The organism is Egibacteraceae bacterium, assembly GCA_035540635.1.
Classification (GTDB): domain Bacteria; phylum Actinomycetota; class Nitriliruptoria; order Euzebyales; family Egibacteraceae; genus DATLGH01.
Genome location: DATLGH010000060.1, coordinates 1 through 42,138, shown reverse-complemented (window position 1 = coordinate 42,138; position 42,138 = coordinate 1). Strand labels below are relative to the sequence as shown.

44 protein-coding genes and 1 tRNA gene are annotated in these 42,138 nt (G+C 74.2%); 20 read left to right on the top strand and 25 right to left on the bottom strand.

From position 1 onward, the window contains the following. A partial coding sequence (locus tag VM324_10390; protein HVL99686.1) for a hypothetical protein occupies positions 1–808 on the bottom strand: 808 nt, incomplete at its 3' end. A gap of 411 nt (positions 809–1,219) precedes the next feature. Between VM324_10390 and VM324_10385 the strand changes: the two genes are divergently transcribed. Next, on the top strand, positions 1,220–1,486 hold the full coding sequence (locus VM324_10385) for a GlsB/YeaQ/YmgE family stress response membrane protein (protein HVL99685.1): 267 nt from the start codon (positions 1,220–1,222) through the stop codon (positions 1,484–1,486). A 64-nt stretch (positions 1,487–1,550) separates the two neighbouring features. On the opposite strand, the gene VM324_10380 is transcribed toward VM324_10385, so the two are convergent. Then, positions 1,551–3,578, bottom strand: coding sequence for a cation:proton antiporter (locus VM324_10380; GenBank protein HVL99684.1), 2,028 nt, complete (start codon positions 3,576–3,578; stop codon positions 1,551–1,553). A gap of 156 nt (positions 3,579–3,734) precedes the next feature. On the opposite strand from VM324_10380, the gene VM324_10375 reads away from it, so the two are divergent. From VM324_10375 to VM324_10365, 3 genes are read left to right on the top strand one after another with little or no spacing between them, the layout of a single operon-like run. Next, a complete protein-coding gene (locus VM324_10375; protein ID HVL99683.1) occupies positions 3,735–4,190 on the top strand; it encodes an MBL fold metallo-hydrolase in 456 nt (151 codons plus the stop codon). Continuing rightward, positions 4,105–4,668: an MBL fold metallo-hydrolase gene (locus tag VM324_10370; GenBank protein HVL99682.1), complete on the top strand. Its 564-nt coding sequence runs from the start codon at positions 4,105–4,107 to the stop codon at positions 4,666–4,668. The genes VM324_10375 and VM324_10370 overlap by 86 nt, the downstream gene beginning before the upstream one ends. Further along, positions 4,658–4,939 carry a DUF3006 family protein gene (locus VM324_10365; protein HVL99681.1) on the top strand — a complete coding sequence of 94 codons (282 nt, stop codon included), beginning with the start codon at positions 4,658–4,660 and terminating at the stop codon, positions 4,937–4,939. The genes VM324_10370 and VM324_10365 overlap by 11 nt, the downstream gene beginning before the upstream one ends. 8 nt (positions 4,940–4,947) lie before the next feature. Here the strand turns inward: VM324_10365 and pdhA are convergent, their stop codons facing one another. Continuing rightward, complete coding sequence (gene pdhA, locus VM324_10360) at positions 4,948–5,982, bottom strand: pyruvate dehydrogenase (acetyl-transferring) E1 component subunit alpha (GenBank protein HVL99680.1); 1,035 nt, start codon at positions 5,980–5,982, stop codon at positions 4,948–4,950. A 210-nt stretch (positions 5,983–6,192) separates the two neighbouring features. Between pdhA and VM324_10355 the strand changes: the two genes are divergently transcribed. Together VM324_10355 and VM324_10350 are read left to right on the top strand one after the other, a co-directional pair. Then, the gene (locus tag VM324_10355; GenBank protein HVL99679.1) at positions 6,193–6,702 is read left to right on the top strand and encodes a MarR family transcriptional regulator; all 510 of its coding nucleotides are present in this window, start codon (positions 6,193–6,195) and stop codon (positions 6,700–6,702) included. A gap of 78 nt (positions 6,703–6,780) precedes the next feature. Beyond that, on the top strand, positions 6,781–8,451 hold the full coding sequence (locus VM324_10350; GenBank protein HVL99678.1) for a methylmalonyl-CoA mutase family protein: 1,671 nt from the start codon (positions 6,781–6,783) through the stop codon (positions 8,449–8,451). 7 nt (positions 8,452–8,458) lie between these two features. Here the strand turns inward: VM324_10350 and VM324_10345 are convergent, their stop codons facing one another. Next, positions 8,459–8,998, bottom strand: coding sequence for a DUF4916 domain-containing protein (locus tag VM324_10345; protein ID HVL99677.1), 540 nt, complete (start codon positions 8,996–8,998; stop codon positions 8,459–8,461). A gap of 62 nt (positions 8,999–9,060) precedes the next feature. After that, positions 9,061–9,483 (bottom strand): cupin domain-containing protein, encoded by a 423-nt coding sequence (locus VM324_10340; GenBank protein HVL99676.1) that lies wholly within the window; start codon positions 9,481–9,483, stop codon positions 9,061–9,063. Between the two features lie 115 nt (positions 9,484–9,598). Between VM324_10340 and VM324_10335 the strand changes: the two genes are divergently transcribed. Next, the gene (locus tag VM324_10335) at positions 9,599–10,186 is read left to right on the top strand and encodes a DUF488 domain-containing protein (GenBank protein HVL99675.1); all 588 of its coding nucleotides are present in this window, start codon (positions 9,599–9,601) and stop codon (positions 10,184–10,186) included. On the opposite strand, the gene VM324_10330 is transcribed toward VM324_10335, so the two are convergent. After that, positions 10,178–11,422 carry a PP2C family protein-serine/threonine phosphatase gene (locus tag VM324_10330; GenBank protein ID HVL99674.1) on the bottom strand — a complete coding sequence of 415 codons (1,245 nt, stop codon included), beginning with the start codon at positions 11,420–11,422 and terminating at the stop codon, positions 10,178–10,180. The two genes, VM324_10335 and VM324_10330, sit on opposite strands and share 9 nt — an antisense overlap. Positions 11,423–11,483: 61 nt before the next feature. Continuing rightward, positions 11,484–11,795 (bottom strand): hypothetical protein, encoded by a 312-nt coding sequence (locus VM324_10325; protein ID HVL99673.1) that lies wholly within the window; start codon positions 11,793–11,795, stop codon positions 11,484–11,486. 164 nt (positions 11,796–11,959) lie between these two features. Here VM324_10325 and VM324_10320 point away from each other — a divergent pair, with 164 nt between their 5' ends. From VM324_10320 to VM324_10310, 3 genes are read left to right on the top strand one after another with little or no spacing between them, the layout of a single operon-like run. After that, complete coding sequence (locus VM324_10320; protein HVL99672.1) at positions 11,960–12,199, top strand: hypothetical protein; 240 nt, start codon at positions 11,960–11,962, stop codon at positions 12,197–12,199. A 19-nt stretch (positions 12,200–12,218) separates the two neighbouring features. Next, positions 12,219–13,373, top strand: a complete 1,155-nt coding sequence (locus VM324_10315) for a cupin domain-containing protein (protein HVL99671.1) — start codon at positions 12,219–12,221, stop codon at positions 13,371–13,373. Then, on the top strand, positions 13,370–14,326 hold the full coding sequence (locus VM324_10310; protein HVL99670.1) for a sucrase ferredoxin: 957 nt from the start codon (positions 13,370–13,372) through the stop codon (positions 14,324–14,326). Before VM324_10315 ends, VM324_10310 begins: the two co-directional genes overlap by 4 nt. Here the strand turns inward: VM324_10310 and VM324_10305 are convergent. Then, positions 14,230–15,420, bottom strand: coding sequence for an AI-2E family transporter (locus tag VM324_10305; protein HVL99669.1), 1,191 nt, complete (start codon positions 15,418–15,420; stop codon positions 14,230–14,232). The two genes, VM324_10310 and VM324_10305, sit on opposite strands and share 97 nt — an antisense overlap. Before the next feature lie 117 nt (positions 15,421–15,537). Between VM324_10305 and VM324_10300 the strand changes: the two genes are divergently transcribed. Continuing rightward, positions 15,538–15,801, top strand: a complete 264-nt coding sequence (locus VM324_10300; GenBank protein HVL99668.1) for a hypothetical protein — start codon at positions 15,538–15,540, stop codon at positions 15,799–15,801. Positions 15,802–15,851: 50 nt separating this feature from the next. Next, positions 15,852–17,198: an NfeD family protein gene (locus VM324_10295; protein HVL99667.1), complete on the top strand. Its 1,347-nt coding sequence runs from the start codon at positions 15,852–15,854 to the stop codon at positions 17,196–17,198. A 51-nt stretch (positions 17,199–17,249) separates the two neighbouring features. Here VM324_10295 and VM324_10290 read toward each other — a convergent pair whose 3' ends face one another. The 3 genes from VM324_10290 to VM324_10280 are packed head-to-tail and all read right to left on the bottom strand — an operon-like array spanning position 17,250 to position 21,095. Then, entirely contained in the window at positions 17,250–17,858 is a 609-nt protein-coding gene (locus tag VM324_10290; GenBank protein ID HVL99666.1) for a hypothetical protein, read from the bottom strand. A gap of 6 nt (positions 17,859–17,864) precedes the next feature. Continuing rightward, entirely contained in the window at positions 17,865–19,673 is a 1,809-nt protein-coding gene (typA, locus tag VM324_10285) for a translational GTPase TypA (GenBank protein ID HVL99665.1), read from the bottom strand. 54 nt (positions 19,674–19,727) lie between these two features. Then, positions 19,728–21,095, bottom strand: coding sequence for an N-acetylmuramoyl-L-alanine amidase (locus VM324_10280; GenBank protein HVL99664.1), 1,368 nt, complete (start codon positions 21,093–21,095; stop codon positions 19,728–19,730). Between the two features lie 243 nt (positions 21,096–21,338). Between VM324_10280 and VM324_10275 the strand changes: the two genes are divergently transcribed. The 3 genes from VM324_10275 to VM324_10265 all read left to right on the top strand — a co-directional run bounded on the left by VM324_10275 (position 21,339) and on the right by VM324_10265 (position 23,309). Continuing rightward, positions 21,339–22,379, top strand: coding sequence for a right-handed parallel beta-helix repeat-containing protein (locus tag VM324_10275; protein HVL99663.1), 1,041 nt, complete (start codon positions 21,339–21,341; stop codon positions 22,377–22,379). A 368-nt stretch (positions 22,380–22,747) separates the two neighbouring features. Then, positions 22,748–22,969 (top strand): hypothetical protein, encoded by a 222-nt coding sequence (locus VM324_10270; protein ID HVL99662.1) that lies wholly within the window; start codon positions 22,748–22,750, stop codon positions 22,967–22,969. 130 nt (positions 22,970–23,099) lie between these two features. Then, positions 23,100–23,309 carry a hypothetical protein gene (locus tag VM324_10265; GenBank protein HVL99661.1) on the top strand — a complete coding sequence of 70 codons (210 nt, stop codon included), beginning with the start codon at positions 23,100–23,102 and terminating at the stop codon, positions 23,307–23,309. Here the strand turns inward: VM324_10265 and VM324_10260 are convergent. From VM324_10260 to VM324_10220, 9 genes are read right to left on the bottom strand one after another with little or no spacing between them, the layout of a single operon-like run. Continuing rightward, positions 23,306–24,289: a glycosyltransferase family 9 protein gene (locus VM324_10260; GenBank protein ID HVL99660.1), complete on the bottom strand. Its 984-nt coding sequence runs from the start codon at positions 24,287–24,289 to the stop codon at positions 23,306–23,308. The two genes, VM324_10265 and VM324_10260, sit on opposite strands and share 4 nt — an antisense overlap. Further along, on the bottom strand, positions 24,286–24,993 hold the full coding sequence (locus VM324_10255) for an SDR family oxidoreductase (protein HVL99659.1): 708 nt from the start codon (positions 24,991–24,993) through the stop codon (positions 24,286–24,288). The genes VM324_10260 and VM324_10255 overlap by 4 nt, the downstream gene beginning before the upstream one ends. Then, complete coding sequence (gene rfaE2 / locus VM324_10250) at positions 24,980–26,359, bottom strand: D-glycero-beta-D-manno-heptose 1-phosphate adenylyltransferase (GenBank protein HVL99658.1); 1,380 nt, start codon at positions 26,357–26,359, stop codon at positions 24,980–24,982. The genes VM324_10255 and rfaE2 overlap by 14 nt, the downstream gene beginning before the upstream one ends. A gap of 16 nt (positions 26,360–26,375) precedes the next feature. Continuing rightward, positions 26,376–27,005 (bottom strand): SIS domain-containing protein, encoded by a 630-nt coding sequence (locus tag VM324_10245; GenBank protein ID HVL99657.1) that lies wholly within the window; start codon positions 27,003–27,005, stop codon positions 26,376–26,378. Next, on the bottom strand, positions 27,002–28,270 hold the full coding sequence (locus VM324_10240; protein ID HVL99656.1) for a glycosyltransferase: 1,269 nt from the start codon (positions 28,268–28,270) through the stop codon (positions 27,002–27,004). Before VM324_10240 ends, VM324_10245 begins: the two co-directional genes overlap by 4 nt. Before the next feature lie 11 nt (positions 28,271–28,281). After that, positions 28,282–29,238 carry a glycosyltransferase gene (locus tag VM324_10235; GenBank protein HVL99655.1) on the bottom strand — a complete coding sequence of 319 codons (957 nt, stop codon included), beginning with the start codon at positions 29,236–29,238 and terminating at the stop codon, positions 28,282–28,284. Next, on the bottom strand, positions 29,235–30,284 hold the full coding sequence (locus VM324_10230; GenBank protein HVL99654.1) for a glycosyltransferase family 9 protein: 1,050 nt from the start codon (positions 30,282–30,284) through the stop codon (positions 29,235–29,237). The genes VM324_10235 and VM324_10230 overlap by 4 nt, the downstream gene beginning before the upstream one ends. After that, a complete protein-coding gene (locus VM324_10225; protein HVL99653.1) occupies positions 30,281–31,843 on the bottom strand; it encodes an HAD-IIIA family hydrolase in 1,563 nt (520 codons plus the stop codon). Before VM324_10225 ends, VM324_10230 begins: the two co-directional genes overlap by 4 nt. Continuing rightward, positions 31,840–33,498 (bottom strand): carbamoyltransferase C-terminal domain-containing protein, encoded by a 1,659-nt coding sequence (locus tag VM324_10220; GenBank protein HVL99652.1) that lies wholly within the window; start codon positions 33,496–33,498, stop codon positions 31,840–31,842. The genes VM324_10225 and VM324_10220 overlap by 4 nt, the downstream gene beginning before the upstream one ends. A gap of 159 nt (positions 33,499–33,657) precedes the next feature. Here VM324_10220 and VM324_10215 point away from each other — a divergent pair, with 159 nt between their 5' ends. From VM324_10215 to VM324_10200, 4 genes are read left to right on the top strand one after another with little or no spacing between them, the layout of a single operon-like run. Continuing rightward, complete coding sequence (locus VM324_10215; protein HVL99651.1) at positions 33,658–34,200, top strand: BON domain-containing protein; 543 nt, start codon at positions 33,658–33,660, stop codon at positions 34,198–34,200. Beyond that, positions 34,200–34,574, top strand: a complete 375-nt coding sequence (locus VM324_10210; protein HVL99650.1) for a TraR/DksA C4-type zinc finger protein — start codon at positions 34,200–34,202, stop codon at positions 34,572–34,574. Before VM324_10215 ends, VM324_10210 begins: the two co-directional genes overlap by 1 nt. A 57-nt stretch (positions 34,575–34,631) precedes the next feature. Beyond that, positions 34,632–35,204 carry a hypothetical protein gene (locus tag VM324_10205; GenBank protein ID HVL99649.1) on the top strand — a complete coding sequence of 191 codons (573 nt, stop codon included), beginning with the start codon at positions 34,632–34,634 and terminating at the stop codon, positions 35,202–35,204. A 60-nt stretch (positions 35,205–35,264) separates the two neighbouring features. After that, positions 35,265–35,483: a hypothetical protein gene (locus VM324_10200; GenBank protein HVL99648.1), complete on the top strand. Its 219-nt coding sequence runs from the start codon at positions 35,265–35,267 to the stop codon at positions 35,481–35,483. Positions 35,484–35,536: 53 nt separating this feature from the next. On the opposite strand, the gene VM324_10195 is transcribed toward VM324_10200, so the two are convergent. Beyond that, a tRNA-Val gene (locus tag VM324_10195) sits at positions 35,537–35,612 on the bottom strand. Between the two features lie 30 nt (positions 35,613–35,642). Between VM324_10195 and VM324_10190 the strand changes: the two genes are divergently transcribed. Beyond that, entirely contained in the window at positions 35,643–36,632 is a 990-nt protein-coding gene (locus VM324_10190; protein ID HVL99647.1) for an aldo/keto reductase, read from the top strand. A 17-nt stretch (positions 36,633–36,649) separates the two neighbouring features. Here VM324_10190 and VM324_10185 read toward each other — a convergent pair whose 3' ends face one another. From VM324_10185 to VM324_10170, 4 genes are all read right to left on the bottom strand, one after another. Beyond that, positions 36,650–37,555, bottom strand: a complete 906-nt coding sequence (locus tag VM324_10185) for a sigma-70 family RNA polymerase sigma factor (GenBank protein HVL99646.1) — start codon at positions 37,553–37,555, stop codon at positions 36,650–36,652. Between the two features lie 43 nt (positions 37,556–37,598). Then, positions 37,599–39,242, bottom strand: coding sequence for a protein kinase (locus VM324_10180; protein ID HVL99645.1), 1,644 nt, complete (start codon positions 39,240–39,242; stop codon positions 37,599–37,601). 99 nt (positions 39,243–39,341) lie between these two features. Beyond that, positions 39,342–40,433, bottom strand: coding sequence for a redox-regulated ATPase YchF (gene ychF, locus VM324_10175; GenBank protein HVL99644.1), 1,092 nt, complete (start codon positions 40,431–40,433; stop codon positions 39,342–39,344). A gap of 161 nt (positions 40,434–40,594) precedes the next feature. Further along, the coding region (locus VM324_10170; protein HVL99643.1) for a cell wall-binding repeat-containing protein at positions 40,595–42,138 on the bottom strand (1,544 nt) is incomplete at its 5' end.

The following is a 42,138-nucleotide window of genomic DNA, read 5'->3' as shown; positions in this document are numbered from 1 at the left end:
CTCCCCTCCTGGGGATCCGCCCCCGCTCCGGACAGGGCGGCGGGCAGGCAGGCGGTCGCGCCCCGGTGCCTCCAGGCCCCGGCGGGGCCTGCGCGGGGGGCCCCGGGGGAGCAGCCGGGGGTCCACCCGGCGGGGTGGGAGGATCGGCCGGTGGGGCGGCGCCGCCGGGGCCTGGAGGCACCGGGGCGCGACCGCCTGCCTGCCCGCCGCCCTGTCCGGAGCGGGGGCGGATCCCCAGGAGGGGAGCGATCGGGTCATCGTCGAGCGGGTCCGAGGCGAGCCCAGCGCCCGACCCCTGCCCCTGTGCGCGCGGGCCAGGGCGCTCGCCGTCCACGCCCGCCCCGCCGTGCGGCCCACGGTCCACGCCGGGCCGGTCCGCCTGGCGGCGGGCGTCCGGGGGGACCTGGAGCTCGCCCGCGCGGTCCTTCCTGCCGCCGGGGGTGAACCCCTGTTGCCCGTCGGAGGACCCGAACGGCGTGAGCCGCTTGAGGGCGTCGCTCACCATCTCGGGCAGGTCCGTCGCCGACGCGCCTGCCAGCACGGCCACGGTCACCGTCACCGCGAGGGCGAACTTGCTCACAAGCCCCATCGCGGCGAGCCGGGCGCCCACCACGCCGACCTTCCGCGGTCGGCGCTGCCAGGCCGCCTGCTGCCACAGGACGCCCCGTGACGACCCGTTCATCGAGGGCCCCGTCAGGGTGCTGCCGGCGACCAAGCCGTTGCCGTTGAGAGCGGCCATCTCAGCGGTCGACGCCTGGAACGCCCAGGCGGTCCGCAGGACGCGCGCCTCGGATAGCGCGAGGACCATCCCGTCGACGCTCCTGCGCGCCAGGGGGAACGCGGGAGCGGGACAGCTGCCGCGAGGCGAACGGTGAGCGCTCGTGAGCAGCGTTTCCGACCTGCTCACCCCCCGCACCGCCCTCGTCTTGCCCGCAGCACCGGCTGACAGGAGGATACTGACGGCATCGACAGGTCGACGCCGCGCCGCACCCAGCCTGAGCCGTGTCCCCGGCTGCCCATGCCCTGACCAATCTTCTGAACCAAGGCCCTCCGGTCGATCATGCCGAGGCCCACGCCGGGAAAGCGTACATCCCTTCGGGCTCACCTGCCAGGGGGAGGTGTCCCCCACCTGTGGGTGTTTGACGCGGTCTGCGCGGGGGAACGGGGCAGCCACCACGCCATCGCCGCGGCGTGGTCCCGTCAAGCTGGAGGTTGAAAAGTGGGAATCCTGGCCTTTCTCATCCTCGGACTGCTCGCCGGCGCCATCGCGAAGGCGATCCTTCCGGGCGATGACCCCGGCGGCATCATCGTCACGATGCTCATCGGCGTCGTCGGCGCAATGCTCGGCGGGTTCCTCGGAGGCGCGCTCTTCGGTGTCGACCCCGTCGACAACTTCTGGAGCGTCAGCACCTGGCTCGCCGCGATCATCGGCTCGATCCTCCTGCTGCTGATCTACCGCCTCGTCACCGGACGCCGCACGGCCTGACGGCGGCGGGCCGCCCGCCGCACCCGGCACGACGCCCGCCCCGGGTTGCCCGGTGGCGGGCGTCTCACTCCTCGCTCGTGGCCGAGGCAACGGGGCTCTCCTCCGGCGTCTCTTCGGAGCGGCGGCCGGATGCCGGCAGGCTGAGGCCCCGGGTGTCCATGGTCAGCAGCAGCTGGTGCTCGGGTATCGCCCGCGCGATACGGGCCGCGGCGCCCCGCAGTCCCGCGTGCTCGGGCTTGACGGGGACGATGACGAGGTCCCCGGGCTTCGCACGGTGACGGACGGCGATGGAGCGCTTGCGGGGGTCGTACTCGACGTCGATGCCGAGCTCGTCGCGGACGAGCCGGTGGGCGCTGGCGTCCTCGGTGTTCGCGCACGCCGCGACCGGCACGTCGGCCTGCGCGGCGAGGCGGCGGGCCACCTCGACCGCGAGACACAGGCTGGCCTGCCCGGCGGGGACGGTGTTGGCGTCGGAGATGGCGAGCAGGATCCGCTCGAAGGGCTCGTCGCGCACCCTCGCGATGACGGTCGGCACGGCGACGTCGGAGACGATCGGGTCGATGTTGCTGCCGAACAGGTAGCCGCCGTTGCTGCGCCCGCGCCACCCGAGCACCATCGAGGTCGCGCCCCGCTCCACGACCGTGTGGAGAACCCCTGCGGTCGGTGATGCGTCGATGCGCACGACGGCGGAGGCCTCAGCGCCGTGCGCGAGCGCCTCGGCCTCCGCGGCGGCGTTCACCTCGCGGACCTTGTCGAGGCCCTTGCCGCTCACATGCGGCGGGATGACCGTGAGGGGCACGACCGAGCCGGAGTCCTCGGCGGCCAGGGCGGCGCCGAGCCGCACGAGTGGCCCGGCCGAGCCCGGCTTGGCGATCGGCACGACGACGGTCTGTCCGAGCAGGCGCTTGGCCTCCGGGCGGGGGAGCAGGGGGGCGTAGCGGTTGGCCGTCCACGACGCGAGCAGGCAGGTCACGAGGATCACGAGGATGACCGCGTTGACCGTGCCACTGTCGATGAGCCCGACGTTGACGCCGACGATGACCGCGGCGAGGGTGGCGGCGGCCTGCGCCCCCGACAGGGAGAACATCGCCCCGATCTCCGTGCGGTCGTAGCCGAGGACCTTGCCGGTCCCGAAGGCGGCGATCCACTTCGCGCCGAGCGCGACGGCGATGAACCCGGCGGCGACGGTGAGCGAGGAGGGGTCGGTGACGACAATCCGCGGGTCGATGAGCATGCCGACGCTGAGCAGGAAGATCGGGATGAGCAGGTGGGAGCCGAGGAACTCGACGCGGTCCATCACCCAGCTGTCGTTCGGCACCAGGCGGTTGAGGGCGAGGCCGGCGAGGAAGGCGCCGACGATCGCCTCGATGCCGGCCAGCTCGGCGAGCGCCGAGACCGCGAACAGCGCGGTGAGCAGGAAGGCGAACCGCAGCGTGCGGTCCTGGCCCGCTCCGGCGAAGAACCGGCGCGCCACCCGGGGCAGGGCCCACAGGGTGAGGAAGAGCAGGACCGCGAGGCTCGGCAGGAGCGTGGCCCAGAACGCCGCGCCGAGCGAGCCCTGGTGCGCCCTGGCCACGACGGCGAGCACGAGCAGGGCGGCCGTGTCGGTGAGGATGGTCGCGCCAACACTGGTCGTGACCGCCCGGTTGCGGACCGTGCCGAAGCGCCGGAACGTGGGGTAGACGACGAGGGTGTGCGACGCCCAGCACGAGGCGAGCAGGATCGAGGCCAGGAGCGGGAAGCCCATGGCGAGGCTCACGACCGTCCCGAGGACCATGGGCACCACGAAGGTGGCGGAACCGAAGCCGAGCGAGTGCCGGCGATGCTCGACGAACTCGTCGAGGTCGAGCTCGAGACCCGCCACGAACATGAGGTAGAGCAGACCGACGGTGCCGAGCACCTCGATGGGCCCCGTGCGCTCGAGGAGACCGAACGTGCTCGGTCCGAGAAGCGTCCCGAGGAGGACGAGGACGACGAGGTCGGGCAGCCGTAGCCAGCGTGAGAGGAGCGGGGCCACGAGGATGGCCGCCATGAGCAGCGCGAAGATCCAGCCGGCTTCGTGCAGCGGCAGCTCGGGCAGGGTGAGCGACACAGCGGGCTCCCGGCAGGTCAGGCGCCGATCGGCGCGTGTCGACGTGCGGACGCGGCTCGTGCCGGCCGACGCACAGCCGTACCCGGATCGTGGCTGGCCCATGCGGCGCCGGGTCACTGGGTTTCCGCCGCGCGGCGGTAGCATCGCGCGACGGACGTGCGGGCGGGTCACCGGACGGGTCGACCGGCGGTCGGCCTGGCCGTCCTGCTCGTCGCCGGGCTGGTGGGGTCGGCCTGCGCGGCACCCGCCCGGCAGGACCGCGCGGGACCGCCGGGGCCCACGCCGGGGCTCGAGGTCCACTTCATCGACGCCGGCCAGGGCGACGCCACCCTGCTCGTCGCACCGGACGCCACCGTGCTCGTCGACACCGGCAGGCACACCGCGCAGGACGTCGTGACCTACCTCGTGGACCGGGGTGTCACCGCCCTCGACGTCGTCGCGGTCACGCACCCCCATGCCGACCACCTCGGCCAGTTCGCGCAGGTGATGGACCGCTTCACCGTCGCGGAGGTGTGGTGGTCACCCGGTGTCCCACACGACCCGCACCTTCACCGAGGCGCTCGACGCCCTGGAGCGCTCCGACGCGGTGTTCGAGGAGCCGCGAGCGGGTGACACGACCTCGGTGGGGTCGTTGCGCTTCGCCTTCGCGAACCCGCCGGCACAGGGCGCCGGCGGCCTGCACGACAACGGCCTTGTGTTCCGGGTCGGCTACGGCGACGTGACGTTCCTCTTCACCGGCGACGCCGAGCAGCCCACGGAGCACCGGATGGTGGCCGACCACGCGCCGCTCCTCCGCGCCGACGTGTACCAGGTCGGCCACCACGGCTCCTCGACCTCGACAGGCCCGGCACTGCTCGAGGCGGTCTCCCCGCGGATCGCGGTCTACTCGGCGGGTCGCGACAACCCCTACGGTCATCCCCACGAGGAAGTCGTCGAGCGCCTCGCGGCGTCGGGTGCCGAGGTCTTCGGCACCCCGGTGCACGGTACAGTCGTCGTCACCACCGACGGCAGGTCCCTGCGGGTCTCCACGGCGGCCGGGCTCCGAATCGGCGGTCGCGTCGACGGGAAAGGACGCGCCCATGCCGGCTGAACCCGACCTCCGGCACGCCATGGTGGACCGCATCGTCGAGGGCCTCGCCGTCCTGCTCGTCGCCGGCGATGAAGCCGAGCACCACGTTCCGGCCGCTGCACTGCCGGCGGGAGCGGGCGAGGGCACGTGGCTGCTCGTGCGCGGTGCGGGCGCCGACCTCACCCTCGTCGGTGTCGACACCGAGGGGGAACGCGCCGCCCGGCGCGACGTCGAGGAACGTGTCGCGCGCCTCCGGCGCACCCGTGGGGGCGGGCGCTTCGGCGACGGGTGACGCGCGGGTCACCGCTTGCGGGCGCGGCGCTCGCGCGCCAGCCGCGCGCGCTGCTCGCCCAGCGCGGCAGGCGGGTCGACGTAGACGTGGTCGAACAGCTCGAGCGGGTCACCGTGCGGCGCGTCGTAGACTTCGCCACGCAGACGGCGGGCGGCGTCCTCCGCCTCGTCCGCCACCTCCGTGCGGAACGCCTCGTCGAGCAGGCCCTCACCGTGCAGGAAGGCGGTGAACCGCGTGATCGGGTCGCGCCCTCTCCACGCGTCGAGCTCCTCGGCGGGCCGGTAGCGCGTCGGGTCGTCGGAGGTGGTGTGCGCCTCCATGCGATAGGTGACCGCCTCGATGAGCGAAGGGCCCCCCCCGCCGCGGGCGCGGTCCACCGCCGCGCGGGTCACCGCGTACGTGGCGAGGACGTCGTTGCCGTCGCAGCGGTAGCCGGGCATGCCGTAGCCGACCGCCTTGTGCGCGATCGTCGGGGCCCGGGTCTGGCCGCTCACGGGCACGCTGATCGCGTACTGGTTGTTCTGGACGAAGAACACGCACGGAGCGGCGAACACCCCCGCGAAGTTCATCGCCTCGTGTGCGTCGCCCTCGCTCGTGGCCCCGTCGCCGAGGCAGGCCAGCACGGCGAGGTCCGCGCCGTCCATGCGTGCCGCCATCGCGAACCCGACCGCGTGCAGCGCCTGGGTCCCGACGGGGATGGACACGAGGCCGAAGCGGAACTCCCGGGGATCCCAGGTGCCGTGCCAGGTGCCCCGCCACAGGTGCATGAGGGCTGCTGGGGGAAGGCCGCGAACGAGCGCCATCCCGAGCTCTCGGTAGGCCGGCACGATCCAGTCGCGGTCGGCCAGGGCGTAGGCGGCGCCGATCTGCGCCGCCTCCTGGCCCCGCATCGGCGGGTAGATCGCGAGCTGGCCCTGTCGCTGGAGCTTGATCGCCTGCGTGTCGAGGCGTCGGGACAGGACCATGAACCGGTAGAGCTGGCGGTAGTCCTTCTCGTCGAGCTCGGCGAGGTAGCCGGCGAGGTCGGGCGACGATAGGAGCATGGCCGCGTCCACGAGGACGCATCCCGGTTCCGGGACGGGAGAGGCAGAGCCGCTCATGCATGCTCCCCGCAGGAGGACTTGGCGGGCCGGTGGCGCTCGGCGTCGAGTCGACCACTAGACGTTACACCCCTGCCCGCGCGGTCCCATGGCGAACCGCCGTGGACGGGCGCCTACTTGCGGCGGCGCAACGGCTGCGGTAGGCACCGTCCCGTGTCCGGACCCCACGAGGCCACCCGGCGGGACCCCATCGCCGAGGCGCATCGGCAATGGTCGCTGCGCTGGGACGCCGCCGAGCCGATGGCGGCGGTGACGGCCATCGTCCGGGTGCAGCAGGTCCTGCTCGCTGGTCTCAACCAGCTGCTGCGGGACTTCGAGCTGACCTTCGCCCGCTACGAGGCGCTCGTGCTGCTCCACTTCAGCCGTCGGGGCGCCCTGCCGCTCGGCAAGATGGGCGAGCGGCTCATGGTGCACCCGACGAGTGTCACGAACGCCATCGACCGGCTCGAGCGGCAGGGCTTCGTCGAGCGGGTGCCCCACCCCGAGGACCGCCGCACGACGCTTGCCCGCCTCACCCCTCGCGGCCGGGAGGTCGTCGAGGAGGCCACCGCGGTGCTCGTCGGCGCCCGCTTCGGGCTCGAGGGGCTGAGCGACGAGGAGGCCGCCCTGCTCACCGACCTCCTCCAGCGGGTCCGGCGCCGGCTCGGCGACCTGCGGGACTGACGGGGGAGCCCCTTTACCAGGACGTCCGACTATCCTGGTTGCTAGTATCGGGAAGGACGTCCGGCGATCGAGGTGTGCGTGACCCCTGAGGACCTCCGCAGGCTCGCCGACGAGTGGGAGGCGCGCTACGCCGCCGCCCCCGAGCGGGAGCGCGAGTTCACGACACTGTCGAGTGTGCCGGTCCCCCCGCTCGTCGGACCGCACAACGCCGCCCGGGACTTCACCCGCATCGGGTTCCCCGGGATGTATCCCTTCACGCGGGGGGTGTACCCGTCGATGTACCGCGGACGTCCGTGGACGATCCGCCAGTTCGCGGGCTTCGGCAGCGTCGAGGACACCAACCGGCGCTACCACGACCTGCTCGACGCCGGGCAGCACGGGCTCTCCGTCGCGTTCGACATGCCCACCCTCATGGGGCGCGACTCCGACGAGCCGGAGTCCGAGGGGGAGGTGGGACACTGCGGGGTCGCGGTCGACACCATCGCCGACATGGAGCGGTTGTTCGACCGCATCCCGCTCGGTGAGATCACCACCTCCATGACCATCAACGCGCCCGCCGTCGTGGTTTTCGCGATGTACTGCGTGGCGGCCGAGCGCCAGGGGTTCGGCCTCGCGGCGCTCGGCGGCACGTTGCAGACCGACATCTTCAAGGAGTACATCGCCCAGAAGGAGTGGCTCTTTCCTCCCCGGCCCCACCTGCGGCTGATCGGCGACCTCCTCGAGTTCACCACCGAGCACCTGCCGCGCTACCACCCCGTGTCGGTGTCGGGCTACCACATCCGCGAGGCGGGGTCGACCGCGGCGCAGGAGCTCGCGTTCACGCTCGCCGCCGGCTTCAGCTATGTCGAGCTCGGCCGGTCACGTGGCCTCGACGTCAACCGGTTCGCGCCGCGCCTGTCCTTCTTCTTCGACGCCCACATCGACTTCTTCGAGGAGATCGGCAAGTTCCGGGCGGCTCGGCGAATCTGGGCCCGGTGGCTGCGCGAGCGCTACGGCGCCACCACGGACCGGGCCATGCTGCTGCGGTTCCACGCCCAGACCGCCGGCGTGTCGCTGACCGCCCAGCAGCCGGACAACAACATCGTCCGCACGGCCATCGAGGCGCTCGCGGCGGTGCTCGGGGGCACGCAGAGCCTCCACACGAACGCCCTCGACGAGGTGCTCGCCCTGCCCAGCGACCACGCGGCCCGGATCGCCCTTCGCACCCAGCAGGTGATCGCCGAAGAGACCGAGGTCACGAACACCGTCGACCCCCTCGGGGGCTCGTGGTTCGTGGAGTGGATGACCGACAAGGTCGAGGCCGACACCGAGGCCTACTTCGCCCGCATACTCGACCGGTCCCCGGACGGGACCGTCATGGGCGGCATGCTGCGCGGCATCGAGTCGGGTTGGTTCATGTCGGAGATCGCCGACGCCGCCTTCCGCTACCAGCAGCAGCTCGAGAAGGGCGACAAGCGCCTCGTCGGTGTGAACGTGCACACCGAGACCTGCGAGGGCGACGAGCTCGAGATCCTCCGCGTCTCCGCGGAGATGGAGCGCGCGCAGCGGGAGCGCCTCGCCGCCTTCCGGGCCGGCCGGGACGCGCGCGGCGCCCTCGAGGCCCTGGAGCGGCTGAGGGCGGCCGCCGCCACCGAGGAGAACCTCGTGCCGGTCATCATGGACGCCGTCCGCGCGGACGCCACGCTCGGCGAGATCTGCGCCGCCCTGAAGAAGGTCTTCGGAACCTACCGCGAGCCCCCCGTGATCTGACGCGGGGCTACGGCAGGCAGCCGGCGTGCGCGAGAGCCAGGCGGACGAGACGGTCCTGGCCGCCCGTCATCTCCGCCGCCACCCCCGGGGTCACCGCTTCTTCGGGCGACAGCCACGCGAGGTCGAGGGTGTCCGCAGGGGGCACGCACTCCCCGTCGACCGGCACGAGGTAGACGAGCGCGACGGCGTGCTGGCGGGGGTCGGTGTAGCCCGTGCGCCGGGCGTCCTGCGGGAAGTACTCAGCGACGGTGAACGGGGACGGGTCGGGGGGAAGACGCGGCTCCGCCTCGGGCCCGAGGTCCTTCGTAAGGTTGCGCCACAGCGCTTCGCGGACCGTCTCGCCGTAGAGCACCCGCCCCGACACGATCGCGCGGCTGATGGTGCCGTCCGGGCGGCTGCGCAGCAGCAGGCCGACACGCTCGACGCCCCCGAGGTGGTGGACGCGGACGGGGACCGCCTCCACGTAGACGATCGGTACACGCTCGCGGACTGAGGCGATCTCCTCAGCCGACAGCCATTCGTGCCCGGTCTCCGTCGACGTCGCCACCCCGGTCCTCCCTCAGTCAACCCTCCGGCGCGATCCTGCCACGGGCGGACCGCAAGGGGCGCTCACCGGTGCGTGGACCGGCTCTCCTCGTGGTCGTGGTGCCCGGCCGCGTCGGCCTCCGCCTTCGTGTGGTGGACGGTGTCCGAAGGATGCTCCGGTGGGGCGTAGAGGGAGTAGAGCTTCACCTCCGCCTGCCCGGTGTTGACGACGTTGTGCCAGATCCCCGCCGGGATGACAACCGCCCAGTCACCGACGATGTGGTGGCTCTCCTGGACGCTGTCCGCGGTTCTGCCGAGCTCCACCCGGGCGTGCCCGGCCTCGACGCGGATGAACTGGTCGAGGTTCGGATGCACTTCCCGCCCGATCTCCTCCCCGGGACCGAGCCGCATGACGGTGAGCTGCAGGTGCCCGCCGGTGAACAGCACCGTCCTGAACGTGTCGTTGCCGAGCGTGGCATCTTCGATGTCACCGACCCAACCGAGCATCGTGCGTCTCCGTTCCCTCTGGTCGCGCCCCGGCGCGTAACGGCTAGTGTGAACGATCACCCGCCGCGCCCCTACGCAATCCTCTGCCGCCCCGCGGGGGGAAAGGACGCCGGTCATGGAGGCGCGTGACCGACAACGGCCCGTGCCCGCCCTGCTCACGGTCGGGCACGGCACGCTCGACGAGGACGCGCTGGCCGCGCTGCTGACCGCGGCGGGGGTGGCCGCGGTGGTGGACGTGCGGAGGTTCCCCGGGAGCCGGCGCCACCCCCAGTTCCGCCGGGAGGCCCTGGCGGACTGGCTGCCGAGGCACGGCGTCGCGTACCGCTGGGAGGAGACCCTCGGTGGGCGCCGGCGTGGTGACGCGACGTCACCGCACGTCGGGCTGCGCGACGCCGCCTTCCGCGCCTACGCCGACCACATGACCGGCGCGGCGTTCTGGGACGCGCTCGACGGCGTGCTCGCCCAGGCCCGCGAGGTCACGACGGCGGTGCTGTGCGCGGAGAGCGTCTGGTGGCGCTGCCACCGCCGGCTCGTCGCCGACGCGGCGCTGCTCGTCCGGGCAACCCCCGTGCTGCACCTGTCCCACGACGGCCGCCGGCAGGCGCACCCGCCGACGCCGACGGTCCGGCGCGACGGCGACCGGCTCGTCTACGACCGCGGCGAGGACCGGCCCCTGCCCGGGGCGGAGCGCCGCTCACCCTGACGGGGTCGGCGGGGGGGCCTGGCCGACCGGCAGGGCGCGCTCGCGACCCACCCACTCGACGAAGACGGTGGTGGCGTCGTCCTGCAGCTGGCCGTCCTGGTGGTCGAGCACTGCGTGCGTGAGGCGCCGTGCCGTCTCGGGGGCGGGCAGGCCGGCGGTCGTCACCCGGACCACGAAATCCTCCAGCCGGTTCTCGCCGAAGAACTCGCCGTCGGCGGAACGCGCCTCGAGCACCCCGTCGGTGACGAACACGAGCCGGTCGCCGGGCTGCAGCTGGTGCTCGGCGATCTCCGCCACCGCCCCTCCGAAGCCGATCGGCAGGGTCGGCGCGCACTCCAGCGGCCCGACAAGGGTGTTACCACGGGTGAGCAGTGGCTTGGGATGCCCCGCGTTCAGCCACCGCATCAGGCCGGTGCGCGTGTCGAGCTCCACGAGCTGCCCGGTCACGAACCGGTCGACGCCGAACTGGCGGACGATCGCATCGTCCATCGCCCGGTAGGTCTCCGCGAGGCCCTGACCGAGCCGGCGGGCGTGGCGGTAGACGCCGATGGCCACCGTCGCGAGCACCGTGGCCTCGAACCCGTGGCCCATCGCGTCGATGACCGCCACGTGCAGGCACCCGTCGTTGAGCGCGTAGTCGAAGGTGTCGCCCGCTACCCGGTAGCTCGGCTCGAGCATGCCGCTGATCGTGACCCGGCCGTCGGAGAACGTGAGCGGGGGCAGCAGCTCCCACTGCATCTCGGCCGCGACCGACATCGGCTCGGCGCGCCGGGCGAGCTTGAGCGTGTCACCGTAGGCGTCCTTCGTGACGACCAGCGTCGCCACGAGGCCCGCGAAGGCGCGGACCCGCTGCTCGAGCGCGTCGTCCACCGCGGCCAGGGTGAGCTCCATGACCCCGACCCGGGCCGTGCCGTCCACCATCGGCACCCACAGCCGCTCACCGTCGTCGGCGCCGCTCCGCAGCACGGTGACGGTGCGAAACGCCCAACCGCCGAGTGTGTGGTCGACCTCCAGGGGCTCGCGTGGCGGCACGCCCTCCCCGGCGAGGGGGGTGAGGACACGCTGCTCGTAGCCGACGAGGTAGACGACCACCTCCGAGGCCTCGATCGCCTCGGCGGCCCGGGCGACGAGCGACGGCAGCTCGTCGGGGGCGACGAGGTGGGAGTTCTCGACGAGACCTTCGAGAAGGCTGCCGCCGGGGTCCGCGGCAGCGTCGCGCCCCTCAGGGAGACCCATGGGCGTAGCGTAGGCAATTTCGCCTGGCCCTGTCGGGGCCTCGGCGCGCGTCGGTCAGGGGTCAGCCCCCGCCTTCGCGCCCGCCGGCGTCCCGCTCCTCGTTGCCGATCCCTCCCGACGCGCGGCCGACGTCGTCGGCCCCCGCCGACGGGTCGGTGGCCTCGCCGGGCGCCAGCTCGCTCGTGTGCGGTGCGTCGAGCTCCGCGCCGGGACCGGCGGGGCGGTCGCGGGGGTCCTCGGCGGACACCGTGCGCTCACCCGGCTCCGGGCGCGTCGGGTTGTCGGGGGAGGGGCGCTGCTGTGCCCGCCCGATCACGAGCGCCGCGACGGCGAGCGCGGCGACCATGATGACGACGAAGACCAGCCCCTCCATCTGAGGAGACTACCCGCATGGCCGGGCGCCACCGCTTCGCTGCTGGAGGGCCTCAAAGAGGTTAGGGCCTGCCCGCCCGGGAACGGCTTGCCACTGCAGCCTGGCGAGGCTAGCGTCACCACGGCCTCAGCCTTCCGCCCACCACACAGAGGAGCCGTGCGCACATGAGCACTGACACCCCGGTCGGACTCACTGACGAAGAGATCGAAACGGTCTGGGCCGGCCGGGCGGAGACGGAGACGCCCGTCCGCGCCGAGCAGGACGTCGACGGCACCGACGGCGACGCCACGGACGCGGCCGACGGCGGTGACGGCGACGCCACGGACGCCGGCGACGGTGATGCCGCGGACGGCAGCGACGGCGACGCCACCGACGGTGCCGACGCCGACGGCCAGGACGCCTGACCACGGTCCTTCCGCCCTCATGGGCAACGACCCGGCGGCGCTCGCCCGCTGTGTCGGCGACGTCGACGCGTTCCTCGCCGAGCGGTGGGGCCGCCGGCCCCACCGCCACCGCTCGCCCGACGGGTACGCGGACCTGCTGTCGATCGACGACGTCGACCGGATCGTGTCGGCGTCGGGGCTGCGCACGCCCGCATTCCGGCTCGTGCGGGGAGGCGAGACGCTGCCGGCCGCGTCCTACACCCGAAGGGCGCGCATCGGCTCACGTCCGGTCACCGACCTCGCCGACGCCGGCCGCGTCTTCGCGCTGTTCGACGAGGGTGCGACGATCGTGCTCCAGGGCCTGCAGCGGTCCTGGCCGCCGCTGGCACGGTTCTGCCGGGAGCTCGAGACCGTCCTCACCCACCCTGTCCAAGCGAACGCCTACGTGACGCCACCCGTGGCGACGGGCCTGCGGGTGCACGCCGACGCCCACGACGTCTTCGCCCTGCAGACGTTCGGTCGCAAGCAGTGGATCACCTACACGGCCGGCGACGTCGCCGACCTCGACCTGGCGCTGGAGCCGGGCGACAGCCTCTACATCCCGCAGGGCGTGCGCCACGCCGCCCGCACTGTCGACCAGCCCTCCGTGCACATCACCATCGGCGTGCGCGCGGTCAGCTGGGAGCAGGTGCTGCGCGACGCGCTCGACGGGGCGCTGGCCGTTGCACTGGACGACACGGGCCGCGGGTCGCTCCCTCCTGGTTTCGCGAACGATCCTGCCGCCATCACCGGCGCGGTGGCCGACCGCCTCGCGGCGCTCGCGAAGCAGATCGAGTCCCTCGACGCACCCAGGGTCGCCGAGGCCGCCGCGGAGCGGTTCCTGGCAGAGCGGCCACCGCTGCTCACCGGTCAGCTGCGCCAGCTGCTCGCGGTCGGCGACCTCGATGACGGGACGACCGTCGTGCGCCGACCGGGGACGTTCTGCCGCGTCGGGCCTCCCGAGGACGGCGTCGTCCGCGTCATGCTCGGCGACCGGGCACTGCGCCTGCCCGCCCGTGTCGAACCGGCGCTGCGGTGGGTGGCCGAACGGAATCGCTTCACCGTACGCGACCTCGCCGGCTACCTCGACGAGGAGAGCCGGCGGGTGCTCGTCGCCCGCCTCGTCCGCGAGGCGCTGCTGCTCATCGAGTCGTGACGCGCTACCGCTGCGCCGCGGAGGCCCGCGAGCGTGACGAGCCCCGCTACGGCACCGCATCGCACGTGCGGCGCTGGCTGCTCCTCGAGCAGCCCGGCCCGTGGGGGCGCGACGCCCTCATCGAGAGCCGGATGCCGGCCGCCGTCGCCACCGAGCTCGAAAGCACCGCCGCCGACGTCAACGCCCGTGTCATCCTCATCCGCAGGACCCGTGGCCGCTCGGCGAGGCAGCGGCGCTGCTTCGTCGTCCGCAGCGACCTCGCACTCGTCGAGGAGCTGGTGCTCGACGACGTGACCGACCTGCTCGACGTCGACCTCACGCCCCTCGCGGCGGGCCGGCCCGTCGGGGGCACACCGTGGCTGGAGCCGCTGCACCTCGTCTGCACGAACGGGCGTCACGACGCCTGCTGCGCCGAGTACGGCCGCCCCCTGGCCCTCGCGCTCTCCGGGGCGGTCGGGGAACGCGTCTGGGAGTGCTCCCACATCGGCGGTGACCGGTTCGCGGGAAACCTCGTGTGCTTCCCGCACGGCCTGTACTTCGGCCACGTCGGGCCGGCGGAAGGGCCGGATGTCGCCCTGCAGTACGAGCGTGGGCTCATCGACCTCGACCACTACCGGGGCCGCTCCTCGCACTCCTTCGTCGTCCAGGCCGCCGAGTACTTCCTCCGCAGCGATCGCGACCTGCGCCACGTCGACGACCTGGTCTTCACCACCCGGCGTGTGATCGCCGACGACGCGTTCCGCGTCGTGTTCGCGGACCGTCCGGGTCAGCGGTGGACCGTCGACGTCCGCGTCGAGCGCGACTCCCGGGACCAGCGGCTGACCTGCCAGGCGACGGTGGCGGCCCGGCCCCCGCGCTACGCCCTGCTCGCCATCGCCGGCTCAGGGTCGCCCTCCTCCTCGTCATCTTCCTCCACGCCGCCGCCGTCGGCGCGGTCGCGTCCCTGCAGGTAGTCCACCACCCGGCCGACGCTCGCTGCGATCGGCACCGCGAGGAACGCGCCGAGCACCCCCAAGGTGACCGCGCCAGCGGTGATCGCGACGATGACCATGAGCGGGTGCAGGGCGATGGCCTTGCTGAGGACGACGGGTTCGAGCACGTTGCTCTCCAGCTGCTGCACGCCCACGACGAGGCCGAGCACGATGAGCGCGGTGACGAGGCCGCCGTGGGCGAGGGCGACGACGACGGCGACCGCCCCCGTAACCACCGCCCCGACGATCGGGAACAGTCCGCCGAAGAAGACGAGCACGGCCAGGGGCAGCGCGAGCGGGATGCCGAGCGCGACCAGGCCGAGACCGATGAGGACCGCGTCGACGAGGGCGATGAGCAGCTGCCCGCGGAAGTACGACCCGAGGGTGTGCCAGACGCGGCGACCGACCTCCGTCGCGTCGCGTTGCAGGCGCGCGGGCAGCAGGTCGCGGATGCCCGCGGCGATCCGTCCACCGTCCTTCAGGTAGAAGAACAGCACGACGAGTCCGAACAGCACGCCGGCGACGGCCTCGAAGACGGCGGTCACCGCCTCCACGGCGCCGCCGACGTACTCGCCCGCCCGCCCGAGCTGGTCGCGGGCGCGGTCGAGCAGCTCCTCCATCCCGCCGACGTCGAACGGCGCCTGCGCGAGGAGGTCGTCGACGCCCTCGCGGAACGACTCGGCGAGCTCGGGCACCTCCGCGGCGAACACCGGGACGAGCACGCCGAACACGCCGACGAGCACGAGGATGGCCCCGAGGACGGTGAGCAGCGCCGCCAGGGCAGCGGGCATCCCCGTACGCTTCAACCAGCGGGCAACCGGTTCCAGCAGCGCCGCCGGGAACAGCGCGATGACGAGCGGCACGACGACGAGCATGAGCCGACCGGCGGCCAGCCCGGCGAGGATGAGCAGCGCGGCGAGCCCGACGAGCGCCCAGGCGTAGCGCCCCGCCTTCAGCAGCGGCGACGACGCCGAGGCGTTCTCAGGGGCCTCTCGGCCAGCGGCCGCGTGACCAGCCGCCCGGGAGCGCTCGTCGGCGGGCGCGTCGGCGGGCTCGGCGGCGGAGTCCGGGGCCATCGTCTTCACCGTTCGCCACTGGAGCCGGTCGGCAAACGTCCGCCTCGCGGCCGTCGTGCGCCTGCGGTAGCGTCGCCGCATGTCCACGACCCTCGTCGCGCGAGCGCGCCGCAACTGATGAACACCATCACGGTTGTGAGCCAGCTGATCGCCGAGGCACAGCTGCGCTTCGGCCCGATCGACGCGCTCGAGATCCCCGAGGACCTGTGGGAGCCCGCCATGGACGAGGTCGCCGACGCGGGTGGTGAGGTCGGCATCGACTACTGCCGGGTGGACGGCGTCGCGGTGCGCATCGCCGCGGAGCCGCTCGGTGAGGACGTCCAGGCCCTGGTCCACCCCGCGGGGAGCGGCGCCCCCGAGCCGCTGACGATCACGGACTGACGGTCGTACGGGGGGCGGGACACCCGCGCCTTCCGTGCGACAATGGGCCTATGAGCACCGTGTCGGGCCTCGTGCGGGACGCGCGGCGGTGGGCCGCCGTGACCGCGCTGCTGGCCGGCATGCTCGTGATGGCGGCGGGTGGGGCCGCGGGGCAGGCGACGACGGTGCTGCGCGCGGAGCTGGAAGGGCCCATCACCCCCGTGCTCGCCGGCCACTTCGCCGACGCGGTGCGGGCAGCCGAGCAGGGCGGGCATGCCGCGCTCGTCGTCGAGATGGACACTCCGGGCGGCCTCGAGACGTCGATGCGCGACATGGTCCAGTCCGCGCTCGTCGCCCAGGTGCCCGTCGTCGTGTACGTCTCGCCGGCGGGTGCCCGGGCCGCGTCCGCGGGCGCGGTCATCGCGTTCTCCGCGCACGTCGCCGCTATGGCGCCCGGCACGAACATCGGTGCGGCCACCCCGATAAGCCTCGAGGGCGGCGAGGTCATCGACAAGGTCGTCGAGGACGCCGCCGCCTACGTCGAGGAGATCGCTCGCGAACGTGGGCGCGACGTCGACTTCGCCGTGGCGACGGTCCGCGACGGCCGGTCTGCCGGCGCGACGGAGGCGGTGGAGATCGGCGCGGTGGATCTCCTCGCCGGCAGCCTCACGCAGCTGCTCGACGCGATCGACGGCATGGAGGTCGAGCTCGCCACCGCCACCGGCGACCGTGAGACGGTAACGCTGGAGACCGCCGGGGCCGGGGTCGTGGAGTTCGCCCTGTCGTGGACGCGGTCGATCCTTCAGGCGCTCGCGAACCCCCAGCTCGCGTTCCTGTTCATGTCCATCGCACCGCTTGCGATCCTCTACGAGTTCATCAGCCCCTCGGGGGGCGTCGGCGCGATCTTCGGCGGGATCATGCTCCTGCTCGGGCTGTTCTCGCTCGCCGTGCTGCCGGTCAACCTCGTCGGCGTCGTGCTGCTCGTCCTCGCCGCCGGGCTGTTCGCCGCCGAGCTGTTCGCCCCGGGTGTCGGCGTGTTCGCCTTCGGTGGCGCCGTCGCCCTCGTGCTCGCCGGGCTGTTCCTGTTCCCCGAGGCGAGCGGGGTCGGCATCGGACTCGAGGTGCTCCTGCCCGTCGCCGCGGCGATCGGGGTCGTCGCGCTTGTGATCGGGCGCTTCGCGGTGCGCAGCCAGACGAGCCCGCAGTTCGCCGGCCAGGGCGGCACGATGATCGGCGACACCGGGGTTGTCCGCAGCGCCGAGGGTGAGACGGGGCAGGCGTGGGTAAGCGGCGCGATGTGGAAGGTCCGCAGCCGCGGGGGCGTGCTCGAGCGCGGCGACCGCGTGCGGGTGGTCGACATGCGTGGCCTCGAGCTCATCGTCGAGCCGGCCGACGCCGAGGCCGACGCGGGCGTCTGACGCTCCGCCGTCCTGTCGGGGGTCGGGGACCGGTATCCGCCGGCGCCGTGCTCAGGGCATGATCCCGCGTGCGGCCACGGCGAGTCGCTCGGGCTCCGGGACGAGCCCGAGCTGATCGGCGAGGAGGCGGATCGCCTCCCTCGGCTCGGCCCGCAATCGCTCGAAGTCGACGTCGACCGTCGGCACGTTCGCGAGCGCCCGGTCCCGCTCCTCGACGAGCTTCGTCGTCGTGGCGACGCGCTGCCCCTCGGTCCACCACCCACCCTGGCGCAGCGAGGCGACGACCTTGCCGACCGGGCGCCTGACCACCACGGGCACGATCGGCCGCCACACCTGGAGCAGTCGAGGGACGGCGAGACAGAGGCTCGGGTGCTTGGCCCCCGAGGGGCGGACGTGCGCGCGCGCGACGCGGCGGTGCGCGTCGGCCCAGTCGCGCAGGCCGGCGTCGAACGTGTCGGGGTCCACCCGGAACGTGCCTTGGGGCTCCGTGAAGGCCGCCCGGCAGAGCTCCGCGAGGTCGACGTCCTCCCAGGTGTCCGGCGGCTCCCGGTCCAGGCGGCCGAACCCCGTGCCGAGATGGACGCCGAGGTGGTGCAGGACGCCCGCGACGGCCGACGTCCCACCGCCGAAGGGGCCGAGCACCACGATGATCGGCTCCACTGGCGGCTACGAGGCGCGCCGGCGCTCGCGCGCGTCGAGGACCGTCTTGCGCAGCCGCACCGCCTTGGGGGTGACCTCGGCGGCCTCGTCGACGCGGATGAGCTCGAGGGCCTGCTCGAGCGACAGCTGACGGTGGGGGACGAGCTTCACCATGTCGTCGGAGGCGGCCGCCCGCACGTTCGTGAGCTTCTTCTCCTTGGTCGGGTTGACGTCCATGTCCTCGCTGCGGGCGTTCTCGCCGACGATCATGCCCTCGTAGACGTCGACGCCTGGGCCGACGAAAAGGGTGCCGCGCTCCTGGAGGTTGAACAGGGCGAAGGCCGTCGTCGTCCCGGTCCGATCGGCCACGAGGCTGCCGGTCGGGCGGGTGCGCAGGTCACCGTGCCAGGGCTCGTAGCGGTCGAAGACGTGGTGCATGAGCCCGGTGCCCCGGGTCTCCGTGAGGAACTCCGTGCGAAAGCCGATCAGCCCGCGTGCCGGGACGAGGTACTCCATGCGCACCCAGCCGCTGCCGTGGTTGGTCATCTGCTCGAGGCGTCCGCGTCGCAGGCCGAGCAGCTGGGTGACGACGCCGAGGTACTCCTCGGGCACGTCGACTGACAGGCGCTCGACCGGTTCGTGGCGGACGCCGTCGATGTCGCGGGTGACGACCCGTGGCTTGCCGACGGTGAGCTCGAAGCCCTCGCGGCGCATCGTCTCGACGAGGATCGCGAGCGCGAGCTCGCCACGGCCCTGCACCTCCCAGGTGTCCGGCCGGTCGGTGCCGAGCACCCGCACGCTCACGTTCCCCACGAGCTCGGCGTCGAGGCGGTTGCGCAACAGACGTGCGGTGAGCTTCGTGCCGTCGCGCCCCGCGAGCGGCGAGGTGTTGATGCCGAGGGTCATGCCGAGGCTCGGCTCGTCGACGGTGATGACCGGCAGTGGGCGGGGGTCGTCGGCGTCGGCGAGGGTCTCGCCGATGGTGACCTCGTCGAGGCCGGCGACGGCGAAGATGTCGCCCGGCCCGGCCTCCTCGGCGGGCACGCGTTCGAGGGCCTCGGTGACGTACAGCTCGGTGATCTTGACCCGCTCGGTGCTGCCGTCGGCGCGGCACCAGGCGACCGGCTGCCCGCGGCGCAGGGTGCCGTGGCGCATGCGGCACAGGGCCAGGCGGCCGACGTACGGCGACGCGTCGAGGTTGGTCACGAGCGCCTGCAGCGGGTGGTCGGGGTCGTGCGCCGGCGCGGGAACAGCGGCGAGGAGCGTGTCGAACAGCGGCGTGAGGTCCCGTCCGGCGACGCCCGGGTCGAGGGATGCCTGGCCGGCCTTGGCGTTGCTGTACACGATCGGGAAGTCGATCTGGTCCTCCGTCGCGTCGAGGTCGAGGAACAGCTCGTAGACCTCGTCGAGGACCTCCGCCGTGCGCGCGTCGGGCCGGTCGATCTTGTTGATGACGAGCACGATCGGCAGCCGGGCCTCGAGGGCCTTGCGCAGGACGAAGCGCGTCTGGGGCAGCGGTCCCTCGCTCGCGTCGACGAGCAGGACGACGCCGTCGACCATCGACAGGCCCCGCTCCACCTCGCCGCCGAAGTCGGCGTGCCCGGGTGTGTCGACGATGTTGATCTTCACGTCGCCGTAGCGCACGGCGGTGTTCTTCGCGAGGATCGTGATGCCCTTCTCGCGCTCGAGATCCATCGAGTCGAGCACCCGGTCGGCGACCTCGGCGTCGGCGCGGAACGCGCCGGCCTGCCACAGCATGGCGTCGACGAGCGTGGTCTTGCCGTGGTCGACGTGGGCGACGATGGCGACGTTGCGCAGCTGCGCGCGTGCGGGCATGGCGGGCGGACCTTTGGGGTGGGCAGCGCGTCGCCGAGCGGCGACCTCCCTACTCTAGCGTCCGCCCGTGTGGCTCAGCTCCCGCGCGACCGGCAGCGGCGCGGTGACCGGCAGCGGAAGCTCGCGCGTGACCGAAGGTGGCTCGGCCGGCGCGGGCGCGGGAGCGGGGGGCTGGTCGGGTGCTCCTGCGTGCACGCGCGGCACCTGCGAGAGGTCCTGGTCGACTTTGGGCAGGGGGGGCAGCAGCCGGCGGCGGGAGGGCGGAGGCGTTTGCGCCTGCGGGGCCGGCGCACGCCCCCCGTGCACCTGGCGGCGGAGCTCGGGCAGGTGGGGGTACAGCGCGTCGCCGGGGCACGCCGTTGTGGACACGTCACGGTGGCCCGAGAGGGTGTGCAGGCGCGCCCGGTGGCCCTTCGGGTAGCGGGTCGACCCCCGGCTCGCCATGTCGACCGTCGCGTTCGGGTCGGTGTTGATCCCGTGGACGGCGAACTTCCAGGCGATCGTCGCGACGGCGGCGTCCATGGCGACGCGGGGCGGCAGGCCCGACGTGAACGTGCCGATTATCGTGACGCCGAACGTCTCGCTGTTGAACCCGCCGGCGTGCGCGCCGACGACGCCGCGGCCGACGCCCCCGGCCCGGCCCTCGTAGACGGTGCCGTAGCGGTCGACGAGCAGGTTGTAGCCGATGTCGTCCCAGCCGAGGGACTGTGTGTGATAGGTGTAGATGGCGCGGATCACGGCTGGGGCGCGCTCGCGGCTGTAGTCGTTCGAGGTTGCCGTGTGGTGGAGGATCCCCGCGCGGGTGGCCTTCGCGTACTCGGGCCTGCCGCGGCGAAGCGACTCGTCCGCGCCCCACTGCGCGCGCGTCACGATAGCGGGGCGGGTGCTGGCCTCCGCGGTTGCGGTGCCGCGCCCGGCGGTGCGCAGCGCGTCGGTGGCGCGCTGGAGCAGGGAGCGGGAGAGGCCGACGGAGTCCACGAGGTGAACGGCGACGTCGCGTGAGCTGCCGCCCCGCACCCGCAGCTGCAGCCGCGATGCCTCGCCCACCCATACCGGCTCGCTCATGCGCGTCCAGCCGCGGCGGGCGGCGACCGCCTCGGCGCTGCCCGGGTCGGGGCCGTCGCCGTCGGCGGCGAGGGGTTCCACCTCCATCCAGGGCGACCACCGGCCGGCCTCGTCCCCGGTGCGCAGCAGGACGCGCGTGCCCGCCGGTATCGCCACGCCGACGAGCGAGAACGGGACCGGGGTGCGGACCCTCGCGGAGAGCCCCGCCCGGCCGTCGTCCCCCGGGGCCGGTGCGAGCCCCTCGACGACCGTCCTCGTCACGGGGGACACGACGTCGGCTCCGTCGGCTGGGGGCCCCGGCGCCCACACGAGGAGCAGGAGCGTGAGGAGCGACACGCTGACCACGCGGCTGTGCATACGACCGCCTTCCGACCCAGAACGGCTCGGAGAGCATAGCGGCACAGCGGCCCCGGGAGGAGGGGAATTTTCGCCGCTGCTAAATGTCGCGCACACTTACCACCGCCGCGGGCGCCCGCTACCATCCGCGAAGGCGCGTGGCGGGAACCGGGGGGACATCGGTGTCTGCTCTCTGCCTGCGTCCTGCGGAGGGAGCCGATGGCCATGCGACGTCTCGGGAGGCTTACGGCGCTAGCCGTGACCATGATGGTGATGGGCAGCGGGTTGACCGCCCCGGCGGGGGCGACGTCCGTGTCCTGCGGGCAGGTGATCACCCGGCACACGGTGCTCCAGGCGGACGTGGGTCCGTGTCCCGACAACGGCATCGTCGTCGGCGCCGACAACGTCCGGCTGAACCTCAACGGTTACCGCATCCTCGGCACACCCCAGACGGGCGACGGTGCCGGCGTTCTCGTCGTGGAGCGGCGGGGCGTCCACGTCACGAACGGCACGGTGAGCGACTTCGACGCAGGCGTGGCGATCGTCGGCGGCGGCGGCAACCGGGTGGCGCAGGTCACCGCCCGCGACAACATCGGGCAGGCGCGGGTGCCCTCGCAGGGCATCGCCGGCACCCGCTACGGCGACGGGATCGCGATCCTGTCCTCGAGCGACAACCTCCTGTTGCGCAACGTCGCCGAGAACAACGGGCCCTTCGCCGGCATCGGCTTATACGCAGAGATCGACGCCGACCACCCCCGGGAGATCGGCGGCCCGACCCGCAACAACGTCGTCAACGGCAACGTCGTGAGGGACAACCGCGCATGCCGCACACCGACGGGCCCCTGCGACAACGACGGCATCCGCCTCGAACCGGGGGTGCAGGCCAACCTCATCGTCAACAACGAGGTGACCGGCAGCGGGCTCGACGGAATCGCGGTGTTCAGCCGCAACACGACCGACAACGAGATCAAGCACAACGTCGTGCGCGGCAACGGCTTCCACCATGTCGGTCACCGCAAGGGCGACGGCATCCGCGTGTTCGGTCGGAATGTGGCACTCAACCTGCCGGGCGGCGACCGCACGCTCATCGAGAACAACCAGGTGTTCGGCAACGCGGCCAACGGCATCCGCGTGGACGCGCAGTTCAGCCGGATCATCAACAACAAGACCGGCGCAAACGTCCAGGTCGTCGACCCCAGGTTCTTCCTCCAGTCCGACCTCCACGACTCGAACGAGGACTGCGACGCGAACGTGTGGTCGGGCAACACCTTCGACAAGGCCTACCCCGACTGCACGAAGGGCTGACCGGGCGACGGGCCCCTGGATCGCGGCCTGGCGCACCGAAAGCGGTGCGCCAGGCCACACGGCGCAGTCCCAGCGACGAGGTGCTCGCGTTGTGCATGTCGTTCGGGTCTTCGGCCGGCATGGTCCCTCCTTCGTGTCGTTGACAGGTGGCTGGGCCAATGCCCTACGCGCCACCCCGGCGAGCGCTTCCAGGAGGCCGTGATGCCGCACGGCGGTAAAGGACCGGCTGAGTCACTCCAGCTACTTCGCCTACCTCCAGCTGGGGAAGGCACTGTCCCCAGGCCATTCGTCAGGCAGCAACCGCCGACGCCGGGCATGCGCACCCCCCCACAGCGGGTAGCTCCATGGGAGCCGAGGAGGCAGAAGTGATGGCCCAGGACAGCCGCGACGACAGCGCCCGGCGCTCGGGTGACGAGCCGCATCCCCGTGACGTCGACCCGCGACCGGGTGGGATGGCCGAGAGCGACGACACGACGCAGGCGGACGCCGGCCTGGTCGCCGGCACCGGTGCGGCTCCGACGGAGGGGTCGGTGCAGCCGTTGGGCACCGAGCCGTACCCCGAAGACGAGACCGGCGAGCGCGAGGAGTAGGCCGGCGGCGCAACGGTGCCCGCCGACGCGGGGTTTCCTGTCCCCTGGGCAGGGGTATGACGTAAGTCCCATACCGACCTAGTCCCTGTCGGGTGTGCCCACCGCTGCAAGCACCCCCCAGGAGGCCGATTTGGAAGCCACCCCCCGCCGTCGCGTCGAGCGCGCGATGTCCCTGCAGAACGGTAAGCCGCTCGCCCAGTACGGACGACAGCTGGAGCCGCGCCGCTGCGCCTACCCGGGCTGTGGGACGAACCTGTCCCGGTACAACCCCAATCCCTGTTGCGGCAGCCACGGTGGCTGGCTCGACGCCGACGACCGCCGCAACCGCGACATCCTCTAGCAGACGTTCCCCTCGCCGCCATCGTTCGCGGGCAGTTCCGCGAGGGCGGCGACGACGTCGTGCACGCTGACGGCGAGCAGGCCCGGATCGGGATGGCTCGCGTGAGGGTCGCCCCGACGACGGGCCCAGAGCGCACGGTGCTGCGGCCGGTCGCCGGGCGGCCCCCACTCCGAAGGGGGTACCGGGCCGAAAAGCACGACCGACGGCGTGCCGACTGCGGTGGCGAGGTGCGCCACGCCGGTGTCCCCGCACACGACGCGATCTGCAGCGGCAACCGCAGCCGCGAGCTCGGCGAGCCCGGTGCGCCCAGCCAGAACGGCCTCGGGCGGGACGCCCGCCGCGTCCGCGATCGCCGTCGCGTCAGGGATCTCCGCGGGCCCGCCGGTGATCGTCACCGGGCGACCGACCGCTCGTTCGGCCCGTGCGACCTCGACCCAGCGATCGACGGGCCAGCGGCGGGCGCCGCTGGCCGCACCGGGATGCAGGAGCGTCGCGCCGCGCGCGACGGCCGGCGCTGCGGCCGGGTCGACGACGAGGTCGAGCCTTCGGGGGTCGGCGGGGATGCCGTGCGCGTCGAGCAGCCGGCACCAGCGCACCACCTCGTGCTCGTCCGCTCGCCACTCCGGGCTCGACGCGCTCTCGGGGATGGCCGGGTGCCGGAAGGCAATGAACCGCCCCGGGCGCGCGTCGAGGAGCACCCGGTGACTCTCCGGCCCGCGGCCGTGGAGGTTCACCGCGACGTCGGCGCCGTGCAGCTCGGCGGGGAGCGGGGCGAGCGGCGCGGTGGCGACGACCGCGTCGACGGCGCCGCTCGCGAGGGCGAGCGCCCGCAGGGCCTCGGGCGCGGCGAGCACCCTGCGGTGCTCGGGAAACGCGTCGGCCAGCGCACGCAGGGCCGGAAAGGCGGTCAGCAGGTCGCCGAGGCCGAGGGCCCGCAGCGCGACGAGCAGCGGTCGCCGCGACGGCCGGGGGCCGGTCACGGATAGGACGACTCGGTGGACGGGGTGACGACGATCTCGCGGACCTCGCAACCGTCGGGCTGGCAGATGGCGAACATGACCGTCTTCGCCACGTCCTCGGGGCGGTTGAGCTTCGCGTCGGCCGCCGGCCGGTACTGCTCGGGGCGCTCGTCGAAGAACGCCGTGTGCATGCCGCCGGGGACGAGCAGGGTGACGTTGACGCGACCGGCGAGCTCGGCGGCCAGCGCCCGCGTGAAGCCGACGACGCCGAACTTGCTCGCGCAGTAGGCGGTGGCGTCGGGCAGCGCCCGCAGCCCGAGGGTCGACCCGACCGTCACGACGCTGCCCCCCGACGCCTCGAGGTGGGGCAGCGCCGCGCGCACCACCGCGGCCGTGCCCACCAGGTTCACCGCGATGACCTGCTCCCAGCTCGCTGCGGGCACGTCGGCGAGCGCGCCGCACGCGTCGGTCCCCGCCGCGGTGACGACGGCGGTGATGCCGCCGTGGCGGCCGGCGACCCGCTCGACGGCGTCGTGCGCGGCGGCGCTGTCGGCGAGGTCGACGAGCTCGTGCTCGACGTCGAGGCCGGGCACCACCCGGTCGAGGACCACGGGGGTGCCGCCCGCAGCGCGCACGTCGGCGGCCACGGCGGCGCCGAGGCCCGAGGCGCCACCGGTCACAAGAACCGTGCGTAGGCGCGGGTGGGTCGGGTCAGGGGTGTTCACGTCGGGTGACCTCCTCGATGATCGTCGTGGTCGAGTGACCGGGCACGTAGGGCAGGACGACCGCCTGCCCGCCCCAGGCACGCACCACCGCGGCCTCGGGCAGGTCGGCGACGGCGTAGTCGGCGCCCTTGACCCAGATGTCGGGGCGCAGCTCCGCGAGGGCGCGCTCGGGGGTGTCCTCGTCGAAGACCCGCACCGCGTCGACGCAGGCGAGGCCGGACACGACCGCCGCACGGTCGTGTGCCGGCACCAGCGGCCGGCCAGACCCCTTGAGGCGGCGCACGGAGTCGTCGGAGTTCAGCAGGACGACGAGGCAGTCGCCGAGCGCACGGGCGCCGGCGAGCATGCGGACGTGGCCCGCGTGGAGCAGGTCGAAGCAGCCACCGGTCGCGACGACGGTGCCGCCGCGGCGACGCACCGCGGCCACCGGGTCGTCGGGTTCGGCGCCGGGTGGGGTCGCGCCCGCACCGGGCAGCGCGAGGGCGCTCGCACCACCGCCGGCGACGAACCTCGACGCAGCCGCGACCGCGCCCGTCACCGCCTCGGAGGGCAGCGCCCCGTCGGCGAGCATGCCGGCCGCGGAGGCGGCGAAGCGGTCCCCGGCGCCGCACGGGTCCGGGGCCGTCCCCGCGGGCGGGGCGGGGACGGCGAGGGGGGTGCCGTCGCCGCCGACGAGCAGCGCGCCGTCAGCGCCCAGGGTGACCGCCACGCCACCGGCCTGCCAGCGGGCGGCGAGCGCTTGGGCGCGAGCCGTGACCGCGGCGAGCGCGGTGCCGTCCACGTCGGGGACGAGCCGCGCGGCCTCGTCGCGGTTGGGGGTGGCCAACCGCGCGCCGGCGACCGGCTCGGCCCCGCGCGGGTGGGGGTCCCACACGACCGGCACGTGACGGGGCAGGGCTGCGAGGGCGGCGCGGACCCCGGGGTCGGCGGTGATGCCCCTGCCGTAGTCGGCGACGAGCACGGCGCGGGCCCGGCCGAGCGCGGCGCGGGCCGGGGCGCCGAGCGCGCCGATCGCGCCGCCGCCCCGCCCGCCTTCGTCGATCCGCACCAGCGTGTGGCCCCCGGCACGCACCCGGGTCTTCTGGGCCGTGCGTCCGTCGCTGCCCAGGTCGAGGACCTTCACACCGGCCGCGGCGAGCAGGCCCGCGAGCTCCTGGCCCGCGGGGTCCCGGCCGAGGGCCGTTACGAGGGTCACGTCGCGGCCGTCGCCGGCGGCGAGCGCGGCCGCCAGCCCCGCTCCGCCGGGGCGGGAGCGGGCGACGGGCTCCTCGACGATCGGGGCGGGTGCGTCGGGGCACAGGCGCTCGGCGTGCCCCTCGACGTCCCGGTCGAGCAGCGTGTCGCCGATGACGACGAGCGGCCTCATGCCGGCGCCTCCGTGTTCATGGCCGCACCCCGACGGCGGACCGCCGCCGCGGCCGGGCGCGTCCCGCCGCGAGCTCGGCTTCCACGGACGCGCACAGCAGGTGCACGATCACCTGGTGGACCTCCTGCACCGTGGCGGTGGCCGGAGCGTTCACGCTCACGACGTCGCCGGCCGCGTCCGCGAGCGGGTTCGGGCGGCGCCCGGTCAGCGCCCACGTGACGAGCCCCGCCTGGCCGGCGGCTTCGACCGCGGCGAGCACGTTGCGGCTCCTCCCCGACGTGGACAGCGCGAGGAACACGTCGCCGGCGCGGCCGTGCGCGGTGACCTGGCGGGCGAACGCGTGACCGGCGCCGTAGTCGTTCGTGATGGCGGTCAGCGCCGACGGCTCGGCGTGCAGTGCGATCGCGCTGTAGGGGGGGCGGTCGTCGCGGTAGCGGCCGACGAGCTCGGACGTGAGGTGCTGCGCCTGCGCCGCGCTGCCGCCGTTGCCGGCCGCTAGCAGGCGCCCGCCCGCGACGAGCACCGTCGCGAGGTGCCGGCCCCACGCGTCGATGCGGTCGACCTCGTGGTGCAGCTCCGCGAGGGGGGCGGCGAGCGCCTCGAGGTGCGCCCTGCCGGTCGGCACGGGGTCGCGGCGGCTCATCATCGGGGCCCCCCCCGGCCGGCGATCGGCGCCGGGGCGGGTTCGCCTCCCGCCGTCACCCGGGCGTCGACGGCGTGCGCCCGCGGGTACGCCTCGAGGGTGCAGGCGGCCACCCGGTCCCAGCCGTAGCGCTCCCGCGCTCGTGCCGCCCCCGCGGCGCCCAGGGCGCCAAGGCGGGCGGGGTCGTCGAGCAGCTCCCGCAGCGCCGCGGCGACCCGGTCGGGTGCGCGGGCGGGGACGTGGACCCCGGTCACCCCGTCGACGACCGTGTCGATCTGGCCACCCACCGCCGAGGCCACGACCGGCACGCCGCAGGCCATCGCCTCGACCGCGACCATGCCGAAGGGCTCGTACCAGGGCACGCAGACCACGGCGTCCGCGGAGCGCATGAGCGCAGGTATGGCGGCGTTGTCCATCCGCCCCCGCAGCTCGACGCGGTCGGCGACGCCGTACGCGGCGGCAAGCCGCCGCAGGCGGTTCGCCTCGGGGTCGCGGTCGAGCTCCGCGGCGGCGGGCCCGCCCGCCACGACGAGCTCGGTGCCCGGCACGCCGCGCAGGGCCGCGATGACGTTGCCGACCCCCTTGCGCTCCACGAGGCGGCTCACGACGACGAGTCGCCGCCAGCCCGGCCGGCGGGGCTCGGCCGGGCCGGTGGGACGGAAGCGGTCGAGGTCGACGCCGCAGGGCACGACCGCCACCCGTGACAGGTCGGCCCCGAGGCGCTTGAGCTCGAACACCTCGTTGCTGCACGTGGCGATGACGCGGTCGGCTGCGGCGAGAATCGACCGCTCCGTTCCCTGCCGCTCCGCCGGGCTCGTGTCGCGGGCGCCCTGGTGGCGGCGCTTCACGACGCCGAGCGCGTGGAACGTCTGGGCCACCGGAATGCCGAGAGGGTGCGCCGCGGCGAGGGCCGCGCGCCCCGACATCCAGAAGTGCGCGTGGACGAGCGCGGGCAGGCGCGACGACCAGCGGGCGGCGAGCCGCGCGGCGAACTCGTCCATGTAGGGCACCAGGTGGTCCTTGCCGATCGCCGCGGGCGGGCCCGCGTCGATGTGGTCCACGACGACGCCGGGGGCGAGCGGCACCGACGGCGGCAGGGCCGGGTCGTCGCGGCGGGTGTGCACGACCACCTTCACGCCCCGGCGTGCAATGGCGGTGGCGAGCTGCGCGACGTGCACGTTCTGCCCGCCGGCGTCCTCCCCGCCCAGCACGGCGAGGGGACTCGCGTGCTCGGACACCATGGCCACGTGCGCAGCGCTGGGGGTCATCGTCCTGCGCCTCATCGGCCAACCTCCGAAAGCGTGCGGTCCCAGTCGGTGAGGAAGCGTGCGAGTCCGTAGCGTTCGAGGGCGGCCGCACGGGCCGCCTTGCCGCAGGCCCGGGCGAGCTCGGGGTCGGCGAGGAAGCGGCGCAGGCCGTCGGCGAGCGTGTCGACCCGCGTGCTCACCACACCCGCCTCACCGGGCACGGCTTCCACCGCCTCGGTCGTCGCCAGCGCGACCACCGGCATGCCGAGGTGCATGGCCTCGAGCAGCGAGAGCCCGAGCGACGTCCAGCGGATCGGGTGCAGGTACGCCCGCCGGCGCGCCATCTCGGCGTGCAGGCGGGCCTGCGGCAGGTCCTCGTACGTCCGGACGGCCGGGGGATCGTCGAGGGCGCCGACCGCCATGCCGTACACGTCGAGCGGCGCGGCCGCGGACAGCGGGGCGAGCAGGTCCGTGCCGGTGACCCGGGCGCGGCGCACCGGCTCGTTCACGACGACCGCGGCGCGGGCGACCTCGCCGGTGTAGCGCTCGCCGGGGTCGACGATGCCGTGCTCGACGACGCGGGTGGGCGTGCAGCCCGTGTCCCAGAACAGGTCGTTGAAGTGGGTGACGTGGACGACCAGGAGCTCGGGACGGTCCGCGGCGGGATGGCGCAGCTCGTTGACCCTGCCCTGCGGGGCGTTGTGCTCGACGTAGACGGCGGGGACGTCGCGCCCGGGCCGCCGGCCGCCGAGCCACTGCCCGGCCATGGACGCAAGCTCCTCTGGCCGCTGGAGCACGACGACGTCGACGTCGGCATCGGCCGCCTGCTCAGGCGTCACCTCCACGACGGAGGCCGGCCAGTCCCAGGTCCGTGCCCGGCCTCGGCCGTCGGGTCCCCGGTCGGGCAGGACCGGCACGAGGTAGGTGTGGGGGCCCTGCACGAACGCCGTCGTCCACGATCCGTGGACGTGCCACAGCAGCACCCTCATCGGACGCCCTTCCCGCCCTGTCCCGAGACGGCCAGGCCGCGGCCGCCGAGCGCGTCGACCGCGTCGAGCACCTCGGCGACGTCGACCCCGTCGATGCAGGGGTGGGCGGGCACCGGGCACTCCCGCGCCCGGCACCCCGCACAGGCCACGTCGCGGTGCAGCAGTGCGTGCGGCACCCGCCACGGGCGCCAGCGCACCGCCGGGACGGTCGGGGCGTACAGGGACGCGACGGGGGTGCCGACGGCCGCGGCGAGGTGCGCGGGGCCGGTGTTGCCGACGACGACGGCGTCGGCTCCGGCCATGAGCCCGCCGAGCTCCGCCAAGTCGGTCCGCCCGCCGAGGTCGGTGACGCCGGGTCGCGAAGGCCCCGACACCCGGGCGGTGAGCGTGGCCTCGTCGGGGGTGCCGGTGACGACCACGGCGCGGCCGGACCGGGCGAGGGCGTCGACGAGCCGGGTGTAGCGCTCGGGTGCCCAGGCGCGGGCGGGCACGGACGCGCCGGGGTGGACGACGACGTAGGGTTCGGCCGGTCGCAGGGCGGCTCCCGCGCCCCCCACGTCGACCCGCATCCGGTCGTCGTCGCCGTCCGGCAGCGTGTAGCCGAACGAGGCGGCGAGCGACAGCGCCCGCTCCACCTCGTGCACGTCGGGATCGATGCGGTGGCGCACGTCGAGCAGCGAGCCCGCGTAGTCGTCGCTGTAGGCGGCGATCTCGGAGATGCCGGCAAGGCGCAGCAGCAGCGCGGTCGGCAGCGCGCTCTGGTGGAACGACGTGAAGACGAGGGCGCGGTCGATCCCTCGCGCACCGAGGCTGCCGGCCAGCGTGAGCGCCGCGTAGGAGTCGAGCAGCGGCGGGTCGGGGTCGATCCACCCGGCCCGGTACACCTCGATGTGGTCGACCCCGGGCAGGAGTCGCCCCGCGGCCGAGCCCGCCGGCCCGCAGAGCAGCGTCACCCGCTGGGCGCCGGCGGCGACCGCCCGCACCGCCGGGCCCGTGAGCAGCACGTCGCCCGCGTTGTCGAGCCGCACGACGAGGACGTGGCTCATCGCCGGGCCACCTGGCCCCCGAGGAGGAGGTCGACGGCTGCGTCGAGGTCGGGCGCGACGACCGGAGCGGCCTCGATCTCCTGCGCGCGGGTCCTCGCCGTCGGGACGAGCACCCCGTGGGCCCCCGCGGCGGCGGCCGCAGCCACGTCCGCGCCGATGTCGCCGACCACGGCACAGCGCTCGGCGGGGACCCCGAGCGCGCTCGCGGCCTCACGCACGAGCCCCGCGGCGGGCTTTCGGCAGCCACAGCCCTCCCCGGGCGCGTGCGGGCACACCGCCCAGTGGGCGAACGGCCCGAGCAGCTCGTCCACCCGCCGGTTCACGGCCGCGACCTGGTCGGCGGTCAGCAGACCCCGGCCCACGCCGCTCTGGTTGCTCACGACGGCCAACGGCACGTCGGCGGCCCGAAGCCGGTCGAGCGCCGCGCGCGCACCCGGCATCGGCTCCACCTTGTCGGGGTCGCCGTTGTAGGGGACGTCGACGACGAGCGTGCCGTCGCGGTCGAGCAGCACGGCGTGGGGCCTTCCCGCAAACCTCACGGCGGCGGGGGCGACACCGCGCGCGGCGACGACGCCGCGCAGCCAGTGGACGCTCGCCGCGGCCGGCAGCACCACGCTCGTCGCGAGCATCGTCGCGACCTCCCCCGGCGTGCGCGGTCCGGGGGCGATGCGCGCCCAGGCGAGCTCGGCGGTGCCGGCGAGCCACCCGGCCGCTCCTGCGACGGCGAGCACGTCCGCGGCGCTGCTGCGGCCGCCACGTCCACCGCGTCTTGTCCGCGGCCCAGGCCGTTGGGCGAGCCCGGCGGCGGCGGCCGCCCCCGCAGCGGTGATGGCGAGGTGCCGCCCGCGGCGCCCGCGGGGGACACCGGCGGCCTGCCGCCAGCCCGCACCGTGCAGCGCGCGCATGAGCGGATCGTCGGCGTTGCCCGCCTGCAGGCGGACGCTGACCCAGGGCCCCGCGGGCCGGGGGGGATGGGCGACGGTCCGCCCGCCGCGGACGATCCTCCACCCGGCGCGCACGAGGCGCAGTCCCAGGTCGGCGTCCTCCCGGTAGGCGCGGGGGAAGCGCTCGTCGAACCCCCCGGCGGCGGCGAGCGCGACCCGCCGGTACGCGAGGTCGGCCGTCGCCCACCGGGCGCGCTCGAGGCCCGCGACGTTGCGCTCCCAGTCGGTGGGGCGCCGGTGGCCGGGCAGCGGCACGTGGACACGGCCCTGGCTACCGGCCACCACCGCGGGCAGCCCGTCGAGGTCGTCGGCCAGGCGGGCGAGCCAGTCGCTTGCGGGGACGACGTCGTCGTCGAGGAAGGCGATCCACTCGGCGTCGGCGGCGCGCCAGCCGGTGTTGCGTGCCGCCGCGGGACCCCGCCCGGGCCCCGAGAGCACGACGACGCGGTCGGTGAGGCGGGCAGGGAGCCGGACCGGCAGCGCAGCCTCGGGGCCGGGCCGGTCGTGGACGAGGACCACCTGCTCGGGCAGCGGTCCCCGCGCGGCGGCGAGCGCGTCGAGCAGGGCGGCCAGCGAGGGTCTGGCGAGGGTCGGGACGACGACCGCGACGCTCATCCCCGCCTGCCTCCGAGGAAGCTCGGTCTGCGGACGACGAACGGTCCGAGCGCCAGGAGGTCGACGGGCGCGGAGCCGAAGCACTCGAGGGCGTCGCGGGGGTCGTCGACCATCGGCCGCCCGGCGGTGTTCAGGCTCGTGTTCACCACGACGGGGACGCCGGTACGCCGCTCCACCGCCTCGAGCATGCGTGCCACGAGAGGTTCGGTCTCGCGGTGAACGGTCTGGATGCGGGCAGTGCCGTCGACGTGCACGACCGCGGGGATGCGGTCGCGCCACTGCGCCCGGACGCGGTGGGTGAACAGCATGTGGGGGCTCGGCAACGGGCCCTCGAAGATCTCACCGGCCCGCTCGGCGAGCACCATCGGCGCCACCGGGCGGAACTGCTCGCGGCCTTTCACGACGTTCAGCCGGGGCAGGTTCCCGGGTCGGCGGGCGTCGGCGAGGAGGCTGCGGTGCCCGAGCGCGCGGGGGCCGAACTCGCTGCGTCCCTGGAACCACGCGACGACCCCATCGGCGACGATCGCCTCGGCCGCCGCCTCGGCGACGTCGGAGGGCCGCTCGTAGGCGACGTCGGCCGTGGTCAGCCAGGCGGCGAGCTCGTCGTCGGTCCATGCGCGGCCGAGGGCCGCGGTCGGCATTGAGCCGATGTCGTCGCCGAGGGCCCGGGCGACATGCAGGGCGGCCCCGAGGGCCGTGCCGGCGTCCCCGGCGGCGGGCTGGACCCAGATGCGGTCGAAGGGGCCCTCCGCGGCCAGGCGCGAGTTCGCCACGCAGTTCAGCGCGACGCCGCCCGCCATGGTGAGGTCGGTGTCGCCCGTCTGGGCGTGCAGCCACCGTGCGAGGTCGAGCAGGACCTCCTCGAGGCGGCGCTGCACCGACGCGGCGAGGTCGGCATGGTCGTCGTGCCACTCCAGGCCGCGCCGGGGCGGCACGAACGCGTCCCAGTCGACCGTCTCGACGCGGAACCCCCCCTCCCCGTCGGCGCGCACGAGCTCGCGGAAGGCGTCGAGATGGCGGGGCTCCCCGTAGGAGGCCATCGCCATGACCTTGTACTCGTCGCTGGACCGCCGGAACCCAAGGTGCTCGGTCACCTCCTCGTAGAGCAGGCCGAGCGAGTGCGGCAGCGCCTGCGCGGCGAGGACCTTCAGCTCGCCGTCCACCGCCCGTCCGGCAAGGTGTGAGTGCGCCTCGCCCCGGCCGTCGAGGACGAGCACGCTCGAGCTCGGCCACGGGGCGGCGAGGTGCGCCGAGGCGGCGTGCGCGACGTGGTGGGGGACGAAGCGGACGATGTCGGGGTCGAGCCCCGGCAGCGCGGACCGGAGGAACAGCGGTGCGCGTCGCGCGAACAGAGTGCGCAGTCCCTCCCACGCGTCAGCGACGATGTCCTGAGGGCCCGGTCCGGCGGGGAACCGCGCAAGCGCCGGCTCGTAGGAATAGGCGACCGCGTCGAGGTCCCCCGGTGACAGGCCCGCCTCGGCCAGGCACCAGGCCGCGGAGCGCTCCGGCATCTCCCAGGCGGAGAAGACGACGTTCGGCTTGCCGTGCTTGCGGCGGGTGAAGCGCTCCTCCTCGGCGGCGGCCACGATCTCGCCGTCGACGACGAGCGCGGCCGCGGGGTCGTGGAAGACCGCGTTCACGCCCAAGATGCGCATGACTTACTTCCTTTCACGGCAAACGTGGTGGCCCCCCTTTCCCAGGTGCGTCGCGCTTACGCATGCTCGGGGAGGAAAAAACCGGAAGGTGATTACCCGAAACGGCAATGGTCGCCGGCCCGGTGCGTCAACCCGGCGTGGTCTGGGAAACGCTGCGGTATGGCACCCGACGACGACACCCTTGACCGCATCCGGGCGGCTCTCGACGAGTCCGTCCGCGTCGACCCCGAGCGCGTGGAGATCCTCCGCGAGGGCGACGACGTCGTGCTGCGCGGCGCCGTCGCGACCCCCGAGGAGGCCTCCGTCGCGGCGATGATCGCCGAGCGGGAGGTGGAGCGCGTCCGCAGCGAGCTGCGCGTCGACGCCGGCCTGCGCGAGCGCACGACCGGCGGCGCCGGCCCGGAGGGCGAGCCGGAGGCTGCCCCCCAGCGCAGCCCCGAGCTCCCGTCCGAGCCCGCCGACGACCTGACCAGCGACGTCGCGGAGGCCCTCGGTGAGAGCCTGCCCTGGGACCCGCCCGACACCCCGTCGTTCACCCCGACGAGAGCGGAGGAGCGGGGCGTGATGGGTCGGGACACGGCGGCGGCCTCCCTCGCGCCCGAGGGGCCGGTCGACGATCCCGACGACGTGGAGCCCAGCGCCCCGGACCTGTCCGCCGCGGAGCTCGAGCGGTCAGCCCGTCCGGAGCGGAAGGAGCCGTGATGGAAGACGCACGAGCCCGCGCGCTGCTGGAAGCCGAGCGCGAGCGCCTGCTCGCTCTTCGCGACGGGCACACGAGCCAGCATCTCGAGCAGTCCCTCGAGGACTCGACCTCCGAGCTGTCCGCCTTCGACCAGCATCCCGCCGACATCGCCAGCGAGACCGTCGAGCGGGAGAAGGACTACTCGGTGCGCGAGCACGTCGAGGCGCAGCTGCGTGAGGTCGACGACGCGTTCCGCCGGCTCGAGGACGGTCGCTACGGGATCTGCGAGGCCACCGGTGAGCCCATCCCCGACGAACGGCTCGAGGCGGAGCCGGCCGCGCGCTACACCGTCGACCACCAGCGCCGGCTCGAGCGCGGCGAGGTCGGTACGTAGGGGCCGGCTCCGGCCCCCCTCGTGTGAACAGCGCACGCGCCGGGCAGGCTTGCGTACATGGAGCGCTACACCGACAAAGCCGCACTTGCCGCCTACAACGTGACCGCATGCTACGAGGACATGGCGACCGCACGCCGCACGATCGAGTCCCTGGAGCGCGCGGGCGTCCCCGGATCGCACATCTCGCTGCTCGGCCCCCAGGCCGAGGAGGCCGCTGAGGCCAGTGACACGAGCTCCCGGGACGAGGAGTTCGGGGAGACGGCCGTGCGCGCCACCCTGGGCGGCGCCGCGACCGGGGCTGGTGTCGGCGGCGCGGTCGGGTTCCTCGCCGGCGCGGCGGCGTTCGGCATCCCCGGCGTCGGTCCCGCGGTGGGTGCGGGGATCTGGGCGGCGACGCTCGGCGGCGCCGCCGCCGGGACCGGCGTCGGCTTCACCGCGGGCGCGATGAGCAAGATAAAGCAGTCCGAGGCCTGGGAGCTCACGTTGCAGGAGGTCGGGGAGGGCTACGTCGTGGTCGGCGCGCACGCCGACGACCGCGACGAGCTCGAGCGCGCCGTCGAGGTGTTGGCGGCGAACAACCCGAGCAGGATGCACCGCTTCGACGCCGAGGGGCACGAGATCGCCGCCTGACGCGCCCCGCCGCGCGACCGTGCGGACGACACCACACCGACGACACGAGGAGGAGCGACCATGGCAGAGGGTGACACGCGAGGCGTGGGAGAGGAGCTGAAGGGCTCGGCGAAGAAGGCCGCCGGCCAGCTCGCCGGCAACGAGCGGATGGAGCGCGAGGGCGAGGCCCAGCGCGAGAAGTCCGACAGCGAGCGCGAGGCCGAGCAGGCGCAGGCCCAGGCCGACGAGAAGCAGAGCGAGGCGCTGCGCAAGGAGGCGGAGCAGCGCGCCAACCAGTAGCGCCCCTCCGCAAGAAAGGGCCCGGCCTTGCCTGGCCGGGCCGTTCTGCGGAATGGTGGGCGGTACAGGGCTTGAACCTGTGACCTCCGGCTTGTCGAGCCGGCGCTCTCCCAACTGAGCTAACCGCCCCGCAGCCGGACATGGTAGCAGGAGTGCGACATGCAGCAGACCTACCTCGGCCGCAGCGGCCTCGTCGTGAGCGAGCTCTGTCTCGGCACGATGACGTTCGGTGGAGCGGCCGACCCCGACGAGTCGGCCGCGATCGTCAAGCGGTTCCGCGACGCGGGCGGGACGTTCTTCGACACCGCTGACGTCTACACCGGCGGGCGCAGCGAGGAGATCCTCGGCGAGATCCTGAGCGGGCACCGCGACCAGGTCGTCATCGCGACGAAGGCCTACGGCGGTACGGGACCGGGTCCGAACGACCGCTCCTCGAGCCGCCGTCACCTCCTCGCCGCGGTCGAGGCGAGCCTGAGCCGGCTCGGGACCGACTGGGTCGACCTCTACCAGCTCCACTCGTGGGACGCGACGACGCCACTCGACGAGACGCTGTCCGCCCTCGACCACCTCGTGCGTTCGGGCAAGGTGCGCTACGTCGGCGTGTCGAACTTCGTCGGCTGGCAGATCGAGCGTGCCTGCCGCATGCAGGACGCCCGCGGCTACGACCGGTTCGTGGCGCTGCAGCCGCAGTACTCGCTCGTCGAGCGCCAGATCGAGTTCGAGACCCTCCCGGCCGCCCACGCGAACGGGCTCGGCATCCTCGCGTGGTCGCCGCTCGCCGCGGGCTTCCTCACCGGCAAATACGCCCGCGGCGAGACCGCCGACGGCAAGGGCCGCTTCGCGCAGTTCGTCGACAACATCGGGGAGCGCGACTGGGGCACGCTCGAGGTCGTGCGGGAGGTCGCCGACGCGCGGGGCAGCCACCCGGCCACCGTGGCGGTCGGCTGGGTGCTGGCCCAGCCCGCCACGATCCCGGTCATCGGCGCCACCCGGGCCGACCAGATCGACGCGAGCCTCGCGGCCGCGGAGCTGCGTCTCGGTGAGGACGAGATCGGCCGGCTGACCCGCGTGAGCGAGCCCGCCCGAGGCTACCCGTGGGACTTCGCGCGCATGGGCGGGCGCCCCGAGCGGGAGCTGCCCGTCGCCTGACCGCAGCCGGTCGCCGCTCAGGCCGCCGCGGAGACTAGAGCGCGCTGCAGCAGCGCGAGCGCCTGCTGCTCGATCTTGCGCACGGTCTCCCGCGACACGCCGAGCTCGCTGCCGAGCTCCTGGAGGGTCGACGGCTCGTAGCCGTTCAGCCCGTAGCGGCGCTGCAGGACGTACCAGCTGCGCTCGGGGAGCTCCCGGCGGGCGGTGTCGAAGACGTCTTCGAGGAACAGCTGGTCGATGACCTCCTCGGCGGGCGCGTCGCTCGCCCGCGCGACGAGCGCCCCGAGCTCGGCGGCGTCGTCGTCACCCGACACCGGCTTGTCGAGCGAGGTGACCGCGAAGTCCACGGCGAGCACCTGGCGGACCTCGTCCTCGCTCAACCGGGTCGCTTCCGCCAGCTCGTCGAGGCAGGGCGGGCGCCCGAGCTCCGCGCCGAGACGCGCCTCCGCAGCGCGGACCTTCAGCAGGTTGGCGTGCACGCCCGTCGGCAGGCGGATGGTGCGCTCGTTGTTCGCCGTGCCGCGCTGCAGCGCCTGGCGGATCCACCACGTCGCGTAGGTCGAGAACTTGAACCCGCGTCGCCAGTCGAACTTCTCCACCGCACGGATGAGCCCGAGGTTGCCCTCCTGGACGAGCTCGTCGAGCCCGAGGCGGGAGCGGCGACCGAACCTGCTCGCCTCGGCGACGACCAGCCGGAGGTTCGCGGACACGAACCGGTCGAACGCCTCGTGCCCCGAGGCGATGCAGGCCTCGAGCTCGTCGCGGGTGGAGGCGTCGAGGTCAGGCTGGGCGCGCAGCCGCTGCTCCGCCTCCCGGCAGGCCTCCATCCGCTTCGCGAGCTCGACCTCCTCCTCGGCGCTGAGCAGCGGCACCTGGCCGAGCTCGGCGAAGTAGAGGTCGAGGAGATCGTCGGGGACGCTCATGCCTCTGGTGTCGCCACCCTCGCGGCTGCCCAAACGGGGGAGGTCACCGGGGGATGGGCCGGAAGGAGCGTCGCAGCATCTCGTGGAGGTCCTGCGACGCCTCCCAGGCGGCGGCGGTGGTCTGGAAGTTCAGTGCCTGCCCGAACTCGTCGGTACCGAACCCGAGGTTGGCGGCCCGCAGCCGGAGGCCACCGTCGGTGTAGGTGTACTCCCACAGCGCGCCGTCGAAGCCCCGGAAGGTGACCGGCTCGATGCGCAGCTCGGTGTAGTCGGCGTAGCGGCTGGCGAAGGACGCGGACATCGCCTCCCACGCCTCGACCGCCGACGGGGGAGGGTCGTCGGTGTAGTCCACCCGCAGGTACGTGGGGGAGTCCGGGTCGCGCAGGTCGACCATGGTCGAGCTCCGCGTGACGACCCGCCAGTCGGCGGGGTGCTCGATCGACCAGCCGAGGTCATGGGTGTAGGTGACCCAGTCGGCGGGCGCGTCTGCCGCATTCTCGGCGGGCGGAGCGGGCTCCTCGGGCACGTCGGCGGGCGCCTCGTCGGGGGCGGGCTCCTCCCCGGATCCCTCAGGCGGCGCGGGTTGCGGGGCCTGCTCCACGGGCGGCGGCCCTGCTGCGGGCCCCTCGGTGCCGTCGTCACCGCGCATGAACGCGGCGGCCCCGCCGAGGGCGGCCACGCCGAGCAGCGCGGCGAGCACCGCCACGAGCGCGGGTCGCCGCCACGACGCGGGTGAGGGCGGCGGGGCGGCCTGCGTGTCGTCCACCGGGGGCCCGGGCGCTGGAGCCGGCTTCTCGACAGCGGGCGGTGCCGCCATAGCCAGGAGGGGCTGGGTGACCGATGACGCCGTGCCGTTGCCCTGTGCGCCGGTGACGACCTCCCGCAGGCGGCGGCGCACCTCGTCGGGCGCCGGACGCTGCGCAGGGTCCTTGGCGAGCAGGTCGATGAGCAGTGGACCGAGGGCGCCGGCCCGCTGCGCACGGCGCGGCTCGTCGTGGAGCACCGCGTGCACGGTGGCAAGCGGCTGGGCCCGGTCGAACGGCGCGAACCCCTCGACGGCGAAGTAGAGCGTGGCCCCCAGCCCCCAGAGGTCTGCCGGCACGCGGCCGGCCCCCTCGCGCGCCTGCTCGGGGGCCATGTACGACGGCGAGCCGAGGACGAGGCCGGTGGCGGTCAGCCGGCTGTCCCCGGTCACCGTTGCGATCCCGAAGTCGGTGAGCTTCACCAGGCCGTCGGCGCTCACGAGCACGTTGCTCGGCTTCACGTCGCGGTGAACGATCCCCCGGGCGTGCGCCGCTTCCAGCGCGTCGAGCAGCTGCATGCCCATGCGCGCCGCATCGGCAGGAGTGAGCGGCCCCTTGCGGCTCACGAGCTCTTCGAGGCTGGGCGCCCGCACGAGCTCCATCACGAGGTAGGCGCAGCCGTCCTCGTCGAACACGTCGAACACCGTCACGGCGCCCGGATGGTTGAGCCGCGCCGCGGCCCGCGCCTCCCGCAGCACCCGCTCGTGGCTGGCGGTGCGCTTACCGTCGGGCACCGCTGCCGGCACACGGATCGACTTCACGGCAACGGCTCGCTCGAGGACGACGTCGTCCGCCGCCCACACGGTGCCGGCTCCGCCGGAACCCAGGCGCGAGCGGAGGACGTAGCGTCCCCCGACGCGCCGCCCGATGTCTTCCGACGTCATCGTTGCCCTCTACCCAGCAGGCGGGGCCGCTACCCCGCGCAGGATCAACTGGGCGGCCGCCCGCCCGCCCGTCCACCCCGAGCCCGGCACGCGGAAGGGTCACACGTTGAAGCGGAACAGCAGCACGTCGCCGTCGCGGACGACGTAGTCCCTGCCCTCCACGCGAAGCTTGCCGGCCTCCCGCACCGCCTGCTCGCTGCCGAGCTCGGCGTAGACGGCGTAGTCGATCGCCTCCGCCCGGATGAAGCCCCGCTCCATGTCGCTGTGGATCTTGCCGGCGGCCTGCGGGGCCCTCGTGCCCTCGGGGATGGTCCAGGCCCGCGCGTCGGTGGGCCCGGCCGTGAAGAAGGTGACGAGGCCGAGGAGCCGGTAGGCCGCGGCGACGAGCTGGTCGAGCCCCGAGCGGTCGAGTCCGAGGTCGGCGAGGAACTCGGCCCGCTCGGCAGGGTCGAGCTCGGCGATCTGGGCCTCCGCCTCGGCGCTCACGACGACGGCCTCGGCGCCCTCCTTGTCGGCGACCGCCCCCACGAGGTCGCTGTGGGGGTTGCCGCCCACCTCCGCCTCACCCACGTTCGCGACGTAGAGCACCGGCTTGGCGGTCAGGAGCCCGAGCTCGCGGAACAGCCCCCGGGCCTGCTCGGCACCCGGGAACGCGCGCGCCGGCTCCCCGGCCCCGAGGTGCGCGTGGAGGCGGGTCAGCAGGTCAGCCTCCGCGACCGCCACCTTGTCGCCCGCGCGCGCCGTGCGCGCGGCCCGCTCGGCCCGCCGCTCGACCGTCTCGAGGTCGCGCAGCAGCAGCTCGGTGTTGATCACGTCCATGTCGCGGCCGGGGTCGACCGTCCCCTCGACGTGCACGACGTCGGGGTCGTCGAAGCAGCGCACGACGTGCGCGACGGCGTCGACCTCGCGGATGTGGGACAGGAACTGGTTGCCGAGTCCTTCTCCCCGGCTTGCCCCGGCGACGAGGCCGGCGATGTCGACGAACTCCACGCTCGTCGGCGTCACCTTCGCGGAGCGCGCGAGCCGCGCGAGCGTGGCGAGGCGCTCGTCGCGCACCGGGACGACGCCGACGTTGGGCTCGATCGTGGCGAAGGGGTAGTTGGCGGCCTCGGCCCCCGCGGCGCTGACCGCGTTGAACAACGTCGACTTGCCGACGTTGGGCAGGCCGACGATGCCGACTTGCAGGCTCATGGGGGTCCGACTCCGCGACGAGGGTGGCTGGCCAGCATGCCGTATGCCGGCCGGCCCCGCCACGACCCCCCGCGGCGCGCTCAGTCGCAGAAGATGACGTCCCCCGACCGACTCGACACGCGCCGTGGGTGGGGGCGCCGGAGATCGTGAGCGCTGGGGGCTCAGAGGAGGCTGGGCAGCAGGCCCTTGCCGGGTCGGCTCGGCCGTTGCTCCTGCAGGCGGTGGAACGTCTCCCACACCCAGCCGTCCCACACGGCCGCGCGGCCCCCGGCGATGTGGAGGCTCTCCAGGGAGGCGCCACGGCCGGCGAGGAAGGCGATGGCGTCGGAGGGCTCCCGGGCGGGGTGCGCGCCGGCGGCGGCGACGGTCACCGCACCGCTTGCGGCGGCAGCCGCCCCGACGACGAGCGAGTCGGGCCAGTTGCGCAGGGTCGTGACCCACGTGCGGTCGGGGTTCATGCCCGCCGCGAGCGCGCGGGAGCGCACCGCCGCCGCGGTGGCGTAGCGGCTGTCACCGGCGATGCGGTCGACGTGGGGGACCACGCGCTCGAGAGCTGCCTGCACGCCCGGGGGAACGACGCCGGTGCCACCGACGATCGTCGCCTGGCCGACCGCGTGGCGGGTGAGCGCGGCGGCGGTCTCCTCGGGCAGGGCGGCGCCGGCGGTCAGGAGGAGGGGACGCCGCTCGTGGCCGGCCAGCGCCGACACCGACACCGCGTCGGGCCACCCGCGGCGGCCGTCGGCGATGTAGGCCCCTTCGCTCGGACGGCCGCCGAGGCGGGCGAGCACGTCAGCCGCGGCAGCCGCCGTGGCGTAGCGGTTGGGTCCGGCGACGCGCTGGGCGGCGCTCGGCAGGGCATTCACCACCGCGTCGGACACGGCGCCGGGCCCCCCGAGGACGTAGACGGTCCGCACCCCGAGGCGCGTGAGCTCGTCGCGTGTGGCCGCGGCCAGCCCACTGCGTGGCGTGAGGAGGATGGGCCCGCCCGCCGCCGCCGCGACCGGGGTGCCCGCAAGGGCGTCGGCGAAGTCGTCGGCCCGAGCGAGCACCGCCGCCGGCGCCCCCTTCGGGAACGCCGCCTTCGACACCGCCACGGCCGTCGCGACCCGGTCCGCACCGGCGACCCGCGCCGCGGTGAGCCCGGCCGGGGGAGCGCTCGCGGGGCGGGTCGTCGCCTCCTTCACGCTCGGTCCGTCGCGGCGGGCCCCGGCCGCGTCGACCGCCACGACCTGCAGGTCGTAGTCGTGGGAGGGCGCGAGCCCGTCCAGGGTCGCCGATCGCGTGCCGGATGCAACCGTGGCGACCGCCTTCCCGTCCCGGCGCACCTCGTAGGCGCCGACCGAGCCGCTCGCAGGGCTCCAGCTCACGCTGATGCTCTCGCCGTCGACGTGCACGCTCGTCACCCGGGCCTCTCCGGGCCAGGCCGCCGAGGGGGTCGGGGCACGGGTCGGCGCGGGGGCCGGTGCGCTCTTCGCCGACCGGTTGTGGTCGCGGCAGGTGGTCCCGCCGTCGTTGTTGTGCACGATGGGGTCGGCCGGGACGTGGTTGTCGTAGGCGGGGCGGCTGGAGCCGGTGAACCGGCCCATGTTCATGGTGGCCCACATGGTGCCGTCGGCGTCGCAGATGATGCCGATGCCCACGGCGTCGTGGTAGCGGTTGAGCATGTTGCGCCGGTGGCCCTCGGACTGCATCCAGCCGCGGTGGG

Bases quoted from the DNA above. Each gene is read 5' to 3' on its own strand.
- VM324_10295 (HVL99667.1), top strand. From the start codon at position 15,852: ATGAGCACCGTGTCGGGCCTCGTGCGGGACGCGCGGCGGTGGGCCGCC.
- VM324_10215 (HVL99651.1), top strand. From the start codon at position 33,658: ATGGCACCCGACGACGACACCCTTGACCGCATCCGGGCGGCTCTCGAC.
- VM324_10270 (HVL99662.1), top strand. From the start codon at position 22,748: ATGGCCCAGGACAGCCGCGACGACAGCGCCCGGCGCTCGGGTGACGAG.
- VM324_10275 (HVL99663.1), top strand. From the start codon at position 21,339: ATGATGGTGATGGGCAGCGGGTTGACCGCCCCGGCGGGGGCGACGTCC.
- VM324_10320 (HVL99672.1), top strand. From the start codon at position 11,960: ATGAGCACTGACACCCCGGTCGGACTCACTGACGAAGAGATCGAAACG.
- VM324_10220 (HVL99652.1), bottom strand. From the start codon at position 33,498: ATGCGCATCTTGGGCGTGAACGCGGTCTTCCACGACCCCGCGGCCGCG.
- typA (HVL99665.1), bottom strand. From the start codon at position 19,673: ATGCCCGCACGCGCGCAGCTGCGCAACGTCGCCATCGTCGCCCACGTC.
- VM324_10200 (HVL99648.1), top strand. From the start codon at position 35,265: ATGGCAGAGGGTGACACGCGAGGCGTGGGAGAGGAGCTGAAGGGCTCG.
- VM324_10330 (HVL99674.1), bottom strand. From the start codon at position 11,422: ATGGGTCTCCCTGAGGGGCGCGACGCTGCCGCGGACCCCGGCGGCAGC.
- VM324_10245 (HVL99657.1), bottom strand. From the start codon at position 27,005: ATGATGAGCCGCCGCGACCCCGTGCCGACCGGCAGGGCGCACCTCGAG.
- VM324_10305 (HVL99669.1), bottom strand. From the start codon at position 15,420: ATGGCCCCGGACTCCGCCGCCGAGCCCGCCGACGCGCCCGCCGACGAG.
- VM324_10210 (HVL99650.1), top strand. From the start codon at position 34,200: ATGGAAGACGCACGAGCCCGCGCGCTGCTGGAAGCCGAGCGCGAGCGC.
- VM324_10230 (HVL99654.1), bottom strand. From the start codon at position 30,284: ATGAGCCACGTCCTCGTCGTGCGGCTCGACAACGCGGGCGACGTGCTG.
- VM324_10180 (HVL99645.1), bottom strand. From the start codon at position 39,242: ATGACGTCGGAAGACATCGGGCGGCGCGTCGGGGGACGCTACGTCCTC.
- VM324_10225 (HVL99653.1), bottom strand. From the start codon at position 31,843: ATGAGCGTCGCGGTCGTCGTCCCGACCCTCGCCAGACCCTCGCTGGCC.
- VM324_10335 (HVL99675.1), top strand. From the start codon at position 9,599: ATGGAGGCGCGTGACCGACAACGGCCCGTGCCCGCCCTGCTCACGGTC.
- VM324_10205 (HVL99649.1), top strand. From the start codon at position 34,632: ATGGAGCGCTACACCGACAAAGCCGCACTTGCCGCCTACAACGTGACC.
- VM324_10190 (HVL99647.1), top strand. From the start codon at position 35,643: ATGCAGCAGACCTACCTCGGCCGCAGCGGCCTCGTCGTGAGCGAGCTC.
- rfaE2 (HVL99658.1), bottom strand. From the start codon at position 26,359: ATGAGGCCGCTCGTCGTCATCGGCGACACGCTGCTCGACCGGGACGTC.
- ychF (HVL99644.1), bottom strand. From the start codon at position 40,433: ATGAGCCTGCAAGTCGGCATCGTCGGCCTGCCCAACGTCGGCAAGTCG.
- VM324_10185 (HVL99646.1), bottom strand. From the start codon at position 37,555: ATGAGCGTCCCCGACGATCTCCTCGACCTCTACTTCGCCGAGCTCGGC.
- VM324_10315 (HVL99671.1), top strand. From the start codon at position 12,219: ATGGGCAACGACCCGGCGGCGCTCGCCCGCTGTGTCGGCGACGTCGAC.
- VM324_10235 (HVL99655.1), bottom strand. From the start codon at position 29,238: ATGAGGGTGCTGCTGTGGCACGTCCACGGATCGTGGACGACGGCGTTC.
- VM324_10325 (HVL99673.1), bottom strand. From the start codon at position 11,795: ATGGAGGGGCTGGTCTTCGTCGTCATCATGGTCGCCGCGCTCGCCGTC.
- VM324_10280 (HVL99664.1), bottom strand. From the start codon at position 21,095: ATGCACAGCCGCGTGGTCAGCGTGTCGCTCCTCACGCTCCTGCTCCTC.
- VM324_10240 (HVL99656.1), bottom strand. From the start codon at position 28,270: ATGACCCCCAGCGCTGCGCACGTGGCCATGGTGTCCGAGCACGCGAGT.
- VM324_10340 (HVL99676.1), bottom strand. From the start codon at position 9,483: ATGCTCGGTTGGGTCGGTGACATCGAAGATGCCACGCTCGGCAACGAC.
- VM324_10300 (HVL99668.1), top strand. From the start codon at position 15,538: ATGAACACCATCACGGTTGTGAGCCAGCTGATCGCCGAGGCACAGCTG.
- pdhA (HVL99680.1), bottom strand. From the start codon at position 5,982: ATGCTCCTATCGTCGCCCGACCTCGCCGGCTACCTCGCCGAGCTCGAC.
- VM324_10365 (HVL99681.1), top strand. From the start codon at position 4,658: ATGCCGGCTGAACCCGACCTCCGGCACGCCATGGTGGACCGCATCGTC.